Genomic DNA, 57,671 nt, shown 5'->3' with positions numbered 1-57,671 from the left:
CGTGCGGCGAACGCTGGTGGATCGTGTCCAGCACGACACCCAGCTTCGGTGCGAACTCCGCGATGCGCTGCGCCACTTGGTCCACGCCGCCCTCGGTGTACTTCTCCTTGCACGGGGTGGCGTTGGGGTCGAGGGTGGTGCACTTCTGCGCGATGCCGACGAGTCCGGCGTCGTTGCCGCCGATGGTCAGGGTCACCAGGTCGGTGTCCGGACGCAACGCGTCGAACTGGGGCGGGGCCGATCCCATCGGGATGTCGAGGAGCGAGAGCGGCTGCTTCTCGGTCATGTGTTTCGACGCGGCGCCACTGCATGTGACGTCCCGGAGCGAGGCGCCGAGCCGCGCCGCGAGTTCGTGCGGGTAGTTGTGTGTCGAACGTCCGCAGGCCACCGGGCCCGTGATGTCCGGGATGAGCGGACCGGAAGCCATCGAGTCGCCGAGCGCGACATAGGACATGGGGCCGTCGGCGGCGGCTGCGGACGCCGGTGCCGCTCCGGTCCCCACGGCCAGACCGGCCAGGGCAACCGCACCCAGGAATGTTCTGATGGAACGACAGAAAACCTTTTTCTGCGGTGAGTTCACAGATTCCTCCGGCGGTGGGGGGTGAGGTGGGGCATGGCGTGTGACGCCGGTCATCATGCAGACTCGAGTGCCGTCGTTTAACTGGTGGGTAGCGCAGACTTCCGCGGGAGAACTTGTGACGCGTGACAATCAGCGGCTCGTCGCGTGCGGTGAACGGCACGGCTCCGCGCGGCCGGATTCCGCCCCGCTGACCATCGCGGGCCGTCCGGTGGCCGCACGCATGCGCGCCCGTGCCCCCGCCCTGACCGGGCGGGTCGTCGCCCGGCTCCTCTCCGACCTGCCGGTCTACGCGGATCTTCCCCGCGAGGAGATCTCCGGCGACATCGCGGACATCGTCCAGCACAACCTGCGCCTCTTCGCCGACATCGTCGAGTACCGGCGTCATGCGACCGAGGCCGAACTGGCCCAGCAGCGCGACTCCGCGGCGCAGCGGGCGGAGGAGGGCGTCCCGTTGGACGCGATCCTCACGGCGTACCAGGTCGGCACGGCCATGTGCTGGCAGGAGGCGGCGAAGGAGGCGCTGCCCGGCGATCTCCCCGTCGTCCTGGAGATCACGGACCGCATCATGGTGCTCCAACGGCAGTTGACGTCCGCCGTCAGCGGCGCCTATCTGGAGGCGCGGCGGATCCTCGACAGTCAGGAGCACGGCGGACGGCACGCCCTGATGGCCGCTCTGCTGGCCGGTGAGCCGCTGGACCGCTTCACACACCCCACCGGGCCCCGCCCGGCCGCGCGGTACCTCGCGCTGACCCTGGCACTGGCGCCGCACGCCGACGAATTGGCCCAGTCGTCGGGAGCGGGAGCGGGAATGGGGTCGGACTCCGGGGCCGGACCTGAGGTTGGGGCGGGAGTGGAGCCGGGGTCAGGGGCGGGAGCGGAGTCCGGGACGACCTCGGGGGCGGGGTCCGTCACGACATCGGGGGCGGGAACCGGACGAGGGTCGGGTGCCGGTGTCGCGGCCCGGCGCAAGATCCGCCGGATCCGTACGGTCCTCGACCACTACGCGGGTACGCCGGTGCTCACCGCCCTCGACACGTCCGGCGGCACGGTGCTGCTGCCCGTCGAGGAGCCGCCGGAATGGCATGGTCCGGGCGGGCTGTGCGTGTTGATCGACGAGGCGGCCCGTGCCGCCGGGGTCCCCGTCACGGCAGCGGCGGAGACCGTGGAACCGGAAGCCGTTCCGGCCGCCGTGGCCCGCAACTCCGAGATCGTCGACCTGGTCGCCCGAACCGGTCGCCCGCCCGGTCTGTACCGGCTCGCCGACGTCCTGCTGGAGTATCAGCTCAGCCGGCCCAGCGAGGCGCTGCCCGGGCTGGCGCGCCTGCTGGGGCCACTGGAGACCAAGCCCGAACTGCTGCACACCCTGGAGACGTACCTCGAACTCGGTCTGGACCGGAGGACCACCGCGGCCGCCCTGCACATCCACCCCAACACCGTCGACTACCGCATCCGCCGCATCGACCGCCTGACGGGCCTCTCCCCGTCCCGTCCGGCCGACCTCCAGCACATCAGCGCGGCGCTGGTGGCCCGCCGCTCGGTGTGACGGAACACCGCAAGAGGAAGGGGGAAGAGGAAGAGGGGGAGGGCGGGAGGGGGAAGGCGGGAGGTGGGAGAACCGGCGGCGGCGAAGCGTATGGCGCCGGTCAGTGAACTGTACGGAAACTGTGCCACGGAGGCGCACTGGCAGCGTTGACGTCGGTGAGCATGGTCGCGAGGTAGGCCGAGCCCGGCCCGGTGCAGTCGGGTGTGGGATACAGGATGATGTCGACGAGGCTGCCGTTGCTCACCGCCTTGGCGCCCGCCGGGTCGAGCTTGTGGCAGCCCCTCACCAGCGGGCTGTGCAGCGTGACCGTGGCATCCCGCCCGGTCGTGTACGTGACCGGTCCGACCACGGTCCGGCCGAGACCGGAGCAGCCCGCGACGGTGAGGGCCAGGAACGTGGTCACGGCGGCGATGCCGAGACGGCGGCGTCGGTGATCGATCACGGGCATGGGCGGATCCTCGTCTGTCTCGTCCGGTCGTTCGTCGGCGCCATCGGATGCGTCGGCACCGCCGGATCCGGCTCGTGCCGATGCTGGCCACCCTGCCCGCCCCCCGGCGCCCCGGCATCCGGTGTGCGGCCGGGCGGGCGAAGGGGCCCTCTCGTAGCTGATCCGGTTGTGGGCGTGGGGGCGCGTGTGGGCAGGTGCGCTGCCACGTGGATGCCTTTATATCGATGGATACTGGGCATACCGTGGTATTAGGTGTTCCGACTTTCAGGGGGCCGTCATGGTCCAGGATCTCGTGATCGCGGTAGTGACGGCGGCCTCGGCGGGTGTGTTGTACCTGGCCGCGGCGGCCAAGATCGTCAAACAGTACGAGCGGGGCGTCGTCCTGAGGCTCGGCAGGCTGCGCGACGATGTGCGCGGGCCAGGATTCACCATGGTGGTCCCCGGTATCGACCGGCTGCGCAAGGTCAACATGCAGATTGTGACGATGCCGGTGCCGGCGCAGGACGGCATCACCCGGGACAACGTGACGGTACGGGTGGATGCCGTCATCTACTTCAAGGTGGTGGACGCCGCGAGCGCGTTGATCCAGGTGGAGGACTACCGGTTCGCGGTGTCGCAGATGGCGCAGACCTCGCTGCGGTCGATCATCGGCAAGAGCGATCTGGACGATCTCCTGTCCAACCGCGAGAAGCTGAACCAGGGCCTGGAACTGATGATCGACAGCCCGGCGGTCGGGTGGGGCGTGCAGATCGACCGGGTGGAGATCAAGGACGTCTCGCTTCCGGAGACGATGAAGCGCTCCATGGCCCGTCAGGCCGAGGCCGACCGTGAGCGTCGCGCCCGTGTGATCAACGCGGACGCCGAACTCCAGGCGTCGAAGAAGCTCGCCGAGGCGGCGAGCGCGATGTCCTCCCAGCCCGCCGCGTTGCAGCTGCGGCTGCTGCAGACGGTGGTGGCCGTTGCCGCCGAGAAGAATTCCACACTGGTGCTCCCGTTCCCGGTGGAGCTGCTCCGCTTCCTGGAGCGGGCCCAACCGTCCGCACCTCAGGACGCGGCGCCCGCCTCGCAACAAGCCCTCCGCCCCTCCCAGCCCCCCGCGTCCCCAACGCAGGCGCCACGCCCCTCGCCGACGCAGCGTCCCGCGCAGGCCCAGGCCCAGCGTCCCGCACAGGGGCAGGCACAGGCGCAGCGCTCCGCGCAGACACCGCAGGCGCACCCGAGGCCGCGCCCGCCGCAGCGTTCGCCCGCTCCGCCTCCCGCGCCTCCCGCGTCCGTGTCCTCCGCGCCCGCGTCCACGCCTTCGTCGCCCCCCGGGGCCTCGTCGGCGTCCGCGCCCTCCTCGTCGTCCGATCCCACGCGACCCCCTCGTTCGAAGCCACCGAAGCCGTCGAAGCCGCTCGCCCCGCACTGATCCGTTGATCCGGTCCCTTCGCACCCCTCGCCGCCGTTCCGGGACCGGCGCGGCGAACTGGCTGCATATGGCTTCCCGCCTGCGGGAACGCCACCGCGAAGCCGATTGTCGGACCCCCCGCCTAGACTCGCAGGAGTCGTGAGGATCAGGGTGATCGAGACGACCGGAGCGGCAGGGGAGGGGACCGATGACCACGGCACAACGCCGGCCGGACACCGACGCCTCCGTCGTTCGCCTCCTCGGGTGTGCCGCCGTGTTCCTGCCCGCGCCGTTGCCGAGAGACGGACGCGTCGCCTTCTGGGACCCCGACGGTGGCGCGCTCCCGCTCATGGATCGCATGGATCCCGGGAGCTCGGCCGCCACGGAGATCACCGTCGTCCGCAGGCACGGGCAGCGGGGCGCAGCCCGTCGGAGCGCCGTGCCGGCGGTCCTGCTGCCCGTGACCGACGCCCTGCCCCTGCTCGTGCGTGCGCGGCACCACGGGCTCGCCCATCCCGCCACCCGCTGCTGGGGTGCCGCCGCGCTCCAGGCGCTCAATCTGGTGGCGCGCGGCAGGCTGCTCCCCGGCCTGACAGGTGACGACTTCGACGCCTGGCGGGCCGGTCCGCGTGACGCCGAGGACATCGCCCATCTGCGTGCCATCGCCGCCGCCATGCCGCCGGAGGGGTACGCGGTCCCGGTCCCGGACCTTACGCCGCTCCGGCTCCCCGACCCGGAATGGCTGCTCGGGGCGTTCCTCGACGCCGTGGCCGACACCCTGCCCCGCACGCCGTCCGCCGCCTACGCGATGGGCGCGCCCTTCGCGGCCCGAGACGCCCAGCACCTGCCCGGGGCCCGTGCCTGGGCCGTCGACGTCGCCGCCGGGCTCGACGCGGGCGTACGGGTCTCGCTGCGCCTCGACCTGTCGGCGTACGAACTCTTCGACACGGCCGACACGGCCGACACGGCCGCCGCATCCGACACGGCCGACACGGCCGACACAGCCGCCCCGTACGGGAGGACCGGCGCGGTCGAGGCGATCGACGCGGCTGGGAGGGACAGCGCGACCGAGGCGGTCGACCCGCATGGGAAGGTCGGCGCGACCGAGGCGCTCAGGTCCGCCGGGCCGATCGGCGCCGCGCGCCACACCGCTGCTGCGATCACACAGGTGCACAGCCTGGCCGACCCGACCCATGTCGTCGACGCGGCCACACTGTGGCACGGCGGGGCGGGGGAGCCGTTCGGCTCGCGGGCCAGGATCGACGCCGTGCTCGCGCTGCGCCGGGCCGCTCGCGTCTGGTCGCCGTTGGAGCGGCTGCTGGATCAGCCGGTGCCCGATGTGCTGGCGCTCGACGAGGACGAGTTGTACGAGCTGCTGGGCGAGGCCGGGATGCGGCTGGCCGCGGCCGGGGTGGGCGTCCACTGGCCCAGGGAGCTCGCCCGTTCCCTGGCCGCCACCGCCGTCGTGCGGCCCGCACCGGGCTCGGCCACCGACGGCACATCGTTCTTCGAGGCCGAGCAACTTTTCTCCTTCAACTGGCAGTTGGCCCTGGGTGACGAGCAGCTCACCGAGCAGGAGATGGACGTCCTCGCGGAGGCGCACCGACCCGTGGTCCGCCTGCGCGACCAGTGGGTCGTGGTCGACCCCGCGCTCGTCCGCAAGGCGCGCAAGCGGGAGCTCGGCCTGCTCGACCCGGTCGACGCACTCTCCGTGGCGCTCACCGGCAGCGCCGAGGTCGACGGCGAGCGGGTCGAGGCGGTGCCCCTCGGCGCACTGGCCGCACTCCGCGCCCGCATCACCGCCGACACCACCGTCGTCGCTCCGCCCCCCGGTCTCGCCGCCACACTCCGCGACTACCAACTCCACGGTCTCGCCTGGCTGGACCGGATGACCTCGCTCGGTCTCGGCGGCTGTCTCGCCGACGACATGGGGCTGGGCAAGACGATCACCCTCATCGCGCTCCACCTGCGCCGTGCTCACCCCGCCCCCACCCTGGTCGTCTGCCCCGCCTCCCTGCTGGGCAACTGGCACCGGGAGATCAACCGATTCGCCCCCGGAGTGCCCGTCCGCCGCTTCCACGGCACCGACCGCACGCTCGCCGAGCCCGACGGTGGTTTCGTCCTCACCACCTACGGCACGATGCGTTCCAGCGCGGCGCAACTGGCCGGTCACAGCTGGGGGATGATCGTCGCCGACGAGGCCCAGCACGTGAAGAACCCGCACTCCTCCACGGCGAAGGCGCTGCGCACCATCCCGGCCCCGGCCAGGGTGGCCCTCACCGGTACTCCCGTCGAGAACAACCTCTCCGAGCTGTGGGCCCTGCTCGACTGGACCACGCCCGGCCTGCTGGGCCCCCTCAAGGCGTTCCGGGCCCGCCATGGCCGTATCGTCGAGAACACCGGGACGGCAGCCGGGCTCGCCAACGACGAAGCGGTCGAACGGCTCTCCCGCCTGGTCCGTCCCTTCCTCCTGCGCCGGAGGAAGTCCGACCCCGGTATCGCGCCCGAGCTGCCGTCCAAGACGGAGACCGACCACCCCGTCTTCCTCACCCGGGAGCAGGCGACGCTCTACGAGGCCGCGGTCCGCGAGACGATGGGAGCCATCGAGGCATCGGAAGGCATCGCCCGACGCGGCCTGATCATGAAGCTGCTGACCTCGCTCAAGCAGATCTGCAACCACCCCGCGCAGTATCTGCAGGAGGAGCCGACCCGCCTCGTCGGCCGGTCGGGAAAGCTCGCGCTGCTCGACGAACTCCTCGACACGATCCTCGCCGAGGACGGCTCCGTCCTCGTCTTCACCCAGTACGTGACGATGGCCCGGCTCCTCTCCGCCCACCTCGCGGCGCGGGCCATCCCCTCCCAACTCCTGCACGGTGGTACGCCGGTGGCCGAGCGGGAACGGCTGGTGGACCGCTTCCAGTCGGGTGAGGCCCCGGTCTTCCTGCTCTCCCTCAAGGCGGCGGGTACCGGACTGAACCTCACCCGGGCCGCCCATGTCATCCACTACGACCGCTGGTGGAATCCCGCCGTCGAGGAACAGGCCACGGACCGGGCGTACCGCATCGGCCAGACGCAACCCGTCCAGGTGCACCGGCTGATCGCGGAAGGCACGGTCGAGGACCGGATCGGTGAGCTGCTGAAGGCCAAGCGGGACCTGGCCGACGCCGTCCTCGGCAGCGGTGAGACCGCGTTGACCGAGCTCAGTGACCGCGATCTGGCCGACCTCGTCTCGCTCAGGAGGCCGGGATGACATCTCGCCCGGAGGCCCGTCGGCCCTCCACCGCCGATTCCCGCACCGAGGCCCGTCGGCTCACCGCTGCCGACCCGCGTGCCGAGGTGCGCCGTCTCGCCGCCGATGCCCGCACCGAGGCCCGTCGGCTCGCCGTCCCCGATTCCCGCCCCGGAGTCCGTCGCCCCACCGGTCCCGATCCTCGTTCCGAGGGCCGCAGGCCGACCGGCCCCGATCCCCGCACCGAGCCCCGTCGGAGCGTCGTCGGCGACAGCCGTTCCGCCGTGCGCCCGCGTCCCGGTCCGGACGATCTGCGCCGTACCTTCGAGGCCGTGCCGCCCCGCACCTCCCAGGGCGACGAACCGTTCGCGGACAGCTGGTGGGGACGCGCCTGGGTGGACGCCCTGGAGTCCCTGTCGATGGACGAGGCACGGCTCGCCCGCGGCCGTACGTACGCCGACAGCGGCAAGGTCGCCGCGATCACCGTCACTCCCGGCAGGGTCGTCGCCTACGTCCACGGCAGCCGTCCCCGCCCCTACCGCACCGAACTGCGCCTGCGGGTGCTGACCGAGCCGGACTGGGACACCTTTCTCGACGCGGTCGCCGCCCGCCCCGGTCACCTGGCCGCGCTGCTCGACAAGGAGATGCCGCACTCCCTGGTCGACGCGGCGACCGAGGCCGGTGTCGTGCTGCTGCCCGCTCCCGACGACCTCGACCCCGGCTGCACCTGCCCCGACCGCGGCCGGCCCTGCAAGCACGTGTCCGCGCTCTGCTACCAGATGGCCCGGCTCCTGGACACCGATCCGTTCATCCTCCTGCTGCTGCGTGGCCGCGGCGAACGCGAACTCCTGGAAGAACTGGGCCACCGCAACGCCGCGCACGAGGCCCGGGAACGCCCCTGCGCCGCCACGACACCGTCGGTGTCCGCCCGCGAAGCCCTCGCCGACCGCCCTCTCCCGCCGCTTCCCGCCCCGCTCCCTCTCCCGCCGCACCCGGGGCAGCCGCCCGCGTACCCGGGCCTGCCCGGTGCCCGGGACCCGCTCGCCCTCGACCACCTCGCCACGGACGCGGCGGCACGCGCGCACACGCTCCTCATCACCGGCGTCGACCCGCTCGCCCGTCTCACCCCGTGGCAGGACGCGGTACGACTGGCCGCGTCCCGCCCCACCGCCGGGCTCACGGCGACCACCCGCGCCCTCTACCGTGAACTCGCGTACGCCACCGGCCGTACCCCCACCGATCTGGCCCGAGCCGTCGCCGCCTGGCGCCAGGGCGGTGCCGAAGGGCTGGCTGTCCTCGAAACGCCCTGGGACCCTCCGGCCGGCCCCTTCGACCGGGCCCGCCCCGCGCTCGCTGCGGCCGACTTCCCCCGCTTCCACCCTTGGCGCAACCGCCTCACGCACCCCGACGGAACGCTTCAGCTCCGCTTCGGCCACGACGGCCGCTGGTACGGCTACGAGTCCGAGCCGGGTGAGGACGACTGGTGGCCCCGCGCCACTCCGGACACCGACCCTGTCGGCACGCTCATGGGACTCGGCGGAGGCTGACACTTCTTCTCCCGCCTCCGACTCGTGAGGCCGGGCCGCGCGCGGCACGCTACCCGACCGCTGCCCCGTCCGCCTTCAGCGCGACGGCTTGCCGCCGCTCCGGCGAGCGCGCCCGCCCTCGCCCTCGGCTCGGGGCAGTACCGCGTCGACGATGTCCTGTGCGAAGCCGGGCGGTGGCGGTTCGCGGCGCAACAGCACCCGCATCCACACCGCGCCCGCGACCAGATCGAGCAGCAGCATCGGGTCGGCGCGCTCCGGAAGTTCGCCGCGTGTGATGGCGCGGACGAACACCGGCTGCTCGCGGGAGAACCGGTCGGCGAAGAAGTCGCGGGTGAGAGCGGCGAGTTCGTCGTCCGGCAGGCCGGTGCCGGAGGTCAGGGCGCGGGCGACCGATTCGGTGCGCCCGCCGGTGAGCAGGGCGATGATCTGCTCGGTCAGGGCGACGAGGTCACCGCGCAGGCTGCCCGTGTCGGGGATGTCGACGTCCAGGGCCCGGGCGTGGACCAGGGCCGCCCGCAGCAGTGCCGGTTTCGACGGCCACCAGCGGTAGATCGTCGTCTTGTTGACCCCGGCGTCCTGGGCCACGGCCTCGATCGTGAGACCGGCGTAGCCGCGGTCCGCGAGATGGCGCAACGTGGTGTCGAAGATCGCCTCGGCGGCGCGAGGGCCCTTGCCGCGGCGACGGACCACGGTCGGGTCGGCCATGAGCACTCCTCAAAATGCAACGCAACGTTGCGTTGCACTATAAGGTGATGTCGTCATCGTACTGCGAAGCAGGGGGTCCGGTATGGCGCAGGCAAGGGTTTCGAAGGTGGTGACCTGGGGGCTGCTCGCTGCCTGGATGGCCAATGATCTGGAGGAGTTGGTCACCATGGCGGGATGGGCGCGCTCCGCCCGCCCCCGACTCCGGGAACGGTTTCCGAGGGTGCCCGAACGGGTCTGGGCGCGGATGGACCTCTCGCAGCGGGAAGCCGGCGTCGCCATCGGCCTCGTGGGTGCGGTCGTGGCCGCGGCCTCGGCGGACGGTGCGCGCACCGGCGGGCGGAGCCCGTTCTTCCGCACCGTGCTCGCCGGGTTCGGGCTGCACGGAGTCGCGCACGTGGCCCAGTCGTTGGCGTACCGCGGCTACACACCAGGCGTCGCCACGGCGCCGACCGTGGTCGTCCCGTACTCGCTCTGGGCGGCGCGACGGCTCAAGGCGGCCGGCATCGGGATCGGCGCCGCCCGCGTGTCGGCAGTGGCACCGGTGCTGCTCCCGGCGGTCGTCGCCGGCGCCCACGTGCTGGCACGCAGGATCACGCGTCCGCGCGGGTGAGGGGGCCCGCACGGGGGAGTCCGCTCGTGCCCACGGACAGGGATGCGATCGGGGGAGGGGCGGGGCCGGCAGCTCGGGGGACGGGGTCGGAAGCCGGTGGTGGCAAGGGCGCGATGGGCGGCCCTCGGAGCGCAAGCCGACGGCGGTCCGATGCCGGTCCTGAGCCGGTCCGGGGGACGTAAGTCCTCCGAACGAAGGTGCGGTAAACCGGTGGTAGTCGCGGACTTGACGCTGCTAGCTTTCTCGACGTGGCGAAACTCAATCAGATCATCGCAGTGGAGAAGGGCGTCAAGTCCAAGGCACACCAGGACCTGACGGCGGCGCATCACGGCCTTCAGAAGACCGGTCTGCTGGCCGGTATCTCCCGGACCTACCAGCCGAAGGACGAGGAGGGCGAGCAGTTGCCGCCCGAGTCGACCCTGGTGCAGGTCAAGGCCGAGGACGTGCTGAGGCAGACCGCGACGACCCTGACCCGCCTCTTCGATGTGACCGCCACGAAGGACTGGGCGAACTGCACCGCCCGTGCGGACGTGAAGGTCGACGGGCAGGTGCTCGTGAGCGACGTGCCGGTGTCGTATCTGCTCTTCCTGGAGAAGCAGTTGACGGACATCAACACGTTCGTCCGCAAGCTCCCGGTGCTCGACGCCGCCGAGGCATGGATCCAGGACCCGTCGACGGACTCCTGGAAGACCGAGCCGGTACGGACGCTCCGTACGAAGAAGGTTCCCCGCAACCACGTGAAGGCGGAGGCGACCGACAAGCACCCGGCACAGGTCGAGGTGTACTACGAGGACGTTCCGATCGGTTACTGGACGACCGTGAAGTTCTCCGGTGCCCTCCCCGCGCGGCGCGTCAACGAACTGCTGGACCGGGTGGAGAAGCTCCAGCAGGCCGTGAAGTTCGCCCGTGAGGAGGCCAACGGCGTGGAGGTCACCGACCAGCGGGTGGGTGATGCGATATTCGGTTACCTCTTCGGGTGACCGACCATGAACTCCCCGGCCGTCCACTACGGCCGGGGTGCGCGAGGAGCGCAAGCTGAAACTGAGGCTTGTCGTGACGACGCGGTTCCAGTGGAGGTTCGAGTCCTCCCCCCGGCACTCGGTGCGCCCGTCGCGCCAACGGGCCGGGGTGGCCCAACTGGCAGAGGCAGACCGCGATCAATCTCAGACTCTTGCTCCAGGCTCAGCATTCGCCACCCATCGCCGAATCGCTCGGGCCCGTGCCCATGGGCGTCGAAATGCCGGTTCGACTCCGGCTCGGAGAGCTTCGGTCTCCGATGGTCTAAAGGCAGGACGCGACGACATAAACCTGACGCGGGTTCTTAAAAGTGTCGGCGTGCCGCATGGGTGGCACTCTCAGGGCCCGGGGGCCGGCTACGCCTCCGGGCCCGCTCCCGTTCCTGATCACGTCTGCGGCGCGTTCTGCCGCACACGCACCGCCTCCGGCGCACCGCACCCCGCCGACGGGGTGTCGCGTGCCGCCAGCGACACACCGCGCCCCGCGAAGAAGCGCTCGAAGTCGGGCAGGGAAAGGTCCGCGGCACGCGTTCCGGCCGTCGTGCCGGACGGGTTGTGGAAGTGGACGCCGGTGCCGTCGGCCGTACGGGACGTCAACAGCACCAGGTGCCCGCCCCGCCCCGGAGGAGACAGTTCCGGCCTACGGATGCCGTAGTGCACCGACGCCAGGACCGTACGGCCGCCGTCCAGCAGGCCGAGGATCTCCCGCGACGACAAATGGCGGTGGACCGTGGCGTCGAGGTCGTGCACCTCCCGGACGTACTCCGCGAACGGGGCGTAGACCAACCCTCGGATCACACCCTCCGCGGCCTGTGTGTACGCGCCGTACCGGACCGCCCCGTCGCGCAGCTCGAACAGGGAGGGGGCCTCGGTGCCGAGCGCCATGCGCAGGCAGGTCATACCGCACAGATGACCGGACCAGCGCGCGTACTCGTCCCGTGACGCGGCACCCGACTCCGCCCAGGCAGGGTCCGTCGCCGGATCGACCCCGCCTTCGACGATCGGTCCGACGAGGCCGGGCGAGGCGAACTGGGTGAGGACGGGAACACGGCATGCGGAGCAGGTCACCAGGGGCATCCGATCACTGGCGGTATCCGGTCAGGAAGCGGCCGATGCGGCTGATGGCCGCGTCGAGGTCGTCAGCGTACGGGAGTGTCAGGATCCGGAAGTGGTCGGGCCGCGGCCAGTTGAAGCCCGTGCCCTGTACGACCTGGATCTTCTCCCGCAGCAGCAGGTCCAGGACGAACTTCTCGTCGTCGACGATCGGATGCACCTTCGGATCGATGCGCGGAAACGCGTACAGCGCGCCCTTCGGCTTCACACACGACACACCGGGGATCTCGTTCAGTTTCTCCCAGGCACGGTTCCGCTGTTCGTGCAGTCTGCCGCCGGGCGCGACCAGTTCCCGGATCGACTGCCGGCCACCGAGCGCCGCCTGAATGGCGTACTGCGCCGGCGCGTTGGGGCACAGGCGCATGGAAGCGAGGGTGGTGAGCCCCTCCAGATAGCTGCGGGCGTGCTGCTGGGGGCCGGAGATCACCAGCCAGCCGGAGCGGAAGCCCGCGACGCGGTACGTCTTCGACAGTCCGCTGAACGTGAGGCAGAGCAGGTCGGGGGCGAGGGACGCCACGGTGTGGTGCTCGACGTCGTCGTAGAGGATCTGGTCGTAGATCTCGTCGGCGAACACCATCAGGCCGTGCCTGCGCGCCAGATCGAGGATGCCTTCGAGGATCTCGCGCGGATAGACGGCGCCGGTCGGGTTGTTCGGATTGATGATCACGACGGCCTTGGTGCGGTCGCTGATCTTCGAGGCCATGTCCTCCAGGTCGGGATTCCAGTCCGAGGCCTCGTCGCAGGCGTAGTGCACCGCCTTGCCGCCCGCGAGGGTCACCACCGCCGTCCACAACGGGTAGTCGGGAGACGGGACGAGGACCTCGTCACCGTCCTCCAGCAGCGCCTGGACGGCCATGGAGATCAGCTCGGAGACGCCGTTGCCGAGGAAGACGTCGTCGACGCCGACATCCGTCAGCCCCATCGCCTGGTAGCGCTGCACCACCGCGCGGCGCGCGGAGAGGATGCCGCGCGAGTCGGTGTAGCCGTGCGCCTGCGGAAGCATCCGGATCATGTCCTGGACGACTTCCTCGGGCGCCTCGAAACCGAACAGCGCGGGGTTGCCGGTGTTGAGGCGGAGCACGCTGTGGCCCGCCTCCTCCAGGGCGTTGGCGTGCTCGATGACCGGGCCCCGGATCTCGTAACAGACCTCGTCGAGCTTGCTGGACTGCCGGAATTCCATGCGGTGGCCTCCCCGACCTGATTGCGATACTTGGTTTTACCAAGCTCGGGCTTGGAAAGTCCAACAACATGTCTAGACTGCGTCGCATGCCACGTCAGCAGCAAGCCGCAACGCGTCCGCCCCGCCGCCGGAGTTACGACCAGTTCTGTGCCACCGCGCGCTCCCTCGATTCCGTGGGCGACCGGTGGACCCTGCTGATCGTCCGTGAACTGCTGGCGGGCCCGCGCCGCTACACGGACCTCCACGCGGACCTGCCCGGCGTCAGTACGGACGTCCTCGCCTCCCGGCTCAAGGACATGGAGCACAACGGTCTGGTCACCCGCCGCCGCCTTCCGCCGCCCGCCGCGGCCTCGGTGTACGAACTGACGGAACGCGGCCGTGGGTTGCTGCCCGTGCTCTCCGCGCTCGCCGAATGGGGGGCGCCCGCGCTCGACGAACGGCGACCCACCGATGCCGTACGGGCGCACTGGTTCGCGCTGCCGTTGTTGCGCGTCCTGGACGGGACGACGCATGCGGGGATCGTCGAAGTCCGCCTGGACGAGGGCGAGTTCCATGTGCGCGCCGGTGGTGGGACGCCCGGCGCGCGGCGCGGTGCGGCAGGCGGCGCCGCGGACGTGGACGGCGGTGCGGGGGAGCCGTCGACCGGTGCGGCGGTGTACGGGGACGGCCCGGCCGCCCGTGCGGATGCCCGCATCGCGCTCGACGTCGAAGCGTGTCTCGCGCTCGGACGGGGCGAGTTGACCCTCGCCGAGGCGGTCGGGAACGGGCGCGCCGAGGTGACCGGCGACGGACCGCTCGCCGCCGAACTCCGCGGGGAGTGAACGGCGGGCCGGACACGGTGCGGTCCGGCGCGGGTGTGTTCGAGGGCGCGCGGGCGGCGACGCGTGGGCGGTGGCCCGTGGGGTTCGGCGGACGAGGAGGTTCGTCGGGGCAACAGGTGGGTAGCGTGGGGGCGTTCGAAGGACCCTGGATGCCTCCGGATGGCCGACGCGTCCGGAGCGGTCGGTACGTCCGGAGCGGTCGGCGCGCCCCGGTGTGCTGATGCGCCCGGTGTGCTGACGTGCTGATGCGCTCGAAGCGTTGCGGCTTCCGGAGGCCGAGGCGAGGAGTCGTACGTGAGGATCGGCGGACAGCGCATCACCGGCGGATGGCGGGCAAGCGACGCGCGGCGCACGACCGGCGGAAAGCGCGCAATCGACGGACGGCCGGGAAGCGATGGACGGCGTGGCCATCCGGGAGCGTGGATGCGACGGGGACGAGGAGCACGCCTTGCCCGGGTGCTGGTCGCGGGCGGCTGCGTGGCCGTGCTCGGGTTCGCGTCGTCGTCGGCCGTGGCCACCCCCGGCAGTGGTGTGAGCGGCACGGTGGTCGCGAAGGGCACGTCGGTGGGGAAGCTGAAGGTGAGGACCCCCGACGGCCGTACCGATGTGACCTTCCGGACCATCACGGTCGAGCCCGGGGGTTCCACCGGCTGGCACACCCACCGCGGTCAGCTGATCGCCGTCGTCAAGTCCGGGACGCTGACGCGCACGCTGCACGACTGCTCGGTCGAGGTGACGTCCGCCGGTTCGTCGTTCATCGAGCCCTCCGGCGCCCGTCACCGCCATATCGGGCGCAACCTGGGGCCGGAACCCGTGGTGCTGTGGGTGACCTACCTGCTGCCCGAGGGCAGCGAGCTCTCCGACGACGCCGAGGCGCCGTCCTGCCGCACGAAGTAGTGGCATGTCCGAGGGCGGTCCGGATCCGGCGCGGCACGTTCGCGCGTCCCTCGCACGGCCGGGTCCGACGCACCGAGCGGGAGCGATGACAGTGGCGCGCGGTTCGAAGTGATGCGACGCGACGCGATCGGACGGGACGCACTCGACGCGATCGGACTCGGCGGGACCGGAAGCGACGGGACCGGACTCGGCGGGACCGGAAGCGGCGGGACTGGGCTCGGCGGGACCGGAAGCGGCGGGACTCGACGTGACGCCCTCCGGCGTGATGCGATTCCGCGTGATGCGATTCGAAGCGATCACCTGGGAGCGGCTGGCCGAGTCGTTTGCCGCGCGTGTCGACGGCCTGGAGCCGGCCGGTGCCGGCCCCTGGACGAGGATCGCCGTCGACGGGGCTCCGGCGGCCCGCACGGGTGAGCCGGCGCAGAAGGTCGCAGAGGCGCTGCGGGTCCGGGGACGTGCGGTGCTCGTCGTGTCGACCGAGGGATTCCTACGGCCGGCGAGCCTCCGGTACGAGTACGGCAAGGAGGACCCCGACTCGTACTACAGCGGTTGGTTCGACACGGGCGCGCTGTGGCGCGAGGTGCTCGGTCCGCTGGAGGCGGACGGCAGCGGGCGCGTGCTGCCCGACCTGTGGGATCCCGTGACGGACCGGGCCACGCGCAGTCCGTACCGGATCCTGCCCGAGGGAGGCGTGTTGGTGGTGCACGGTCCGTTGCTGCTGGGGCACTGGTTCCCGTTCGACCTGAGCGTCCATCTTCGGTTGTCGCCGGGCGCGCTGCGGCGGCGCACCGAGGAGAGCGAGCGCTGGACCCTGCCCGCGTTCGCGCGTTACGAGGAAGAGGTGGCGCCCGGCGATCGTGCGGACGCGGTGGTACGGGCCGACGACCCGCTGCGCCCCGCGTGGACCGGATGGCGGCGGAACGAGTGACGAGTGGCGGGCGGGAGCCACCCGGCGACGGCGGGGCATGCCACGTCCCGGTCCGCGGGCAGCCTTCGCGGGTCCGGCCGTCCGACACCTCGCCCGCCCGGTCGTCGGGCAGCCTTCACGGGCCCGGGCGGCCGCCCATCCTGGTGACCGCCTCGGCCCCCGAACGACAGCCCGCCGCCACGGCCGAGGCGTCGTCCGCCCCCGACAGCAGGGCAGCGAGGAGGCCGCCGGTGAACGCGTCGCCCGCGCCCGTCGAGTCCACCGCCCGCTGCACCGGAACGGCCGGAATGCGCCTCGTCACCGTGCCCGACACGGCCAGCAGCGCGCCGCCCTCGCCGAGCGTGACGACCACCCGGGGCACCCGGAGGCTCAACTCGGCCGCGGCATCCGCCGGTTCCGTGAGCCCGGTGAGCAGGTGGGCCTCGTCCGTGTTGGCAGCAACAGGTCCACGCCCTCCACCGCGGTCAGGAAGCGGTGCACGCCCAGTTCGGCGAGAAACCCGGCCGAGGCCGGGTCGATGCTCACCGTGATCCGCCGCCGTCGTGCCTCCCGCAGCGCGAGCAGAACGGTCGCCCTGCTCGTCGTGGCGAAGAGGAGGTATCCGGAGAGGTGGAGATGACCGATTCCGTCGAGCATCGACGGCGACCAATCGCCGGGGGAGAGGCGCAGCACGGCGCCGCTGTCGGTGAGGAAGGTGCGCTCGGCGGCGGAGTCGACGAGGGCGACGACGGTGGCGGTCGGTGCCTCGTCGTCCACGGCCAGCAGGCAGCGCACGCCCGCCCGGCGCAGTGCGTCCCGGTGCCAGGCCGCGCTGTCGGCGCCGACCCGTGCCAGCAGCCGTACGTCGGAACAGCCCGAACGTGCCGCCCAGCAGGCGACGTTGGCGCCCGCGCCGCCCGGCAGGGTGCGGATCAGGGCGGAGGTGTCCGTACCACGGGCCAGCTCCTTCGCATGCCGTGCCACCACGTCGGTGACCACGTCTCCGATGACGAGAAGCCCGCCGCGGGCCGTCGACCGGCCGTCGGGCGCCGGCACGGTACGGGAGCCCATGGGCGCCGGCACGGCACCGGGACCGATGGGCGTCGGCACGGCACCGGGACCCATGGGCGTCGGCGCGGCGGGGTTTCCCGCACCTTCCGGTCCGGCCGCTTTCCTCGTGTCTCCTGGTCCGGCGACGCTCCCCGTACCTCTCGATCCGGCTCCGTTCACCGCGTACCGTCGCGGCGCGTCGCGTTCCGGTCGTCGGAGTGCCCCACCGCGTCATGTGCGCGGGCCGTCCACGCGGTGGCGATCCGGGCGGCGAGCGACACGTTTCCGCGTACGGCCGCCAGATTCGCCTCCAACGAGGCCCCCTCGGTCCGTCGCATCAGCCTGTCCAGCAGGAAGGGGGTGACGGCTTGACCTACGATGCCGCGCTTCCGGCACGCGTCGAGGGCCTCCGCCAGCACGTGGTCGTGAAGCCCGGGATCCAATTGGTCCCGTACGGGCACGGGATTGGCGACGACCAGTGCGGAGGCGGGGCCGCCCAGCGCGTCCTGGGCCCGCATCACCTCCGCGACCTCCTCGGGCGTCCGCACCGTCCAGTCGACCGGTTCTCCCGAGCTGTGCAGGTAGAAGCCGGGGAAGTGCTCGGTGCCGTAGCCGAGGACCCCGACACCCAGCGTCTCCAGCCGCTGCAGGGTGGCGGGGACATCCAGGATCGACTTCACCCCCGCGCACACCACCGTGATGCCGGTCCGCGCGAGGAGCCGCAGGTCCGCCGACTCGTCCTGGGTCCGTGTCCATTCCCGGTGGACGCCCCCGAGCCCGCCGGTCGCGAAGACGCGCAGTCCACCGCGGGCGGCGAGGAACGCCGTCGCGGACACGGTCGTCGCCCCGCTCGCACCCGTCGCCAGGGCCGGGGCGAGATCGCGGTGGCCCAGTTTGCGCATCGCCGGATCGGTGGCGACCCGTTCCAGCGCGTCCTCGTCCAGGCCGATGTGGGCCTTTCCGTCGAGCACGGCGATCGTGGCGGGGACCGCGCCCGCGGCCCGCACCAGTCCTTCGAGCTCCTCGGCGACCCGCAGGTTGCGGGGACGTGGCAGGCCGTGGGCGATGATCGTCGATTCCAGGGCGACGATGGGCTGGTGCGTGGCGAGAGCCGCCCGTACCTCGGTGGAGAGGACGGGGGTGTAGGGGTGCGCGCCGTCCGACGCAGTCAATGACATGTCCACATCCCTGTCGCGGGTGTGCCGCCCTCAAACGTACGGAAGCTCCGCCCTCCCCATGTGCGTGCCCTTCAGGCGCTCTTCCGGCCCTGGTGGCGAGATGCTTTCGATCCTGGTGGCGAAACGTCGCGAAGGGGCCGCTATGGTGACCGGCCATGACTACACATGATCAGTCTCCGGCCTCGTTCGTCGTGCACATTCCGGACGCGGAACTCGAACCCGAACCGCTCGACCCCGCTCAGATCGTCTCGGGCGAACCTGTCGTGACGGGCAAGGTCCTGTGGGAATCACCCGACGGCAAGCAGGTGCGCGGCATCTGGCAGATCACGCCCGGCGTCGTCACCGACACGGAGGCCGACGAACTGTTCGTGGTCGTCAGCGGCCGGGCCACCGTGGCGGTCGAGGGCGGGGCGACGCTGGAGATCGGGCCGGGGGACGCCTGCGTACTGCGTGAGGGCGACCGTACGACATGGACCGTGCACGAGACGCTGCGCAAGGCGTACCACATCTGCCTCTGAAGCCGCTGAAGGCTCTGAAGCTTCTGAGGCCGCTGATGGATCGGCGATCACTCCCGACGCCTCGGCCGAAGCCGCACCGGTGGTGACCTCGCACCGCCCGTGGCGCCCCCGCACCGACCGCGAGGGTGCCCGGAACGCGAGGTCGCGCCACTCGTGAGGCTTCACGAGCGCCTTCGAGGCGTCAGCGCCTTTCGGTGAGACGTCAGTGCTCGGCGGCGGGCGGCGCGAGTCCCGCGGTTGCCGTGGGCGCCGACGCGCCGGGCCCCGGAGTACCTGGCGCGTCGGGTGTCGGCGTCCCGGGTGCTTCGTGCGCGGTGGGCCGAGCGAGGGACCGGCGCAGTGCCATCGCCGCGAGCGGGAGCAGCAGGCATGCCGCCACCGCGTTCAGCCAGCCGTAGCCGACCCGGGCGACGATCAGCCCGGCGATGGCGCCGCCGACGCCCGCCGCCGTGTTCATGGTCAGGTCCGAAAGCCCCTGCACGGCGGCGCGGGCGGGCTGCGGTACGGAATCGGTGAGCAGCGCCGAACCGGAGACCAGCCCGGCCGACCAGCCCAGGCCCAGCAGGAACAGGCCCGCAGCGGTCCGGCCGTGGCTGGCACCCGCGGTGCCGGCCAGAAGTGCGGCGCAGGAGAGCAGCCCGATCGCCAGGCCGATCACGGCCAGTCGGCCGAACCGGTCGGACAGCCAGCCCATCACCGGGGAGAACGCGTACATCCCCGCGATGTGGCCGCTGATGACGAGCCCGATCAGTTGGAGTCCGGCGCCGTGGTGGCCCAGGTGGACGGGCGTCATCACCATGATCGACACCATCGCGGTGTGCGACACGGCCACCGTCACCAGGGCCAGACGCGCCCTCGCCGATCCCCGGACCGCCGTGAATCCGGCCCGCAGCGACCGGCCCGCGGGAGACGTGTCGCCCTGCGGAGCCAGGGCCCGAGCGGTCATCAGCGGGTCCGGGCGCAACAGCACCGCGACGAGCAGGGCGGCGAACAGGAAGATCGCGGCCGCGAAGAAGAACGGGCCCGCATGCTCGGATATCGCCGTGCCGCGGAAGAGTCGTCCCACCGGGGCCGCGATGTTCGGGCCGAGAACCGAGCCGATGGTCGTGGCCCAGATGACGGTGGAGATCGCCCGCCCCCGGCGGTCCGGCTCGACCAGATCCGCGGCGGCGAACCGGGCCTGCAGATTGGCCGAGGAACCGGCACCGAACGCGGCCATCCCGAACAGCAGCAGCGGAAAGTTCTCCACGACGGTCGCCACGACCACGAGCCCCGCGCCGAGAGCACCGATCAGATACGCGAGCACGAGACCGGGGCGCCGGCCGCGCGAGGTCATCAGTGCCGCCAGCGGCAGCGAGAGCAGCGCAGTGCCCGCCACCGAAGCCGTCGGTGCCAGACCCGACAGGGCCTCGGAACCGCTCACCTCGGAGGCCAGGACCGGTGCCAGCGCGATACCGATGGGCACGCCGAGACCGCCGAGTATCTGGCTGGCTATCAGCACGGCGGACGTTCTGCGCCGCAGCGCGGGAAGATCGCCCGCGGAGAGCCGCTCGGCGGACCGGGCGGGCCGGGCGGACCGGGCGGGCCGGGTGGATGTGTCAGGAGCATCGAGGGGGTTGGTCACTGACGCAGTGTGTCAGCCCGCACACGGGTACGAAATGCGGCCGTGCGACGCGGGCGTGGAACGGAGGTGTGCGCGCTCGGGCTCCGTACGGCGTACGGCACCGCGCCGCGGCCTCACCGCCCGGAGCGAAGCACGGGAACCAGCCGTGCCGGAGTGCCGGAGCACGGGCGCGCCGGAGCATGTGAGCAGAAGATGGCCCACGCCAGGACGTCAGAACAGCGGCTGCGGCAGCACGCCTTCCAGGGCCAGCAGCTTCCGCTTGGTGTCGAGCCCGCCGCCGAACCCGCCCAGTCCGCCGTCGCTCTCCACCACCCGGTGGCACGGCACCACCACCGGCAGGGGATTGGAGCCCATGGCCGCCCCCACCGCCTGTGCCGCCCTCGGCTGCCCCACGCGCGCGGCCAGGTCGCCGTAGCCGACGACGGTCCCGTACGGCACGCCCACCGCCAGTTCACGCAGCACCTGGCGGTTGAAGCCGGAGGTCAGCGACCAGTCCAGTTCGAGCGAGAACTCCCGCGGCGAACCCCGGAAATACGCCGCGAGCTCGCGTATCGGCCCGGCGAGCCGTGCGGAACCGGGATTTTCCACCGGTTCTGCACCGAGCCGCGCCCGCAACTGTGCGAGTGCCCTCTCCCGCACCTCGGGGCGGGCGTGGAAGACCACGTTCACCAGCCCCGTACCGGTCGCGGCGAGCAGCAGCGGGCCGATGTCGCTCTCGACGACGGCCCACTCGACAACCCCGTTGCTGTTCATGGGAACCACCGTACGACCGACCACTGACACCGGCCCCCGGCCCTGGCCCCGGCTGACACCGGCCCCCGGCCCCCGGCCCCGGTCCGGCGGACCGGGGCCCGCCGACGCGCGCCGCGGACAACCGCGCGCGCCGCCATCGAGCAGTGCGCGCCGCCGTCCGCCGCTGCGCGCCGTCGTCAGCCCGTGGCCTCGCGCACGACGTCCGGCCTGTTCGTGATGATCCCGTCGACACCGAAGCCCGCCGCCCTCACCGCGTTCGTCGCGTCGTCGACCGTCCAGGTGTTGACCCGGAGAACCTTGCCGTGGGCGCCCTTCAGGGCGTGCACCGCCTCCACGTAGTCCGCCGAGACCGACGTGAACGAGGGGTTGATCTGATCGGTGAACGCCGCGTACGAGGGCAGATCAGCCACCGGAGGCGTCCCGAGGAAGCCGGTCGTGACGTCCGGTCGCTGCTGATGCACCCGCTTCACGCTGTCCGCGCCGAAGCTCTGGACGACGAGCCTGTTCCTGACGTGCGCGCGGTCGAGCCACCCCTTCCGGCGCAGCACCCGAAGGGTCTCCCTCTCGATCCCCGGGTAGATCTCCGGGCTCTTGATCTCCAGCAGCAGCTTCTGGTCATTGCGCTCGACGCGGTCCAGGTACTGCGTGAGGGTCGGTACCCGGGTGCCGGTGAACTGCGGACCGAACCAGCTGCCCGCGTCCAGTCGGGCGATCTCGGCCGCCGTGAAGTCCTTGACCGCCCAGGGGGAACGGTCCGGGAAGATCTCTTCGGCATCGGTGGTCCGCCTCAGATCGGTGTCGTGCATGACCACCGGCACACCGTCGCGGGTCAGCTGGACATCGTTCTCCACCCAGTCGAAGCCGAGCATGTCGGCCTTGTCGACGGCGGCCAGGGTGTTCTCCGGGGCGTAGGCCGAAGCACCCCGGTGGGCGAAGACGACCGGAGCGACCGCGTCGGCCGGGGCGACCGCGTCGGCCGGAGTGACCGGCATGGTGGAAGCGGCCGAGGCAGTTGTGGCGGCCGAGACAACCGGGACGGTCGAGAGGGCCGAGGCGGCCGGGTTGAGCGGTTCGGTGACGGGGGTCCGGGCGCTCCCGGCCCGTAAACCCGTGACCGTGCTCGTTCCCGTGGTCTGCGCGTCGGCCGTGGTCTGCGCGTCGGCCGTCGATATCGGCAGCGCGCCGACGCCCAGCAGGACGGCGGCGACGAAGGCGGTTGCGGTACGTGCGTACACGTGTACTCCTCGCATCGGAGTTACGGACGGGCCGAGAGTGCCAGTGGTGACCCGGCCGGCGACAGACGAAGGACGGCCACAACCCGGGGCCGCCGCCGGGACCGGGTCACGGGCCGATCTCCATGTCGATAAAATGCAGCTCTTCTGTTTGTTTGCCGGGCCTCGCGGCTTAGGGTCACCCCCGGACCCGGGCTTCCGCGAAGGGCGTACGAGCATGCAGGGCACGATCGATGGTTTCAGCTACGGCGCGGTGACGCCCGTCGCGGCCTTTCTGATGGCCTGTCTCAGCGCGGCCCTCGGGCTGCGCTGCACGACCCGTTCGCTGCGCACCGAGCGTTCCTTCAAGGCGGGCTGGCTGGCCCTCGGCGCGACCTCCATCGGCTCCGGCATATGGACGATGCACTTCGTCGCGATGATGGGCTTCACCATCGACGGGGTGACCATCGGCTACGACAAGCCGATCACCTTCGCCAGCCTCGCGGTCGTCATCGGCATGGTCGCCGTCGGGATCTTCGTCGTCGGATACCGGCGCGCCACCCGCATGGCACTGGTGACCGGAGGCACCATCACCGGGCTCGGCATGGCCACCATGCACTACCTGGGCATGGCCGGAATGCGACTGGAGGGACGGCTGGAGTACGACACGCTCACCGTGGTGCTCTCCGTCGTCATCGCCGTGGTGGCCGCCACGACCGCGCTCTGGGCGGCCGTCTCCGTGCAGGGCTTCCTGGGCGGTCTCGGCGCCAGCGTCGTCATGGCCGTCGCAGTGAGCGGCATGCACTACACGGGCATGGCCGCGCTCAGCGTCCATCTGCACCCGGCCGCCCTGACCGGCGACGCCGCCACCGACAGCTCGACCGTGCCCCTCCTGCCGCTGCTGGTCGGCCCCGGCTGCTTCCTGCTGCTCGCCGCCGTCGTCGTGATGTTCGACCCCCTGATGGTGATGGGCACCCCGGACTGGAACGACACCAGGGCCGGGGGCGGGGCCGACGGACCGGTCGGAGCCCCGGCACGGCGGCAGGTCCCCAGCTTCGGTACGTACGCCGACCCGGCCTCGTTCCACTCCCGCCCGCGCGACCCCGCACCGCCCGGAGACTGGTGACCCAGGTCCGGCGCCCGCCGCAGGTTCCGGGACCGGCGTGACGGCCGAGCGGACCCGGTTGTCAGTGGGGGGTCGTACGGTGGTGTCATGCGGCCCGTTTCGAAGATCGAACGTTCGGTGGCGCCTTTCGAGGTCGTCAGTCCCTACCAGCCCAGCGGCGATCAGCCCGCGGCCATCGTCGAGCTGGACCGGCGCATCCGCGCGGGTGAGAAGGACGTCGTTCTGCTCGGCGCGACCGGTACCGGCAAATCGGCGACCACCGCCTGGATGATCGAGAAGCTGCAGCGCCCCACCCTCGTGATGGCGCCGAACAAGACGCTCGCGGCCCAGCTGGCGAACGAGTTCCGTGAGCTCCTGCCCAACAACGCCGTCGAGTACTTCGTCTCGTACTACGACTACTACCAGCCCGAGGCGTACGTCCCCCAGTCGGACACCTACATCGAGAAGGACTCCTCGATCAACGAGGAGGTCGAGCGGCTGCGCCACTCCGCGACGAATTCGCTGCTCACCCGGCGCGATGTCGTCGTGGTCGCCTCCGTCTCCTGCATCTACGGCCTCGGTACGCCGCAGGAGTACGTGGACCGGATGGTTCCGCTCAAGGTCGGCGACGAGATCGACCGCGACGAGCTGCTGCGCCGCTTCGTCGAGATCCAGTACACCCGCAACGACCTCGCGTTCACCCGCGGCACGTTCCGGGTCCGCGGCGACACCATCGAGATCTTCCCGGTCTACGAGGAGCTCGCCGTCCGCATCGAGATGTTCGGCGACGAGATCGAGGCGCTCTCCACTCTCCACCCGCTCACCGGCGAGGTGATCAGCGAGGACGAGTCCCTCCACGTCTTCCCCGCCAGCCACTACGTCGCGGGCCCCGAGCGCATGGAGAAGGCGGTCAACGGCATCGAGCGGGAGCTGGAGGAGCGCCTCGCCGAGCTGGAGAAGCAGGGCAAGATGCTGGAGGCCCAGCGACTGCGGATGCGCACCACGTACGACATCGAGATGCTCCGGCAGATCGGCACCTGCTCCGGGGTCGAGAACTACTCGATGCACTTCGACGACCGCTCGCCCGGGACCGCCCCCAACACCCTTCTCGACTACTTCCCCGAGGACTTCCTCCTCGTCCTCGACGAGTCGCACGTCACCGTGCCGCAGATCGGTGCCATGTACGAGGGCGACGCGTCCCGGAAGCGCACCCTCGTCGACCACGGCTTCCGGCTGCCCTCGGCGCTCGACAACCGCCCGCTGAAGTGGGAGGAGTTCCTGGGCCGGATCAACCAGACGGTCTACCTCTCGGCCACCCCCGGAACGTACGAGCTGTCCCGGAGCGACGGCTTCGTGGAGCAGATCATCCGTCCCACCGGCCTCGTCGACCCGGAGGTCGTCGTCAAGCCCACCGAGGGTCAGATCGACGACCTGGTGCACGAGATCCGCAAGCGCACCGAGAAGGACGAACGCGTCCTCGTCACCACCCTCACCAAGAAGATGGCCGAGGACCTCACCGACTACTTCCTGGAGCTCGGCATCCAGGTCCGCTACCTCCACAGCGACGTGGACACCCTGCGCCGTGTCGAGCTGCTGCGCGAGCTGCGCTCCGGCGAGTACGACGTCCTGGTCGGCATCAACCTCCTGCGAGAGGGCCTCGACCTCCCCGAGGTGTCGCTCGTCGCCATCCTCGACGCGGACAAGCAGGGCTTTCTGCGCTCGGGCACGTCCCTGATCCAGACCATCGGGCGCGCCGCCCGCAACGTGTCGGGGCAGGTCCACATGTACGCGGACACGATCACCCCGGCGATGGCGCAGGCCATCGACGAGACCAACCGTCGCCGCGAGAAGCAGATCGCCTACAACACCGAGCGCGGCATCGACCCCCAGCCGTTGCGCAAGAAGATCAACGACATCGTCGCGACGATCGCCCGCGAGGAGGTCGACACCGAGCAACTGCTCGGCACCGGCTACCGCCAGGCCAAGGGGGCCAAGGCCCCTGTCCCCGCACTCGGTGCCAAGGCGTCCGGCTCCGGGAAGAAGGCCGCCGCCGTGGTCACCGACCGGCCGGCCACCGAACTCGCCGGAATCATCGAGGAGATGACCGAACGCATGCGGGCAGCCGCCGCGGACCTGCAGTTCGAAGTGGCGGCCCGGTTGCGCGACGAGGTCGGCGAGCTGAAGAAGGAGCTGCGTCAGATGCGGGAAGCGGGTCTCGCCTGACCGCCAGGCGGTCGATGTGTTGCAGGACCGACACAAAAACACCTCAAGCAGCCTCGTTGTCAGTGCGACTGCGTAGGGTGCTGAGAACACCGCGCACGGATGGTTGCGGGGCAAGCCGAGAGGGGACAGCGCGTGACGGTCAATATGACCAAGGGCCAGGCCATCAGCCTGCAGAAGAGCGACGGGGGAACCCTGACCGCGGTGCGGATGGGGCTCGGCTGGCAGGCGGCACCGCGCCGCGGCCTGTTCGGCTCGCGCACGCGGGAGATCGACCTCGACGCGTCGGCGGTGCTGTTCGCCGACAAGCAGCCGGTCGACGTGGTCTTCTTCCGCCACCTCGTCAGTGACGACGGATCGGTCAAGCACACCGGGGACAACCTGGTCGGAGGCGCCGGTTCGGGCGGCGACGACGAGGCGATCCTCGTCGACCTCCAGCGCGTGCCGGTCCACATCGACCAGATCGTCTTCACGGTGAACTCCTTCACCGGCCAGACGTTCCAGGAGGTGCAGAACGCCTTCTGCCGCCTCGTCGACGAGACCAACGGGCAGGAGCTCGCCCGCTACACGCTGGACGGCGGCGGGCAGTACACCGCCCAGATCATGGCGAAGGTGCACCGTTCGGGGAACGGATGGCAGATGACCGCCCTCGGCAACCCGGCCAACGGCCGTACCTTCCAGGACCTGATGCCGGCGATCCTGCCGCATCTGTAACGGCCTGGGGTGGCAGGAGGCGGAGCTCCCGCTCCCTGTCGCCCCCGGTGCGTGAGCACGGCCGGACCAGCCGGCCGACATGGATACGCGCAGCTCCCGGAGGCAACGGCCGCCGGGAGCTGCATCACATGGTGCCGCACGGCACCGGGCGACACCGCACAGCGCAGCAGCAACTCGTCGAGGGGACAGGGCAATGACGGCCGAGCTGGTCCGGGGGCAGAACCACACCTTGCCCCAGACCCGACTGGAGATCCGGGTATCGGCCGGCACGCCCGTCGTGGCAGGTGTCACGCTCGCCGACGAGAACGGCACCGTCCACGGCGCCGAATGGGTCGCCCACCCCGGCGCGCCCCGGCTGCCCGGGCTCGAAGTTCCCCGCCAGGCCGCCGCCGGCCACCGGCTCGCCGCCGACCTCGACGCCGTGCCGGCCGAGGTGCACCGGATCACCGTGCTGCTGGCCCTGCCCACGGGCATCGGCGGCCCGGTCCGCTTCGGCGCGGTCGCCGCGCCCTTCGTCGCGGTCACCGGGCTCGACGGCGACGAGATCGCCACCTTCACCCTCACCGGGCTCGACACCGAATCGGCCGTCGCGGCCCTGGAGCTCTACCGCCGCCAGGGCGCCTGGAAGGTCCGCGCCATCGGCCAGGGCTACGCGGGCGGCCTCGCCGCCATGCTCGCCGACCAGGGCCTGAACGGGGCGGCCGAGCTGGCCCACTCGATCCAGGAAGCCGTCACCCGCGCGACGGCCCGCACGGTCGCACCGCCGCCGCCCCGCACCCCGGACGGTGATCGCGTCGGCCACGGCCCGCGCCCCGCACCGGCCCCGGACGTCCCCCCGGTCCCTGCCGCCCCGCCCACGACCCCCGGGGCCGAGCCACTCACCCAGCCCGCCCCGCCGCCGGGCACCGCCGCCACGGGCGGCCCCGTCGACTACACCCACCCGCGCCGCCAGACCTCCGCACCCCCGCCGCCCCCTCCCACCGCGCTGCCCGCCGCGCCCGGCAGCCCCGCCCAGCCCGTCGCCGGGGACGCCACCGGCTGGTCCATGGAGGAGCGCCTCTACAACCAGATCTGGGGCATGTTCGAAGATCTGGCCCGCACCACCGCCGCGTACCGCAGCGCCGTCGAATTCGCCGAGTCCCGCATGGAGCAGGAACTCGACCGGACGCTGTCCGACCCGCGCAACCGGATCGGCGGCGCCGGGGACCGGGCCCGTGAACAGGCCCGTGCCAAGCGCGACGAACTCACCTCCCGGGCGAAGGAGGCACTCGACCGCGACATCGCGCAGCTCACCGCCGAAGCCGCCGTGGTGGAACCCGCGCTCCCCACCGCGTACGCGGGATGGGACAACCCCGTCTGGCACGCCTACCGCGTCCCGATGGAGATCCCCATGGCACTGCGGATCGGCGACCTCCATCTGCCCGAGGCCACCGGTCTGCGTATCCCGCTGCTGGTACGGCTCCCGTTGGAGCGCGGTATCTGGGTCGACAGCGGCCGCACGGCGTCCGGGGCGGCGGCCCTGGCGGACACCGCGCAACTGCGCCGTCTGGCCATGGAGAGCGCCGTCGCGCACGCGGCCCGGCTGCTGGCCGTGTACCCGGCCGACGAGTTCTCCGTGCACGTCATCGACCCCGCGGGCGCGGCGGCCGGACCGCTCGCCCCGCTGGTCCGGTCCGGGGCGCTCGTCGAGCCGCCCGCAGCGGGCCCCGGAGGGGTCACCTCGGTCCTCGCCCGGCTCACCCGGCGCGTGGACCTGGTCCAGATGGCCATCCGGGCGGGCGCCGCCGACTCGCTGCCGCCGGACGTGGACACCGGCCAGCACCTGCTGATCGTCAACGACTTCCCCCACGGCTTCGACGACCGGGCCGTCACCCAACTGCGCTACCTGGCCGACGAGGGGCCTTCGGTCGGCGTCCATCTGCTGATGGTCGCGGACCGCGAGGACGCCGCCGCCTACGGGCCGGTGCTCGATCCGCTGTGGCGCTCGCTGCTCCGGCTCACCCCGGTCGCCGACGACCACCTGGCCGACCCCTGGGTGGGCCACGCCTGGACGTACGAGCCGCTCAGGGTGCCGCCCGGCAGCCGGGTGCTCGACGACGTCCTGGCCCAGGTGGCCGCGGCCCGCAGCACCTGGCGCCGCTGAGCCGCGGCGCGCCGAGCGGCCCCTGACCACACCGCCCCGCCCTCCTTCACACCACCTCCGGCCTGGTGTTTTGGTGATCCTTTAGGAGTCTCTTTACCTTCCTTTGGTGTTTCCTGTACTGTTTCTTGGGCGGAGGGGAGTACTCCCACACGCGGCGTTCCCGTCAGTACGGACCCTGACCGGTCCCGGGGCGCCGGTCCTGGTGCGCATCGCGCGCCCGGGCGGAAGAGACCTCCGGCAGCGACGACGCTGAATCAGTAGCCGTAGTGAACTGCCGGAGGCGCAGTGGACGTTTCATGGACCCTCTGGGCGCTGACCATTCTCGGTCTGTCGGCCCTCATCGCCGTCGACTTCTTCATCGGGCGCAGGCCCCATGACGTGTCGACCAAAGAAGCCGGAATCTGGACGATCATCTGGATCACGCTGGCCGTGCTCTTCGGGCTCGGCCTGCTGGTCTTCGGCGACAGCCGGGCGTCGGGCGAGTTCTTCGCGGGCTTCATCACGGAGAAGTCGCTCAGCGTCGACAACCTGTTCGTCTTCGTCCTGATCATGGCGAAGTTCTCGGTCCCCTCCCATCTCCAGCAGCGGGTGCTGCTCGTCGGCGTGCTGATCGCGCTGGTGCTCCGAGCGGTCTTCATCGCCGCGGGCGCCGCGGTCATCGCCAACTTCTCCTGGGTCTTCTACATCTTCGGCGCGTTCCTGATCTACACCGCCTGGAAGCTCGTCCAGGAGGCGCGGGCCGACGAAGAAGGGGAGGAGTTCGAGGAGAACCGCCTTCTCAAGTCGATCGAGCGCCGCTTCGGGGTCGCCGACCGGTATCACGGCACCAAGCTCTTCATACGCGACAAGGGCAAACGCGTCCTGACGCCGCTGATGGTCGTCATGCTCGCCATCGGCACCACCGATGTGCTGTTCGCCCTGGACTCCATCCCCGCGATCTTCGGCCTGACCCAGGACCCGTACATCGTGTTCACGGCGAACGCCTTCGCCCTGATGGGGCTGCGACAGCTGTACTTCCTGATCGGCGGCCTGCTGAAGAAGCTGGTCCACCTCAGCTACGGGCTCTCGGTGATCCTCGGCTTCATCGGCGTGAAGCTGGTGCTGCACGCGCTGCACGAGTCCGGGGTGCACGTCCCCGAGATCTCGATACCGGTCTCGCTCGGCGTCATCTGCGGTGTCCTGGTGATCACCACGATCACCAGCCTGATCGCCGACCGGAAGCGGAAGCAGGCCGAAGCGGCCGCGGACGAGAAGGCCGGTATCGACGCCTGACGCGGTTGTCGCCTGCCGTGGTTGTCGCCTGCCGTGGTTGCCGTCGGCCGGTTGCCATGAGGGGCGCGCCCCCGCACCCGTACCGCCTGCGACGGGGACACGGGGGAGCGCCCCGGCCCGTGTCCGCCGGGAGGCGGAAGGGGCGGGGCGCTCCGGAATCACGTGCGCGTCCCGCGTGGACCCGATGGGCCCGGCGCGGGCGAAGTGGCCGCGGGAGCGGCCGGGTGTCACCAGCCGCGGGCGTGCCACTCGGGCAGCTGCGGGCGTTCGACACCGAGCATGGTGTCGTGACCGTGGCCCGGGTAGACCCAGGTCTCGTCGGGCAGCTGGTCGAAGAGCTTGGTCTCCACGTCGTGGATCAGGCTCGCGAACGCCTCGGGGTTCTTGCGGGTGTTGCCGACACCGCCGGGGAAGAGACAGTCCCCGGTGAACAGGTGGGGGGCGCCGTGCGGGTCGTCGTAGACGAGCGCGATGGACCCCGGGGTGTGGCCGACGAGGTGACGGGCGGTCAGTTCGACCCTGCCCACCCGGATCGTGTCGTTGTCGTCCACCAGGACGTCGGTCGGGACCGGGATCCCCTCCGCGTCGTACCTGCCGGCGAACGTACGCGCTCCAGTGGCGGCGACGACCTCGCCGAGCGCCTGCCAGTGGTCGGGGTGCCGGTGGGTGGTGACGACGGAGGCGATGCCGTCGTCACCGATGAGCCGCAGCAGCGTCCCGGCCTCGTCGGCCGCGTCGATGAGGAGCTGCTCGCCGGTGGCCCGACAGCGCAGCAGATAGGCGTTGTTGTTCCCTGGCCCCACGGCGACCTTGGAGATCATCAGATCCGTCAACTCGTGTACGTCAGCGCGACCGCCGACCTTGACCGCTCCGCTGTACGTCATGCGTTCCAGCCTATAGCGGAGGCAGTGCGGGGAGGGGGCCGCCGTCGACCGCCAGCGCCGATCCGTCGCGGCGACCGCAGAGCCAGCCGAGCAGCTCGGGCGCGGTGCCGCGGACCACGACGTGGGCGCCCTCGGCGCCGCCGCCCGTGGACCAGGCACGGCCGTCGTCGGCGGTGATCCGCGTGGCCACGACGTCGGAGTGTCCGGCGAACCGTTCGGCGAGGAAGTCGATCTCCCGGGCGACGAACTCGTCCGGGAGGTCCTCCAGCTCGTAGCCGACGTCCAGGTCGACATGGTGCAGCTCGACCTCGACGCGGCGGCGGAAGGGGATCCGGGAGGCCGAGTCCGTCACGCCGTTGCGCAGCGTGACGGTGCGGGACCAGTCGCCCGGGGGTGAGGCCGCGTCCGCGAAGCGGGCCGCGCTGTCGGCGAGGTCGGTCAGCTGCTCCGCCCTCGGTCGGGGCGCGCCGCGTTCGATGTCCCGGTCGCGGGTTTCGCTGTCTGCGTACATCGGGCGGCCCTGGAGAACATTTACGAGCGCGTCGGCGTTACGAGAGAGGTGCGCGACGACATGACCGCGGCTCCAGCCCGGCAGGCGCGAGGGCTCGGCAAGCGCAGCGTCGTCCAATTTCCCGGTGGCGCTGAGCAGTCGATCGGTCGCTTCACGTACGGCGCGCAGGTCGTGCGCGTGATCAATCATGGCGCCGAGCGTAGCCCGGCCACTCATTCGGGTGAAGGGAGCGACAGCCGTCCGTAAATCGAATGTGCGTGCTATACGCTCGGAGTCGAAAAGCTTCGTACACCGCTGTGGCGCCCCCCATACCCTGGGACAGGGGCTCAGTTCCCCCACTTCTCTCTAGAAAGGTGCGGACCGGCGTGGTCGACCGTCTCATCGTCCGTGGCGCTCGCGAGCACAATCTCAAGAACGTCTCTCTCGACCTTCCCCGCGACTCGCTCATCGTCTTCACCGGGCTTTCCGGGTCGGGCAAGTCGTCCCTCGCGTTCGACACGATCTTCGCCGAGGGCCAGCGGCGCTACGTGGAGTCCCTCTCCTCGTACGCCCGGCAGTTCCTCGGCCAGATGGACAAGCCGGACGTCGACTTCATCGAGGGCCTCTCGCCCGCCGTCTCCATCGACCAGAAGTCGACCTCGCGCAATCCGCGCTCGACGGTCGGCACCATCACCGAGGTGTACGACTACCTCCGGCTGCTGTTCGCCAGGATCGGCAAGCCGCACTGCCCCGAGTGCGGCCGCCCCATCGCGCGCCAGTCGCCGCAGGCCATCGTGGACAAGGTGCTGGGTCTCCCCGAGGGGAGCCGCTTCCAGGTTCTCTCGCCGCTGGTGCGCGAGCGCAAGGGCGAGTTCGTCGATCTCTTCGCCGATCTCCAGACCAAGGGATACAGCAGGGCCCGTGTCGACGGCGAGACGATCCACCTCGCCGAGCCGCCCAAGCTGAAGAAGCAGGAGAAGCACACCATCGAGGTGGTCGTCGACCGCCTCACGGTGAAGGAGGGCGCCAAGCGGCGGCTGACCGACTCGGTCGAGACCGCGCTCGGGCTCTCCGGCGGCATGGTCGTGCTCGACTTCGTCGACCTCGCCGAGGACGACCCCGAGCGCGAGCGGATGTACTCCGAGCACCTCTACTGCCCTTACGACGACCTGTCCTTCGAGGAGCTGGAGCCGCGCTCCTTCTCGTTCAACTCGCCCTTCGGCGCCTGCCCCGACTGCACGGGCATCGGCACGCGGATGGAGGTCGACCCCGAGCTGGTCGTCCCCGACGAGGAGAGGTCGCTCGACGCCGGAGCGATCCACCCCTGGTCGCACGGCCACACCAAGGAGTACTTCGGCCGGCTGATCGGAGCCCTCGCCAAGGCCCTCGGCTTCCGCACGGACATCCCGTGGGCCGGGCTGCCGCAGCGTGCCAAGAAGGCACTCCTTTACGGCCACAAGATCCAGACCGAGGTCCGCTACCGCAACCGCTACGGACGCGAGCGCGCGTACACCACCCCCGCCTTCGAGGGCGCGGTCCAGTTCGTCAAGCGGCGTCACTCCGAGGCCGAGAGCGACTCCAGCCGGGAGCGCTTCGAGGGGTACATGCGCGAGGTGCCCTGTCCGACCTGTGAGGGCACCCGCCTCAAGCCGATCGTCCTCGCGGTGACGGTGATGGAGAAGTCCATCGCCGAGGTCTCCGCGATGTCGATCAGCGAGTGCGCGGAATTCCTCGGCCGGCTGACGCTGAACGCCCGGGACAAGAAGATCGCCGAGCGGGTGCTGAAGGAGGTCAACGAGCGGCTGCGGTTCCTGGTCGACGTGGGCCTCGACTACCTCTCGCTGAACCGTGCCGCGGGCACCCTGTCCGGCGGCGAGGCCCAGCGCATCCGGCTGGCCACCCAGATCGGCTCCGGCCTGGTCGGTGTGCTGTACGTACTGGACGAGCCGTCCATCGGCCTGCACCAGCGGGACAACCACCGGCTCATCGAGACCCTCGTCCGGCTCCGCGACATGGGCAACACACTCATCGTCGTCGAGCACGACGAGGACACCATCAAGGTCGCCGACTGGGTCGTCGACATCGGCCCCGGCGCCGGTGAGCACGGCGGGAAGGTGGTCCACTCCGGATCGCTGAAGGAGCTGCTGGGCAACGGCGAGTCGATCACCGGCCAGTATCTGAACGGCACGAAGGCGATCACGACGCCCGACCTCCGGCGCGCCCTTGACCCGTCCCGCAGCCTCACGGTGCACGGCGCCCGGGAGAACAACCTCCAGGACATCGACGTCTCCTTCCCGCTCGGCGTGCTCACGGCCGTCACGGGCGTCTCGGGGTCCGGGAAGTCGACGCTGGTCAACGACATCCTCTACACACACCTGGCGCGCGAGCTGAACGGCGCCAAGTCGGTGCCCGGACGGCACACCCGGGTCGACGGCGACGACCAGGTCGACAAGGTGGTGCACGTCGACCAGTCGCCCATCGGACGTACGCCCCGGTCCAACCCGGCCACGTACACCGGTGTCTTCGACCACATCCGCAAGCTGTTCGCGGAGACGATGGAGGCGAAGGTGCGCGGCTACCTGCCCGGCCGCTTCTCCTTCAACGTCAAGGGCGGCCGCTGCGAGAACTGCTCCGGCGACGGCACGATCAAGATCGAGATGAACTTCCTGCCGGACGTCTACGTCCCGTGCGAGGTCTGCCACGGTGCGCGGTACAACCGCGAGACCCTGGAGGTCCACTACAAGGGCAAGTCCATCGCCGAGGTGCTGGACATGCCGATCGAGGAGGGCCTGGAGTTCTTCGAGGCCGTCCCGACCATCGCCCGGCACCTCCGTACGCTCAACGAGGTCGGCCTGGGATACGTACGGCTCGGCCAGTCCGCGCCGACCCTCTCCGGCGGTGAGGCCCAGCGGGTGAAGCTGGCGAGCGAGTTGCAGAAGCGCTCCACCGGCCGCACGGTCTACGTCCTGGACGAGCCGACCACGGGCCTGCACTTCGAGGACATCAGCAAGCTCATCAAGGTGCTGTCCGGGCTGGTCGACAAGGGCAACTCGGTGATCGTGATCGAGCACAACCTCGATGTGATCAAGACCGCGGACTGGGTCATCGACATGGGCCCCGAAGGCGGCAACGGCGGTGGCCAGGTGGTCGCCGAGGGGACACCGGAGCAGGTCGCCGGGGTCCCGGCGAGCCACACCGGCAAGTTCCTCCAGGACATCCTGGACCCGGACCGGGTGAGCGAGGCAGCGGTTCCCGCGGCCCGCAAGCCGATGCGGAAGGTCGCCGCCAAGAAGGCGGTCGCCGCGAAGGCGACCCCGGCCAGGAAGACGGCCACGGCCAGGACGAGCGCGGGGCAGTCCGCCAAGTCCACCACGGCCAGGACCGCCAAGACGACCGCTGCGAAGAAGCCCGCGGCGAAGAAGGCGACCGGCGCGCGCAAGTCCTGACGACCGCGTCCCGGGCCGGCGGCCCCCGACGAAGGGGGCCGCCGGCCTCGTCGTTGTCGCGGGCCCGCCGTCGTCGCCGGATCCGCGGCCGCTCCCGGCGCCGTCCCCGGTCCCGCCGCGGTACAACGCAAGCAGCACCGATCCGGGCCCGGAATACGCCCCTGACCAGCGGGAACCGTTCTCGGGTGGCCCGCGCGTCGGCCGCTCGGCCCTCGCCGGTATCGTCGGTTCCGTCACCGATGGCGCCGATGCCCGTGTACCTCCGGTACTCCCGTGTCCCCGTCGCCGGGCGACCTTCGTACGTTCCACCCCTCCGACCAGTGGAGACCGCATGCCCGGCCAGCCCGCCGCCCGCCGTACCGTGCTGAAGGGCGCCGCTCTCGTCGGCGTCGCCGGGCTGGGAGCGGCCGCCTGCTCGACCGAATCGGTGCTCGGCCACGCCGGGCCGCCCGTGCCCACCGCCCCCGTCGACCTCGGCGCGCCGGAGGAGATCCCGGTCGGCGCGTCCAAGCTCTACCGCGAGCAGCGGGTCGTCGTCAGTTGCCCGGCGAAGGGGCAGTACAAGGCGTTCAGCGCCCAGTGCACCCACGGGGGCTGCGTGCTGGACAAGGTCGAGGACAACGTGGGCAGCTGCCCCTGTCACGGCAGCCACTTCGACACGACGACCGGCACGGCGACGAAGGGCCCGGCGACCGCGCCGCTGCCCGAGGTGCCGGTCAGGATCGAGGGCGGCAAGCTCGTCGCCGGCCCCAAGGCCTGAGACCCGCCGCGACCGCCCCCGGGACCGGGCGGCCCCGCCACGGCGGGGACCGGCCGTCCGCGCCGCCCGTACCGGCGATCCGCCCGGTCCCGCCGATCCGCCCGCTCCGGTCGGCGCCGACCCGTCCCGGGCCGCGTGGGGCGAAGGGGCGCGTCCGGACAGGCCGCACTGTCACTGCCCGCAAGTAGGGTGGGGCACATGGCAGACCCCTCCAGCTACCGACCCAAGCCGGGACAGATCCCCGACTCCCCGGGGGTCTACAGATTCCGCGACGAGCACCGCCGGGTGATCTACGTCGGCAAGGCCAAGAACCTGCGCCAGCGTCTGGCCAACTACTTCCAGGACCTGGCCTCCCTCCACCCGCGTACGCGCACGATGGTCACCACGGCCGCGTCGGTGGAATGGACGATCGTCTCCACGGAGGTCGAGGCGCTCCAGCTGGAGTACTCCTGGATCAAGGAGTTCGACCCCCGGTTCAACGTCAAGTACCGCGACGACAAGAGCTATCCCTACCTCGCGGTCACGCTCGACGAGGAGTTCCCGCGCGTCCAGGTCATGCGCGGTGCCAAGAAGAAGGGCGTGCGCTACTTCGGCCCCTACGGGCACGCCTGGGCGATCCGCGAGACGGTCGACCTGATGCTCCGGGTCTTCCCGGTGCGCACCTGCTCCGCCGGGGTCTTCAAGAACGCGGCCAGGACCGGCCGCCCGTGCCTCCTCGGCTACATCGGCAAGTGCTCGGCCCCCTGCGTCGGCCGGGTCACCCCCGAGGAACACCGCGAACTGGCCGAGGACTTCTGCGACTTCATGGCCGGTCGCACCGGCACGTACATCCGCCGCCTGGAGAAGGACATGATGGCGGCGGCCGAGGAGATGGAGTACGAGCGGGCGGCCAGGCTCCGCGACGACGTGGAGGCCCTCAAACGGGCCATGGAGAAGAGCGCCGTCGTCCTCGCCGACGCCACCGACGCCGACCTGATCGCCGTCGCCGAGGACGAGTTGGAAGCCGCCGTCCAGATCTTCCACGTGCGCGGCGGCCGGGTGCGCGGGCAGCGCGGCTGGGTCACCGACAAGGTCGAGAACGTCGACACCTCGGGTCTGGTCGAGCACGCCCTGCAACAGCTGTACGGCGAGGAGACGGGCGACGCCGTCCCCAAGGAGGTCCTCGTCCCGGCCCTGCCCGAGGACCCGGACGCGGTCTCCCAGTGGCTCGCCGGCCGCCGGGGCTCCCAGGTCAGCCTGCGCATCCCGCAGCGCGGCGACAAGAAGGACCTGATGGCGACGGTCCAGCGCAACGCCCAGCAGGCCCTGGCGCTGCACAAGACGAAACGCGCCTCCGACCTGACGACCCGCTCCCGCGCTCTGGAGGAGATCGCCGAGGCGCTCGGTCTCGACACGGCCCCGCTCCGTATCGAGTGCTACGACATCTCGCACCTCCAGGGCGACGACGTGGTCGCCTCCATGGTCGTCTTCGAGGACGGGCTGGCCCGCAAGAGCGAATACCGCCGCTTCCAGATCAAGGGCTTCGAGGGTCAGGACGACGTCCGGTCGATGCACGAGGTGGTCGGCCGCCGTTTCAAGCGGTACCTCCAGGAGAAGGAGCGGACGGGGGAGTGGGGGGAGACGGCCGGTCCGACGGACTCCACCGCGTTCCCGGACGGCCTCGCCGCGACGGACCCCGTCGCGCCTTCCCCGGACGGACTTCCCGCCGCGTCCGGACCCGTCGGCCCCGCCCCGGACGCCGGGACCGCTCCGGGGAGCGAGCCCCGTGAGGACGACGGTCGTCCCAAGCGGTTCGCCTATCCGCCCCAGCTCGTCGTGGTCGACGGTGGGCAGCCCCAGGTCGCGGCGGCGAAACGGGCCCTCGATGAACTGGGCATCGACGACATCGCCGTGTGCGGCCTCGCCAAGCGGCTCGAAGAGGTCTGGCTGCCGGACGACGACGACCCCGTCGTCCTGCCCCGGTCGAGCGAGGGGCTCTATCTCCTCCAGCGCGTGCGAGACGAGGCCCACCGGTTCGCGATCACGTACCAGCGCACCAAGCGGGCCAAACGCATCCGTTCCGGTCCCCTGGACGCCGTCGCCGGACTCGGCGAGACCCGGAAACAGGCGTTGATCAAGCATTTCGGCTCCGTGAAGAAGCTGAGGCAGGCGACAATCGACGAGATCTGCGCGGTCCCGGGCATAGGCCGCCGGACGGCGGAGTCCGTGGCCGTCGCCCTGGCCACGGCGGCCCCGGCCGCGCCCGCCGTGAACACGGCGACCGGAGAGATCATCGAAGAGGACGACGGGGGCAGCACGACATGACCGAGCACGAACACGAGAATCAGCACAAGACCGGTCACGAGTACCGGGTCGAGCACGGCGGCACCGACCGAACAGACGGAGCAGGACACGTGAGTACGGGCACCACGATCGACAACGGCGACGGGGCCATCCCCGAGCTGGTGATCATCTCCGGGATGTCGGGCGCAGGCCGCAGCACCGCGGCCAAGTGCCTGGAGGACCTCGGCTGGTTCGTCGTCGACAACCTGCCACCCGCCCTGATCCCCACCATGGTCGAGCTCGGCGCCCGATCGCAGGGCAACGTGGCGCGCATCGCCGTCGTCGTCGACGTGCGGGGCCGCCGCTTCTTCGACAACCTCCGCGAGTCCCTCGCCGACCTGGAGGCCAAGCACGTCACGCGGCGGATCGTCTTCCTGGAGTCCTCCGACGACGCCCTGGTCCGCCGCTTCGAGTCGGTCCGGCGCCCGCACCCCCTCCAGGGCGACGGCCGGATCGTCGACGGCATCGCCGCCGAGCGCGACCTGCTGCGCGAGCTGCGCGGCGACGCCGACCTGGTGATCGACACCTCCAGCCTCAACGTGCACGAGCTGCGCGCCAAGATGGACGCCCAGTTCGCCGGTGAGGAGGAGCCGGAGCTGCGTGCCACGGTGATGTCCTTCGGCTTCAAGTACGGCCTGCCGGTCGACGCCGACCTGGTGGTCGACTGCCGCTTCCTGCCCAACCCGCACTGGGTCCCCGAGCTGCGCCCGTTCACCGGGCTCAACGAGGAGGTCTCCGCCTACGTCTTCGACCAGCCCGGCGCCAAGGAGTTCCTCAACCAGTACACGGAACTGCTCCATCTCGTCGCCGCCGGATACCGTCGCGAGGGCAAGCGCTACGTGACGATCGCCGTCGGCTGCACGGGCGGCAAGCACCGCTCGGTCGCCATGTCCGAGAAGCTCGCGGCCAGGCTCGCGACCGAAGGGATCGAGACCGTTCTGGTGCACCGGGACATGGGGCGCGAGTGACCAGCCGCAACCAGCGCCTGCGCCGACTGCGCAGAGCCACCTCCGCGCTGTCCGGCCGCAAACGCGGTACGCAGCCCAAGGTCGTCGCCCTCGGCGGCGGCCACGGGCTGTCCGCCTCGCTGGCGGCGCTCCGCCGGATCACCGGCGACCTCACGGCGGTGGTCACCGTCGCCGACGACGGTGGCTCCAGCGGTCGGCTCCGTGAGGAGCTGGGCGTGCTGCCGCCGGGCGATCTGCGCAAGGCGCTGGCCGCCCTGTGCGGCGACGACGACTGGGGCCAGACGTGGGCCCGGGTCATCCAGCACCGCTTCCAGTCCAAGGGCGACCTGCACGAGCACGCCGTCGGCAATCTGCTGATCGTCGCCCTGTGGGAGCAGCTCGGCGACCACGTCCAGGCCCTGGACCTGGTCGGCAGGCTCCTCGGTGCGCACGGCAGGGTGCTGCCCATGTCCGCCGTGCCGCTGGAGCTCCAGGCGCTCGTACGCGGACACGACCCGGCCCGCCCGGACGACGTGGACACGGTGCGCGGCCAGGCGACGGTGGCGTTGACCCCGGGCGAGGTGCAGTCCGTCCACGTCGTCCCGAACGACCCGCCGGCCGTCCCCGAGGCCGTCGCCGCGGTCCTGGACGCCGACTGGGTGGTGCTCGGCCCGGGGTCCTGGTTCTCCTCCGTGATCCCGCACCTGCTCGTCCCGGAACTGCTCGAAGCACTGGTCGAGACCAGGGCCCGCAAGGTCCTCTCGCTCAATCTCGCTCCGCAACCCGGCGAAACTGATGGCTTCTCCCCGCAGCGTCATTTGGAGGTTTTGGGACGACACGCCCCTAAACTCGCCATGGACGTGGTGCTGGCCGACGAAGCCGCCGTGCCCGATCGTGAGTCCCTCGTCGATGCCGCCAAGCGGCTCGGCGCCGCGGTCGAGCTGGCGCCGGTGGCCTCACCCGACGGCGTTCCGATCCATGATCCGGAGCTGTTGGCCGCCGCGTACGACCGTATTTTTCGGATGCATGGAAGGATCGGCCCATGGCGATGACGCCGGCGGTGAAGGACGAAGTCTCCCGGCTTCCGGTGACCCGGACCTGCTGCAGGAAGGCGGAGGTCTCGGCGATTCTTCGGTTCGCGGGAGGGCTCCACCTGGTGAGCGGCCGGATCGTGATCGAGGCGGAGCTGGACACCTCGATGGCGGCGCGTCGGCTGAAGCGGGACATCCTGGAGATCTTCGGGCACAGCTCGGAGCTGATCGTGATGGCCCCCGGCGGGCTGCGGCGCGGTTCCCGCTACGTCGTACGCGTGGTGGCCGGCGGCGACCAGCTGGCCCGCCAGACGGGCCTGGTGGACGGCCGCGGCCGTCCCATCCGCGGCCTGCCCCCGCAGGTGGTCTCGGGGGCCACCTGCGACGCCGAGGCCGCCTGGCGCGGTGCCTTCCTGGCGCACGGCTCGCTCACCGAACCCGGCCGCTCCTCCTCCCTGGAAGTGACATGTCCGGGTCCGGAGGCCGCGCTCGCCCTCGTCGGGGCGGCGCGCAGGCTCTCCATCGCGGCGAAGGCCCGCGAGGTGCGGGGCGTGGACCGGGTCGTCGTCCGTGACGGCGACGCGATCGGCGCCCTGCTCACCCGGCTCGGCGCCCACGACTCGGTGCTGGCCTGGGAGGAGCGGCGGATGCGCCGCGAGGTCCGCGCCACCGCCAACCGGCTCGCCAACTTCGACGACGCCAACCTGCGCCGCTCCGCGCGGGCCGCGGTCGCCGCGGGCGCCCGGGTCGGGCGCGCGCTGGAGATCCTGGGCGAGGACGTGCCCGAGCACCTCGCCGCGGCCGGCCGGCTGCGCATGGAGCACAAGCAGGCGTCCCTGGAGGAGCTGGGCGCGCTCGCCGACCCGCCGCTTACCAAGGACGCGGTCGCGGGCCGGATCCGCCGACTGCTGGCGATGGCCGACAAGAGGGCGCAGGACCTGGGGATCCCGGGCACCGAGTCCACTCTCAGTGACGAGCTCGCCGACGGTCTCGTGGGATGACCTGACAATCGCTTGGTGGGGTGAGCCGAAAGGCGAGAAACCGGCTGAATGCGGAACAGGCAACACACGTACGTGTATTGACGCTCCGTGACACCCACCCGATGAGCGGCCACGTTTCCGCAGGCCCGTACCCCTACCGTGGAGTACGGGCCTGCGCGGTTTCGTCCGGACCCGTTCGATGTCACTCCCCGCCCCTCGGAGAGGTAGGGTCGAAGGCGGTCGGGGACATCCGTATACAACTCGCCGATTCCTAGGAACCGGCGTACCTGACGAGGAGATCGGTTTCGTGACGATCCGCGTAGGCATCAACGGCTTCGGTCGCATCGGTCGTAACTACTTCCGCGCGCTGCTGGAGCAGGGGGCGGACATCGAGATCGTGGCTGTCAACGACCTGGGTGACACTGCGACCACGGCTCACCTTCTGAAGTACGACACCATCCTGGGTCGTCTGGAGGCCGAGGTCAGCCACACCGCCGACAGCATCACCGTCGGCGACCACACCATCAAGGTCCTCTCCGAGCGCAACCCGGAGCTCATCCCTTGGGGCGAGCTGGGCGTCGACATCGTCGTCGAATCGACCGGCATCTTCACCAAGAAGGCGGACGCCGAGAAGCACCTCGCCGGCGGCGCCAAGAAGGTCCTCATCTCGGCTCCGGCCAAGAACGAGGACATCACGATCGTGATGGGTGTCAACGAGGACGCCTACGACGCGGCCAACCACCACGTCATCTCCAACGCCTCCTGCACCACCAACTGCGTCGCGCCGATGGCGAAGGTCCTGGACGAGAACTTCGGCATCGTCAAGGGCCTGATGACGACGGTTCACGCGTACACCAACGACCAGCGCATCCTGGACTTCCCGCACTCGGACCTGCGCCGTGCCCGTGCAGCCGCGCAGAACATCATCCCGACGACCACCGGTGCCGCCAAGGCCACCGCCCTGGTGCTCCCTCAGCTCAAGGGCAAGCTCGACGGTCTCGCGATGCGGGTTCCCGTCCCGGACGGCTCGGTCACCGACCTCGTGGTCACGCTGGAGCGCGAGGTCACCCGTGACGAGGTCAACGCCGCCTTCCAGAAGGCGTCCGAGGAAGGCCCGCTCAAGGGCAAGCTGTTCTACACCGAGGACCCGATCGTTTCCTCGGACATCGTCTCGACCCCGGCGTCCTGCACCTTCGACTCCCTGCTGACCATGGCGGAGGGCTCGCAGGTGAAGATCATCGGTTGGTACGACAATGAGTGGGGCTACTCGAACCGCCTCGTCGACCTGACCGTCTTCGTCGGCAGCCGTCTCTGACCGTCCGGTCGGCAGTCACCTCGATGTGAGTACGGGGCTCGAACGGCGCACCGGCGCGCCGTTCGAGCCCCGTCGCATGTTCTCTCGTCCTCCAAGGAGTCCAGCAGGAATGAAGACGATCGACGAACTCCTCGCCGAAGGGGTCACCGGCAGGCGCGTATTCGTCCGCGCCGACCTCAACGTGCCGCTGAGCGGCACCACCATCACCGACGACGGACGCATCCGCGCCGTCGCGCCGACCGTGGAGAAGCTCGCCGCGGCAGGCGCACGGGTTGTCGTCGCCTCGCACCTGGGCCGCCCCAAGGGCGCTCCCGACCCGGCGTTCTCCCTGGCGCCCGCCGCCGTCCGGCTCGGCGAGATCATCGGGGCCGACGTGGCCTTCGCGACCGACACGGTCGGCGAGTCCGCGCGCGCCACGGTCGCCGCGCTCGCCGACGGCCGGGTCGCCGTCCTGGAGAACCTCCGCTTCAACCCCGGCGAGACGTCCAAGGACGACGCCGAGCGCGGCGAGTTCGCCGACCGGCTCGCCGAACTCGCCGACGTGTACGTGGGCGACGGCTTCGGCGCGGTGCACCGCAAGCACGCCTCGGTCTTCGACCTTCCCGCCCGGCTCCCGCACGCCGCCGGCGACCTGATCGCCACCGAGGTCGGCGTCCTGAAGAAGCTCACCGAGAACGTCGAGCGTCCGTACGCCGTCGTGCTCGGCGGCTCCAAGGTCTCCGACAAGCTCGGCGTGATCGACCACCTGCTGGAGCGTGCCGACCGCATCCTCATCGGCGGCGGCATGGCGTACACCTTCCTCAAGGCCAAGGGCCACGAGGTCGGCAGCTCCCTCCTCCAGGAGGAGCAGATCCCGGTGGTGCTGGAGTACCTGAAGCGTGCCGAGGACAAGGGCGTGGAGTTCGTGCTCCCCGTCGACGTGGTCGTTTCCGAGCAGTTCCCCGACCTCGGGGCCAAGGCCCCGACCGAGCACCGCACGGTGCCCGCGGACGCCATCCCGGCCGGTTTCATGGGCCTCGACAACGGCCCCGAGACCAATCGGCTGTACGCCTCGAAGCTCGCCGACGCGGCCACCGTTTTCTGGAACGGCCCCATGGGTGTCTTCGAGCACCCCGACTACGCCGAGGGCACCAGGGCCGTGGCCCGGGCCCTCGCCGACTCCCCGGGCTTCACCGTGGTGGGCGGCGGCGACTCCGCCGCGGCCGTCCGCACCCTGGGCTTCGACGACAACGCATTCGGACACATCTCGACCGGTGGTGGCGCCAGCCTCGAATACCTCGAGGGCAAGACGCTTCCCGGCCTCGCCGCTCTGGAGGACTGAACTTTCATGACCACCCGCACCCCGCTGATGGCGGGCAACTGGAAGATGAACCTCAACCACCTGGAGGCCATCGCCCACGTCCAGAAGCTCGCCTTCGCCCTGGCGGACAAGGACTACGACGCCGTCGAGGTCGCCGTCCTGGCGCCCTTCACCGACCTGCGCTCCGTACAGACCCTGGTCGACGGCGACAAGCTGCGGATCAAGTACGGCGCCCAGGACATCTCGGCGCACGATTCCGGCGCGTACACCGGTGAGATCTCCGGACCGATGCTCGCCAAGCTGAAGTGCACCTACGTCGCCGTCGGGCACAGCGAGCGCCGCCAGTACCACGGCGAGACCGACGAGCTCTGCAACGCCAAGGTGAAGGCCGCCTACAAGCACGGCCTGACCCCGATCCTCTGCGTCGGCGAGGAGCTGCCCGTCCGCGAGGCGGGCAACCACGTCCCGCACACCCTCGCCCAGGTTGACGGCGGGCTGAAGGACCTGCCCGCCGAGCAGGCCGAGTCGATCGTGATCGCGTACGAGCCGGTCTGGGCGATCGGCACCGGCAAGGTGTGCGGCGCCGACGACGCGCAGGAGGTCTGCGCGGCGATCCGCGGGCGCCTCGCCGAGCTGTACTCCCAGGAGCTGGCCGACAAGGTCCGCATCCAGTACGGCGGCTCCGTGAAGTCCGGGAACGTCGCCGAGATCATGGAGAAGCCCGACGTGGACGGCGCCCTGGTCGGCGGTGCCTCGCTCGACACCGACGAGTTCGTCAAGATCGTCCGCTTCCGCGACCAGTGAGTATGCGGTAGCGCGGATCCGTCGTACCCTTGCGGGGGCCGGGAAGGGCTCAGCCTCCCGGCCCCCGTTGCTCGCACATGCAGTCCAGAGGACTCCGGAAAGTAGGGACCAGCCGTGATTTTGGGGTTCGAGATCGCCCTGATCGTCTTCAGCCTGCTGCTGATGCTGCTGGTGCTGATGCACAAGGGGAAGGGCGGCGGCCTCTCCGACATGTTCGGTGGCGGCATGCAGTCGTCCGTGGGTGGCTCCTCGGTCGCGGAGCGCAACCTCGACCGGATCACGGTGGTCGTGGGACTGCTCTGGTTCGCGTGCATCGTCGTGCTCGGTCTGCTGATCAAGCTGGACAACTGACGCGTCGTGAGCGAATCCCGGTGAGGGTGTAACTCCTTTCACTGGACGCGCGTTGGGCCTTACGTAGACTGGGGCATCTTCGAGCACCATCACGCAGGGGAGTTACGACCGTGGCAAGTGGCAACGCGATCCGGGGGAGCCGGGTCGGGGCGGGGCCGATGGGGGAGGCCGAGCGGGGCGAGTCCGCGCCGCGTCTCCGCATCTCCTTCTGGTGCTCGAACGGGCACGAGACGCAGCCGAGCTTCGCCAGTGACGCGCAGGTACCCGAGACGTGGGACTGCCCGCGCTGTGGTTTCCCGGCCGGCCAGGACCGGGACTGCCCGCCCGACCCGCCGCGCACCGAGCCGTACAAGACGCACCTCGCGTACGTGCGCGAGCGGCGCAGCGACGCGGACGGCGAGGCCATCCTCGCCGAGGCCCTGGCGAAACTCCGGGGCGAGATCTGAAATCCACCGGCCGGGTACCCATGGGGGCCCGGCCGGAGTGCATCCACCGGTGCCGCACCTCGTCGTCGCCTCGTCGGCCCCTTCGATCAATTAGGTTGGGGACCCGGCGGGGCATCTGCAATCACGAGAAGAAGTGGGCCGACAACCGGGATGAACACACCGAACCGAACCAGTCTCAACCGGACCCCCGAATGGGCGGCTCTGGGCAAGCACCGTGAGCAGCTCGGGGAAACGCATCTGCGGCAGCTCTTCGCGGACGATCCGGAGCGCGGCGCCCGATACACCCTCCAGGTCGGCGACCTCTACATCGACTACTCCAAGCACCTGGTCGACGACACGGCGCTGCGTCTCCTGCGCGACCTCGCCGCCGCCACCGGAGTGGCGCAGCTGCGGGACGCGATGTTCCGCGGCGAGAAGATCAACACCACCGAGGACCGCGCCGTCCTGCACACGGCGTTGCGCGCCCCGCGCGACGCGGTGATCGAGGTCGACGGTGAGAACGTGGTGCCGGGCGTGCACGCGGTGCTCGACAAGATGGCGGCGTTCTCCGACCGCGTCCGGTCGGGTGAGTGGACCGGTCACACCGGCAAGCGCATCAGGAACGTCGTCAACGTCGGCATCGGCGGTTCCGACCTCGGCCCCGCCATGGCCTACGAGGTGCTGCGCTCCTTCGCCGACCGCTCGCTCACCGTCCGCTTCGTGTCCAACGTGGACGGCGCCGACCTCCACGAGGCGGTGCGCGACCTCGACCCCGCCGAGACGCTGTTCGTCATCGCGTCGAAGACCTTCACCACGATCGAGACCATCACCAACGCGACCTCCGCCCGCAACTGGCTGCTGACCGGCCTGAACGCCGGTCAGGAAGCGGTCGCCAAGCACTTCGTGGCGCTGTCCACCAACGCCGGCGAGGTCGCGGACTTCGGCATCGACACCGCCAACATGTTCGAGTTCTGGGACTGGGTCGGCGGTCGCTACTCGTACGACTCCGCCATCGGCCTCTCGCTGATGATCGCGATCGGCCCGGAGCGGTTCCGCGAGATGCTCGACGGCTTCCACCTCGTCGACGAGCACTTCCGCACCGCCCCCGCCGAGGCCAACGCTCCTTTGCTGATGGGCCTGTTGGGCGTCTGGTACGGGGCCTTCCTCGACGCCCAGTCGCATGCCGTGCTGCCGTACAGCCACTATCTGTCCAAGTTCACCGCGTACTTGCAGCAGCTGGACATGGAGTCCAACGGCAAGTCCGTGGACCGGGACGGCCGCCCTGTCGAGTGGCAGACCGGACCGGTCGTCTGGGGCACCCCCGGCACCAACGGGCAGCACGCCTACTACCAGCTGATCCACCAGGGCACCAAGGTCATCCCGGCGGACTTCATCGGCTTCGCCGAGCCGGTCGAGGACCTGCTGCCCGGTCTGGTCGCCCAGCACGATCTGCTGATGGCCAACTTCTTCGCGCAGACCCAGGCGCTGGCCTTCGGCAAGACGCCGGACGAGGTCCGTGCCGAAGGCGTCGCCGAGGAACTCGTGCCGCACAAGACCTTCAAGGGCAACCACCCGACGACGACGATCCTCGCCGACCGGCTGACCCCGTCCGTCCTCGGCCAGCTCATCGCGCTCTACGAGCACAAGGTCTTCGTCCAGGGAGCCGTCTGGAACATCGACTCCTTCGATCAGTGGGGCGTCGAACTCGGCAAGGTCCTCGCCAAGCGGATCGAGCCGGTGCTGACCGACGGCAGCGGCGGCGAGGGGCTGGACAGCTCCACCGCGGCCCTCGTCGGGGCGTACCGCGCCCGCAGGGGGCGTTGAGCCGGTGAGCGAGGGGGAGCGGACGGTGCGGCTGAGGCCGCCGAACAACACCCTGCACCCGAGGGCGGTCGACTGGTGGCGCGCCCAGTGGCTGCTGCTGACCGCGCTACCGGTGGTGGTCCTCGTCGTACTGGGCGTGCTCATCGAGCCCGCCAGGTTCTGGCTGCTGCTGCCCGCCGCGGTTCTCGCGGTGCTCGGTGCCGGCTGCGCCGTCCTCTTCCCGCTCTGGTGGTTCCGTACCCACCGCTGGGAGGTCACCGACGAAGCCGTGTACGTCAGGACGGGCCTCCTGTGGCAGGAGTGGCGGATCGCCCCGATGTCCCGCATCCAGACCGTGGACACCGTGCGCGGACCGCTCGAACAGCTCTACCGGCTCGCCACCGTCACCGTGACCACCGCCTCGTCCAAGGGCGCGGTACGGATCGCGGGACTGGGGCACGAGTCGGCGGCCGAGCTGGCCGAACGCCTGACCAGGATCACCCAGGACACCCCCGGGGACGCCACATGAGCACGGAGGCGGCCGTTCCGCCGCCCGGAGCGGGCGACGACGGCGTCGACACCGATGCCACCGGTGCGGTGACGGCGACCGGCGACGGCACCGACTGGCGGCGGCTGGACCGGCGCACGGTCTTCGTCAGCGCGTTGCTCACGGCCGGTGTCGCGGTCGGGGCGTCCGTGCCCGTCACGCTCGGGCTCTCCGGGCGGTTCGGGTTCGGGGCGGCGGTGGCCCTGGTGGTGGCCGGTGCCCTCGCGCTGGTCGGCTGCGCCGCGGCGGGCGACTACGTGCGGTGGCGCCGCACCCGTTACCGTGTCGGTGCCGAACGGGTCGACCTGCACACGGGGCTGCTCATGGTCAAGAAGCGCTCGCTGGCCCGTGAGCGCGTCCGCAGCGTCGATCTCACCGCCCATCTGCTGCAACGGGTCCTCGGCCTGGTCACCGTCCGCATCGGTACCGGCGAGCACTCCGGCAACGACTCCACCCTGGAACTCGACCCGGTCGCCCGGACCGAGGGCGAACGGCTCCGCCGCGAACTGCTGGAGCGCGCGGACACGGGCGCCCCGGGCACCCATCGCGAGGGCGAGCTCGCCGTCCTGGACCCGCGCTGGATCCGCTACGCGCCGGTGTCGTTCGTCGCCCCGGCGCTCGGCGGCGCGGCGGCCGGTGCGGTGATGCAGGTCAGTGACTGGTTCGGGGCGCAGGGCAAGGTCATCGGCTGGATCGGCGACCGGTTCCGGGACACCGCGCTGCCGGCCGTGATCGGGGTCGTCGCCCTCGCCGTGCTGGCCGCCGGTGTCGTCGGCGCGCTCGGTCTGTGGATCGAGATGTGGTGGAACTACCGGCTGGAGCGCGAACCGGGCGGCACCCTGCGCATCCGGCGCGGGCTGCTGACCTCACGTTCCGTCTCCATCGAGGAACGACGGCTGCGCGGTGTCGATCTCGTCGAACCGCTCGGTGTCCGGCTGTTCGGTGCCGCCCGGGTCGACGCGATCACCACCGGACTCGCCAAGGACGACGAGGAGCGGCACCGCGACCAGGACACCCTGCTGCCCGTCGCGCCCCGGTCCGTGGCCGACACGGTGGCCGCCGACGTCCTGCGCGAGGCCGTCTCCCCGACCGGTGCCGCGCTGACCGCTCACCCCATGGCGGCGCGGGGGCGGCGGCTGCGCCGGGCCCTGTGGGCCGTCGCCGTGCCCGTGCTCGTCCTGGTCGTGCTGGGGCTGCTGCTGACTCCTGTCCTGCTGTGGGTGGCGCTCGCCTGCGCGGTCGTGGGGCTGCCGCTCGGGCTGTTCCTGGCCCGGGACGCCTACCGGGGCCTGGGGCACGCGCTCAGCGGCGACTACCTGGTGGTCCGGTCCGGCACGCTCAGGCGTTCCACCGCCGCGCTGGAGCGGGCCGGGGTCATCGGCTGGACGGTCCGGCAGACGTATTTCCAGCGGCGGTCCGGGGTGATCGGCATCACCGCGACCACGGCCGCCGGGGCGGGCGCGTACACGGCGTACGACGCCGACGAGAGCGAGGGCCTGGACTTCGCCTCCCGGGCCGTCCCGGGCCTGCTGGAGCCCTTCCTGGAGCGCACCCCGCCCACCGGCTGAGACCGCGAGGACGGCCCCGCTTCCGGTACGGGCCGGGACCGCGAGGACGGCCCCGCTTCCGGTACGGGCCGGGACCGCGAGGACGGTGTGCCCCGCGCGGCCCCGCTTCCGGTACGTCCGCGGCCCGGCCGCCTTCCGGAACGCCCGCGGGCCCGGTCGCTCCGAGGAGCGGACCGGGCCCGCGGGCGTCGATGCCGGGAACCGATCAGGACGAGGCCGGCGGATACAGGGCGCGCGGCAGCCGCGAGGCCGCCGCCGCGTCCAGCAGCCACAGCGTCCGGGCGCGTCCGTACGCACCGGCCGCCGGGGCCTGGATCTCCCCGGCGCCCGAGAGAGCGATCTCCGCGGCCTCCGCCTTGTCCTCGCCCGCGGCGAGCAGCCACACCTCGCGCGCGGCCCGGATCGCGGGCAGCGTCAGCGAGACGCGGGTGGGCGGCGGCTTGGGTGCGCCGTGCACACCGACGACGGTGCGCTCGGTCTCCCGTACCGCGGGCAGCTCCGGGAAGAGCGAAGCGACATGCGTGTCCGGGCCGACGCCCAGCATCAGCACGTCGAACGTCGGCACCGGCCCGTGGTCCTCCGGACCGGCCGCGGCGGCCAGCTCGGTGGCGTACGCGGCCGCCGCCGTATCGGCGTCGTTGCCCCAGGGGCCGTCCGACGCGGGCATGGCGTGCACCCGCGACGGGTCCAGCGGCACCGTGTCCAGCAGTGCCTCACGGGCCTGCGTGACATTGCGCTCCGGGTCGCCCTCCGGCAGGAACCGCTCGTCGCCCCACCACAGGTCGAGCCGCGACCAGTCGATCGCGTCCCGGGCGGGCGCGGCGGCGAGGGCGGCCAGCAGACCGTTGCCGTTGCGTCCGCCGGTGAGGACCACCGAGGCGTGACCGCGCGCGGCCTGGGCGTCCACCACCTTCGTGATCAGCCGGGCCGCGGCGGCCTGTGCCATCAGCTCCTTGTCGCGGTGCACGACGAGTTGAGGGACACTCACTTCGACGCCGCCTTCTTGGCCGGGGACTTGGCCGCGGCCTTCTTCGCGGCGGCCGGGGCGGGGGCGGCCCCGGCGGGCTCCGGGTCGGCCGGCTTCGGATCGGCGGGCTTCGAGCCCTCCGCCTTCGGACGCGCCGGCCCGCCGAGCTTGTCCACGCCGAACTTCACCGTCGCCTCATAGGTGTTGTCCGGGTCCAGACGCCGCAGCTCCTCGGCGAGCAGTTCGGCGGTGTCCCGCCGCTTGAGCGCCACCGCGCGGTCCGGCTGGCCCTCCATCGAAAGCGTGGCCATCGACCCGTCCGGCCGGTCCAGGACGATGACACCGCTCCTGGTCTCCATCCGCACGGCCGTCAGGCCGGGACCGTCGGACTGGGCGCGCTCGACCGGGACGCCGAGCCGGTCCGCCAGCCACATGGCGAGCAGCTCGCAGCTCGGGTTCTCCGACTCGCCCTCGACCGTCGCCGAGACGATCTCGGCGTGCTGCTGGTCGAGCGCGGCGGCCAGCATCGAGCGCCACGGCGTGACGCGGGTCCAGGCCAGGTCGGTGTCGCCGGGGGCGTACGACCGGGCGCGCAGGGTGATCTCGTCGCAGGGGTGCTCGGCCGAGTAGGCGTCCGTGATCCGGCGCTGCGCGAGCGCGCCCAGCGGGTCCTTCGCCGGCTCGGCGGGCGCGTCCTGCGGCCACCAGACCACGACCGGGGCGTCCGGCAGCAGCAGCGGCAGGACGACCGACTGGGCGTGGTTGGCCAGCTCGCCGTGGAGGCGCAGCACGACCGTCTCGCCCGTGCCTGCGTCGGAGCCGACCCGCACCTCTGCGTCGAGCCGGGCGTCGCGGCGGCTGCGCGGCGAGCGGCTGAGCCGCTTGATCACCGCGATGATCCGCGAGGGGTGCTCGCGCGAGGCGTCACCGGCCGACTTGAGGGCGTCGTACGCGTTCTCCTCGTCGGTGACGATGACCAGGGTCAGCACCATGCCGATGGCCGGGGTGCCGATGGCACGCCTGGCCGACACCAGCGCCTGGTTGATCTTGCTGGAGGTGGTCTCCGTGAGGTCGATCTTCATGGCCGGCGCCAGCTCCGTCCGTCTCGTGCGAGCATCTCGTCCGCCTCGGCCGGGCCCCACGTGCCCGCCGGGTACTGCGCGGGCTTGCCGTGCTCGGCCCAGTACTCCTCGATCGGGTCGAGGATGTTCCAGGAGAGCTCGACCTCCTGGTGCCGCGGGAAGAGGTTGGCGTCGCCGAGCAGCACGTCGAGGATGAGCCGCTCGTACGCCTCCGGGCTCGACTCGGTGAAGGACTCGCCGTACGCGAAGTCCATCGTGACGTCCCGGACCTCCATCGAGGTGCCGGGCACCTTGGAGCCGAACCGGACGGTCACGCCCTCGTCCGGCTGGACCCGGATGACCAGGGCGTTGCCGCCCAGCTCCTCCGTCGCGCCGGACTCGAACGGCAGATACGGGGCGCGCTTGAAGACGACCGCGATCTCCGTGACCCGGCGGCCGAGCCGCTTTCCGGTACGGAGGTAGAACGGCACGCCCGCCCAGCGGCGGTTGTTGATCGTCAGCTTGATCGCGGCGAAGGTGTCGGTCGTCGACCCGGGGTCGATGCCGTCCTCCTCCAGATAGCCGGGGACCTCCTCGCCGCCCTGCCAGGCGTGCGCGTACTGGCCGCGCACCGTGTGCTTGCCCAGGTCCTCCGGCAGTTCCACGGCCGCGAGCACCTTGAGCTTCTCGGCCACCAGGGCCTTGGGGTGGAAGGAGCCGGGCTCCTCCATCGCGGTCAGCGCCAGCAACTGGAGCAGGTGGTTCTGGATGACGTCACGGGCGGCGCCGATGCCGTCGTAGTAACCGGCCCGGCCGCCGATGCCGATGTCCTCGGCCATCGTGATCTGGACGTGGTCGACGTACGACCTGTTCCAGATCGGCTCGAACATCGTGTTGGCGAACCGCAGCGCCAGGATGTTCTGGACCGTCTCCTTGCCGAGGTAGTGGTCGATCCTGAAGACCTCGTTGGGCGGGAAGACGTCGTGCACGATCCGGTTGAGCTCCTGCGCGCTCTGCAGGTCGTGTCCGAAGGGCTTCTCGATGACGGCACGCCGCCAGGAGCCCTCCTTCTGGTCGGCCAGCCCGTGCTTCTTGAGCTGCTGGACGACCTTGGGGAAGAACTTCGGCGGCACGGACAGGTAGAAGGCGAAGTTGCCGCCCGTGCCCTGTGCCTCGTCGAGTTCCTGGATCGTCGCCTTCAGCGTCTCGAACGCCTCGTCGTCGTCGAAGTTGCCCTGGACGAAGCGCATCCCCTGGATGAGCTGCTGCCAGACCTCCTCGCGGAACGGGGTGCGGGCGTGCTGCTTGACGGCGTCGTGGACCTCCTGTGCGAAGTCCTCGTCCTGCCACTCCCGGCGCGCGAAACCGACGAGCGAGAAGCCCGGCGGCAGCAGGCCGCGGTTGGCCAGGTCGTAGACGGCGGGCATCAGCTTCTTGCGGGACAAATCACCCGTGACGCCAAAGATCACCAGGCCCGACGGCCCCGCGATGCGCGGGAGCCGTCGATCCTGGGGGTCACGAAGCGGGTTGGCTCCGGGAACACCAGACAAGGTGGTCAGCCCTCCGAAGGGGCGAGGCGCTTGAGCTCCGCCTCGGTCGAGTTGAGCAGATCGATCCAGGACGTCTCGAACTTCTCGACACCCTCGTCCTCCAGCAACTGGACGACGTCGTCGTAGGAGATGCCGAGCTCCGCCAGGGCGTCGAGATCGGCGCGGGCCTGCTCGTAGGTGCCGGCGATGGTGTTGCCGGTGATCCGCCCGTGGTCGGCGGTGGCGTCCAGGGTGGCCTCGGGCATGGTGTTGACCGTGCCGGGGGCGACCAGTTCGTCGACGTACAGGGTGTCCTTGTACGCGGGGTCCTTGACGCCGGTCGAGGCCCACAGCGGACGCTGCTTGTTGGCCTGCGCCTTGTCCAGGGCGGCCCAGCGCTCCGAGCCGAACACCTGCTCGTACGCCTGGTAGGCGAGGCGGGCGTTGGCGAGCGCCGCCTTGCCCCTGAGCGCCTCGGCCTCGGGGGTGCCGATGGTGTCGAGCCGCTTGTCGATCTCGGTGTCCACCCGGGACACGAAGAACGACGCCACCGAGTAGATCTTGGACAGGTCCAGGCCCGCGGCCTTGGCCTTCTCCAGTCCCGCCAGGTAGGCGTCCATGACCTCGCGGTAGCGCTCCAGCGAGAAGATCAGCGTGACGTTGACGCTGATGCCCTTGCCGATGACCTCGGTGATCGCCGGGAGACCGGCCTTCGTCGCCGGGATCTTGATGAGCGTGTTGGGCCGGTCCACCAGCCAGGCCAGCTGCTTGGCCTCGGCGACGGTGGCGGCGGTGTGGTGGGCCAGACGCGGGTCCACCTCGATGGAGACCCGGCCGTCCTGGCCGTCCGTGGCGTCGAAGACGGGGCGCAGGATGTCCGCCGCGTCCCGCACGTCGGCCGTCGTGATCATGCGGATGGCCTCGTCGACGGTGACCTTGCGGGTGGCGAGGTCGGTCAGCTGCTGCTCGTAGCCGTCACCGCTCGAAATCGCTTTCTGGAAGATCGACGGGTTGGTGGTGACGCCCACCACGTGCTGCTCGTCGATCAGCTCGGCCAGATTGCCCGACGTGATCCGCTTGCGCGACAGGTCGTCGAGCCAGATCGCCACGCCCTCGTCGGAGAGGCGCTTGAGTGCGTCTGTCATGAGAGTTGCATCTCCTACTTGTCTCTATAAGGGCGTCAGCGCGCGGCGGCGGCGAGAGATTCCCGCGCGGCGGCGGCGACGTGCTCGCCGGTGAAGCCGAACTCACGGAAGAGGATCTTGGCGTCGGCCGAGGCACCGAAGTGCTCCAGCGAGACGATCCGGCCGGCGTCCCCGACGTACCGGTGCCAGGTCAGGCCGATGCCGGCCTCGACCGCGACCCGCGCCTTCACCGACGGCGGCAGGACGCTGTCCTTGTACGCCTGGTCCTGCTCCTCGAACCACTCGACCGACGGCATCGACACCACACGGGTCGGGATGCCGGCCGCCTGCAGCTCCTCGCGCGCCTCGACGGCGAGGTGCACCTCGGAGCCCGTGCCGATCAGCAGCACCTCGGGCGACGTGCGCCGCCCTTCGGGTCCTTCGGCCTCCAGGAGCACGTAACCGCCCTTGGCCGCGTCCTCGTTCGCCTCGTACGTCGGCACGCCCTGGCGGGTCAGCGCCAGACCGTGCGGGGTGCCCTTGCCGAACACCTTGGTGTGGCGGCGCATGATCTCGCGCCACGCGACGGCGGTCTCGTTGGCGTCGGCCGGACGGACGATGTTCAGGCCCGGGATGGCGCGCAGCGAGGCCAGGTGCTCCACCGGCTGGTGGGTCGGGCCGTCCTCGCCGAGACCGATCGAGTCGTGCGTCCACACGTACGTCACCGGCAGGTGCATCAGCGCGGAGAGCCGTACGGCGTTGCGCATGTAGTCGGAGAACACCAGGAAGGTGCCGCCGTAGACACGGGTGTTGCCGTGCAGCGCGATGCCGTTCATGGCCGCGGCCATGGCGTGCTCGCGGATGCCGAAGTGGATCGTGCGGCCGTACGGGTCCGCGCCGGGCAGCGGGTTGCCCACGGGGAGGAACGACGACGTCTTGTCGATCGTCGTGTTGTTCGAGCCCGCCAGGTCGGCGGAGCCGCCCCACAGCTCGGGGACGATCTCGCCGAGCGACTGGAGCACCTTGCCGGAGGCGGCGCGGGTGGCCACGCTCTTGCCGGGCTCGAAGACCGGGAGCCTGTCCTCCCAGCCCGCGGGCAGCTCGCCGGCGGAGATCCGGTCGAACTCGGCGGCGCGCTCCGGGTTGGCGGTGCGCCACGCGGCGAGGGACTTCTCCCACTCGGCCCGGGCCTCACGGCCCCGGTCCAGCGCCTTGCGGGTGTGCGCGATGACCTCGTCGGAGACCTCGAAGGACTTCTCGGGGTCGAAGCCGAGGACCTTCTTCGTCGCGGCGACCTCCTCCTCGCCCAGCGCCGAACCGTGCGACGCCTCGGTGTTCTGGGCGTTCGGGGCGGGCCAGGCGATGATCGAGCGGGCGGCGATGAAGGACGGCCGCCCGGTCTCGGCCCTGGCGGCCTCCAGCGCCCGGTGCAGACCCGCCGGGTCCAGGTCGCCGCTGGGCAGCTGCTCGACGCGCTGGACGTGCCAGCCGTACGCCTCGTACCGCTTCAGGGTGTCCTCGGAGACCGCGGTCTCCGTGTCGCCCTCGATCGAGATGTGGTTGTCGTCCCACAGCAGGACCAGGTTGCCGAGCTTCTGGTGCCCCGCCAGCGAGGACGCCTCCGCGGCGATGCCCTCCTGGAGGCAGCCGTCACCCGCGACGACCCACACCATGTGGTCGAACGGGGAGGTGCCGGGGGCCGCCTCCGGGTCGAACAGACCGCGCTCGTAGCGGGAGGCCATCGCCATGCCCACGGCGTTGGCGACGCCCTGGCCCAGCGGGCCCGTGGTCGTCTCCACGCCCGCGGTGTGCCCGTACTCCGGGTGGCCCGGGGTCTTGGAGCCCCAGGTCCGGAAGGACTTGAGATCGTCGAGCTCCAGGCCGTAGCCGGCCAGGTAGAGCTGGATGTAGAGGGTCAGGCTGCTGTGGCCGGCAGAGAGCACGAACCGGTCGCGGCCGGTCCACTCCGGGTCGGCGGGGTCGTGCCGCATCACCTTCTGGAAGAGGGTGTACGCGGCGGGAGCCAGGCTCATCGCCGTGCCCGGGTGGCCGTTTCCGACCTTCTGAACGGCGTCGGCGGCGAGGACGCGAGCGGTGTCCACGGCCCGCTGGTCCACTTCGGTCCACTGGAGATCTGTGGTGGTCGGCTTGGTGCTCACCCTGAGTCAGGGCTCCTCTCCACTGTTGTCAACCGGTGACTGTGACCGCACCGGGGATTCCGGTGTCTGTGACCGCACCGGGATGGTCGAGCCTACCTGTGTCGGAACGCGCATTTTCCGCTGCTTTCCAGGGTGTGGGCGGCCCGGCGGGTCCGCCTCCCGTATGAGCGCAGGGGCTCACTTCTGCGCCGCTCCGGTGAGCGGGCGAGGGCCCTTCCGTGCCGCTCCGGTGAGCGGGGTTCCGCGCTTCCGTGTCCGCTTCGACGAGTGGCGTCCGGCGCTCGCGCGGCGCTCCCGCGGGCGAGGCCGCGGGAGCCTGTCCCGTACCGGTACGCACGCCGGACCGTCCGTCCGCGTGCCGATCCGGTGGGCGTGTCCCGCCGGGGTGCGCGGGGACACGGCGCCCGGAGGTGCGCGGAGTGTGCCGCTCCGGTGGCCTCCCGCATCGCCGCGAGGGGTGCCCGTCGTCGCCTCGACACCGCCGTGACGGGCATGATTCCCCGCTTCCGCGCGACGCCAACACGATCCGACCCCCACGAAGGACGGCATGTTCCCAACGTCTACAGTGGTCTGGTTCGCGCAAGTCTTTACCGGGTCCTCACGCCCGGAGCTTGCTGGATTTCTCTGTCAGGGGTGTGCGTGACGGCCGTCGAGTCCCGACCCGCAGGGGTCGCCTTGACTTCCAGCCCGGGGGGCCATCGCCCGTTCGGGACTCGTGTCAAGGCATTCGTGGCGCTGACCAAGCCTCGGATCATCGAGCTGCTGCTGATCACCACCGTGCCGGTGATGTTCCTGGCGGCCCAGGGCGTACCCGATCTGTGGCTCGTGCTCACGACCACCATCGGCGGATTCCTCTCCGCGGGCGGCGCCAACGCGCTCAACATGTACATCGACCGCGACATCGACGCGGTGATGCACCGTACGTCGCAGCGCCCGCTGGTCACCGGCATGGTGAGCCCGCGCGAGTGCCTGGCCTTCGGCATCGTCCTCGCGGTGGTCTCCACGGTCTGGCTCGGGCTGCTGGTCAACTGGCTGTCGTCCGCGCTCGCGCTCGGCGCTCTGCTGTTCTACGTCGTGGGCTACACGCTGGTGCTGAAGCGGCGTACCGCGCAGAACATCGTCTGGGGCGGCATCGCGGGCTGCATGCCGGTCCTCATCGGCTGGTCGTCCGTGACGAACTCGATGTCGTGGGCCGCGGTCATCCTCTTCGTCGTGATGTTCTTCTGGACGCCGCCGCACTACTGGCCGCTCTCGATGAAGGTCAAGGACGACTACGCCCGCGCCGGTGTTCCGATGCTCCCGGTGATCACGACCAACCGCGTGGTGGCCCGCCAGATCGTGCTCTACAGCTGGGCGATGGTGATCGTCTCGCTGCTGCTGACCCCGCTCGGCTACACCGGCTGGTTCTACACCGCGGTGGCGCTGCTGACCGGCGGCTTCTGGCTCTGGGAGGCGCATGCCCTGCTCAACCGGGCCAAGGCGGGAGTGACCGGCGCGAAGCTCAAGGAGATGCGGCTGTTCCACTGGTCGATCACCTACGTCTCGCTGCTCTTCCTCGCCGTGGCGATCGACCCCTTCCTGAGGTAGTCCCGCCCCGCTCCACCGAAGCGGTCCCGCCGACGGGCGGGGTACGTGGCCCACGCCACGTGCCCCGCCCGTCGCACGTCGTTCTACCCATCGGTAGCATCCTGACCATGGCAGAGACGGCTGAGACCCAGGTGGAGAGCGGCAAGCAGGCGGCCCGCGCGGAGCGCAGGGCGGCGAAGCTCGCCAAGCAGATCGGTGCCTTCTCCAAGGCGCACGGCGGCGCGGAGGGGCAGCTCGCCTACATCGGGCAGATGGGCGCCCGCATCGTTCTCGTGGGCGAGGACGGCGGCTGGGGCGATCTGGTCGCCCCTTCGTACGCGGTCGCCGAGAGCGCCGCCCGGAAGGCCGGGATCACGATGCACGAGTCCTTCGACGGGGAGCTCGCGGCGAAGGTCCGCACCGGCCCGTACGAGTGGACGCGGATGGCCGGGATCCAGGTGGGCGGCCCGTCCAACAAGGGCTGAGAGCGGCCCCGATACGTCTGTACGCCGATGCCG

General features: G+C 71.0%; 47 protein-coding genes, 1 tRNA gene and 1 pseudogene (1 of these 49 running past the window's edge). 32 read left to right on the top strand and 17 right to left on the bottom strand.

Features of this window, described 5'->3' with window-relative positions:
• Positions 1-580, bottom strand: partial view of an SGNH/GDSL hydrolase family protein gene (locus AMK22_RS25385; protein WP_073788665.1) — the 5' portion only. 323 nt of this gene lie to the left of the window's left edge; only the first 580 of its 903 coding nucleotides appear in the window; its start codon is at positions 578-580; the stop codon falls past the left edge of the window.
• A 187-nt stretch (positions 581-767) separates the two neighbouring features.
• Between AMK22_RS25385 and AMK22_RS25380 the strand changes: the two genes are divergently transcribed.
• Positions 768-2,123: a helix-turn-helix domain-containing protein gene (locus tag AMK22_RS25380; protein ID WP_073788918.1), complete on the top strand. Its 1,356-nt coding sequence runs from the start codon at positions 768-770 to the stop codon at positions 2,121-2,123.
• A 100-nt stretch (positions 2,124-2,223) separates the two neighbouring features.
• Here AMK22_RS25380 and AMK22_RS25375 read toward each other — a convergent pair whose 3' ends face one another.
• A complete protein-coding gene (locus AMK22_RS25375; RefSeq protein ID WP_073788663.1) occupies positions 2,224-2,571 on the bottom strand; it encodes a hypothetical protein in 348 nt (115 codons plus the stop codon).
• A 277-nt stretch (positions 2,572-2,848) separates the two neighbouring features.
• Between AMK22_RS25375 and AMK22_RS25370 the strand changes: the two genes are divergently transcribed.
• The 3 genes from AMK22_RS25370 (at position 2,849) to AMK22_RS25360 (ending at position 8,737) form a co-directional block, all read left to right on the top strand.
• Positions 2,849-3,982: a slipin family protein gene (locus AMK22_RS25370; protein WP_079186395.1), complete on the top strand. Its 1,134-nt coding sequence runs from the start codon at positions 2,849-2,851 to the stop codon at positions 3,980-3,982.
• Positions 3,983-4,169: 187 nt separating this feature from the next.
• Positions 4,170-7,211 carry a DEAD/DEAH box helicase gene (locus AMK22_RS25365; RefSeq protein WP_073788661.1) on the top strand — a complete coding sequence of 1,014 codons (3,042 nt, stop codon included), beginning with the start codon at positions 4,170-4,172 and terminating at the stop codon, positions 7,209-7,211.
• Positions 7,208-8,737 (top strand): SWIM zinc finger family protein, encoded by a 1,530-nt coding sequence (locus AMK22_RS25360; RefSeq protein ID WP_242434130.1) that lies wholly within the window; start codon positions 7,208-7,210, stop codon positions 8,735-8,737. The genes AMK22_RS25365 and AMK22_RS25360 overlap by 4 nt, the downstream gene beginning before the upstream one ends.
• Before the next feature lie 75 nt (positions 8,738-8,812).
• Here the strand turns inward: AMK22_RS25360 and AMK22_RS25355 are convergent, their stop codons facing one another.
• Entirely contained in the window at positions 8,813-9,442 is a 630-nt protein-coding gene (locus tag AMK22_RS25355; protein WP_073788659.1) for a TetR/AcrR family transcriptional regulator, read from the bottom strand.
• Between the two features lie 82 nt (positions 9,443-9,524).
• Between AMK22_RS25355 and AMK22_RS25350 the strand changes: the two genes are divergently transcribed.
• The 3 genes from AMK22_RS25350 to AMK22_RS39620 all read left to right on the top strand — a co-directional run bounded on the left by AMK22_RS25350 (position 9,525) and on the right by AMK22_RS39620 (position 11,149).
• Entirely contained in the window at positions 9,525-10,052 is a 528-nt protein-coding gene (locus AMK22_RS25350) for an HXXEE domain-containing protein (RefSeq protein WP_242434129.1), read from the top strand.
• Between the two features lie 248 nt (positions 10,053-10,300).
• Positions 10,301-11,032, top strand: coding sequence for a DUF7873 family protein (locus AMK22_RS25345; protein WP_073788655.1), 732 nt, complete (start codon positions 10,301-10,303; stop codon positions 11,030-11,032).
• A 31-nt stretch (positions 11,033-11,063) separates the two neighbouring features.
• A tRNA-OTHER gene (locus tag AMK22_RS39620) sits at positions 11,064-11,149 on the top strand.
• A gap of 306 nt (positions 11,150-11,455) precedes the next feature.
• Here AMK22_RS39620 and AMK22_RS25340 read toward each other — a convergent pair.
• Both AMK22_RS25340 and AMK22_RS25335 read right to left on the bottom strand, forming a co-directional pair.
• Positions 11,456-12,136 carry a peptidase gene (locus tag AMK22_RS25340; protein ID WP_073788914.1) on the bottom strand — a complete coding sequence of 227 codons (681 nt, stop codon included), beginning with the start codon at positions 12,134-12,136 and terminating at the stop codon, positions 11,456-11,458.
• 13 nt (positions 12,137-12,149) lie between these two features.
• Positions 12,150-13,361, bottom strand: coding sequence for a pyridoxal phosphate-dependent aminotransferase (locus tag AMK22_RS25335; RefSeq protein ID WP_073788653.1), 1,212 nt, complete (start codon positions 13,359-13,361; stop codon positions 12,150-12,152).
• An 86-nt stretch (positions 13,362-13,447) separates the two neighbouring features.
• Between AMK22_RS25335 and AMK22_RS25330 the strand changes: the two genes are divergently transcribed.
• The 3 genes from AMK22_RS25330 to AMK22_RS25320 all read left to right on the top strand — a co-directional run bounded on the left by AMK22_RS25330 (position 13,448) and on the right by AMK22_RS25320 (position 16,007).
• Positions 13,448-14,182: a winged helix-turn-helix transcriptional regulator gene (locus AMK22_RS25330; RefSeq protein WP_079186394.1), complete on the top strand. Its 735-nt coding sequence runs from the start codon at positions 13,448-13,450 to the stop codon at positions 14,180-14,182.
• Between the two features lie 423 nt (positions 14,183-14,605).
• Positions 14,606-15,079 carry a cupin domain-containing protein gene (locus tag AMK22_RS25325; RefSeq protein ID WP_073788650.1) on the top strand — a complete coding sequence of 158 codons (474 nt, stop codon included), beginning with the start codon at positions 14,606-14,608 and terminating at the stop codon, positions 15,077-15,079.
• Between the two features lie 280 nt (positions 15,080-15,359).
• Complete coding sequence (locus AMK22_RS25320; protein WP_073788648.1) at positions 15,360-16,007, top strand: uridine kinase; 648 nt, start codon at positions 15,360-15,362, stop codon at positions 16,005-16,007.
• Between the two features lie 115 nt (positions 16,008-16,122).
• Here AMK22_RS25320 and AMK22_RS25315 read toward each other — a convergent pair.
• Both AMK22_RS25315 and AMK22_RS25310 read right to left on the bottom strand, forming a co-directional pair.
• Positions 16,123-17,057: pseudogene (locus AMK22_RS25315) on the bottom strand (carbohydrate kinase family protein).
• Positions 17,058-17,212: 155 nt separating this feature from the next.
• Complete coding sequence (locus tag AMK22_RS25310; RefSeq protein ID WP_079186393.1) at positions 17,213-18,214, bottom strand: pseudouridine-5'-phosphate glycosidase; 1,002 nt, start codon at positions 18,212-18,214, stop codon at positions 17,213-17,215.
• A gap of 155 nt (positions 18,215-18,369) precedes the next feature.
• On the opposite strand from AMK22_RS25310, the gene AMK22_RS25305 reads away from it, so the two are divergent.
• Positions 18,370-18,732, top strand: a complete 363-nt coding sequence (locus tag AMK22_RS25305) for a cupin domain-containing protein (RefSeq protein ID WP_073788646.1) — start codon at positions 18,370-18,372, stop codon at positions 18,730-18,732.
• A 202-nt stretch (positions 18,733-18,934) separates the two neighbouring features.
• On the opposite strand, the gene AMK22_RS25300 is transcribed toward AMK22_RS25305, so the two are convergent.
• The 3 genes from AMK22_RS25300 to AMK22_RS25290 all read right to left on the bottom strand — a co-directional run bounded on the left by AMK22_RS25300 (position 18,935) and on the right by AMK22_RS25290 (position 22,101).
• Positions 18,935-20,356, bottom strand: coding sequence for an MFS transporter (locus tag AMK22_RS25300; RefSeq protein ID WP_079186392.1), 1,422 nt, complete (start codon positions 20,354-20,356; stop codon positions 18,935-18,937).
• Positions 20,357-20,566: 210 nt separating this feature from the next.
• Positions 20,567-21,109 carry a methylated-DNA--[protein]-cysteine S-methyltransferase gene (locus tag AMK22_RS25295; protein ID WP_073788644.1) on the bottom strand — a complete coding sequence of 181 codons (543 nt, stop codon included), beginning with the start codon at positions 21,107-21,109 and terminating at the stop codon, positions 20,567-20,569.
• A 176-nt stretch (positions 21,110-21,285) separates the two neighbouring features.
• Positions 21,286-22,101, bottom strand: coding sequence for a glycerophosphodiester phosphodiesterase (locus tag AMK22_RS25290; RefSeq protein ID WP_073788912.1), 816 nt, complete (start codon positions 22,099-22,101; stop codon positions 21,286-21,288).
• Between the two features lie 457 nt (positions 22,102-22,558).
• On the opposite strand from AMK22_RS25290, the gene AMK22_RS25285 reads away from it, so the two are divergent.
• The 5 genes from AMK22_RS25285 (at position 22,559) to AMK22_RS25265 (ending at position 29,774) form a co-directional block, all read left to right on the top strand.
• Positions 22,559-23,446 carry an MHYT domain-containing protein gene (locus AMK22_RS25285; RefSeq protein WP_073788642.1) on the top strand — a complete coding sequence of 296 codons (888 nt, stop codon included), beginning with the start codon at positions 22,559-22,561 and terminating at the stop codon, positions 23,444-23,446.
• An 87-nt stretch (positions 23,447-23,533) separates the two neighbouring features.
• The gene (gene uvrB / locus AMK22_RS25280) at positions 23,534-25,648 is read left to right on the top strand and encodes an excinuclease ABC subunit UvrB (RefSeq protein WP_073788641.1); all 2,115 of its coding nucleotides are present in this window, start codon (positions 23,534-23,536) and stop codon (positions 25,646-25,648) included.
• Positions 25,649-25,780: 132 nt separating this feature from the next.
• On the top strand, positions 25,781-26,359 hold the full coding sequence (locus AMK22_RS25275; protein WP_073788639.1) for a TerD family protein: 579 nt from the start codon (positions 25,781-25,783) through the stop codon (positions 26,357-26,359).
• A gap of 193 nt (positions 26,360-26,552) precedes the next feature.
• Entirely contained in the window at positions 26,553-28,502 is a 1,950-nt protein-coding gene (locus tag AMK22_RS25270) for a TerD family protein (RefSeq protein ID WP_073788637.1), read from the top strand.
• 285 nt (positions 28,503-28,787) lie between these two features.
• Positions 28,788-29,774: a TerC family protein gene (locus tag AMK22_RS25265; protein ID WP_073788635.1), complete on the top strand. Its 987-nt coding sequence runs from the start codon at positions 28,788-28,790 to the stop codon at positions 29,772-29,774.
• A 227-nt stretch (positions 29,775-30,001) separates the two neighbouring features.
• Here AMK22_RS25265 and AMK22_RS25260 read toward each other — a convergent pair whose 3' ends face one another.
• Together AMK22_RS25260 and AMK22_RS25255 are read right to left on the bottom strand one after the other, a co-directional pair.
• Positions 30,002-30,658, bottom strand: coding sequence for an MBL fold metallo-hydrolase (locus AMK22_RS25260; RefSeq protein ID WP_073788633.1), 657 nt, complete (start codon positions 30,656-30,658; stop codon positions 30,002-30,004).
• Positions 30,659-30,668: 10 nt separating this feature from the next.
• Positions 30,669-31,358: a maleylpyruvate isomerase family mycothiol-dependent enzyme gene (locus AMK22_RS25255; RefSeq protein WP_073788631.1), complete on the bottom strand. Its 690-nt coding sequence runs from the start codon at positions 31,356-31,358 to the stop codon at positions 30,669-30,671.
• A gap of 176 nt (positions 31,359-31,534) precedes the next feature.
• On the opposite strand from AMK22_RS25255, the gene uvrA reads away from it, so the two are divergent.
• The 14 genes from uvrA to AMK22_RS25185 all read left to right on the top strand — a co-directional run bounded on the left by uvrA (position 31,535) and on the right by AMK22_RS25185 (position 48,747).
• A complete protein-coding gene (uvrA, locus tag AMK22_RS25250; protein ID WP_073788630.1) occupies positions 31,535-34,594 on the top strand; it encodes an excinuclease ABC subunit UvrA in 3,060 nt (1,019 codons plus the stop codon).
• A gap of 331 nt (positions 34,595-34,925) precedes the next feature.
• Positions 34,926-35,354, top strand: coding sequence for a Rieske (2Fe-2S) protein (locus tag AMK22_RS25245; RefSeq protein ID WP_073788628.1), 429 nt, complete (start codon positions 34,926-34,928; stop codon positions 35,352-35,354).
• Between the two features lie 198 nt (positions 35,355-35,552).
• Positions 35,553-37,658 carry an excinuclease ABC subunit UvrC gene (uvrC, locus tag AMK22_RS25240; protein WP_073788626.1) on the top strand — a complete coding sequence of 702 codons (2,106 nt, stop codon included), beginning with the start codon at positions 35,553-35,555 and terminating at the stop codon, positions 37,656-37,658.
• Positions 37,655-38,644: an RNase adapter RapZ gene (rapZ, locus tag AMK22_RS25235; protein WP_073788624.1), complete on the top strand. Its 990-nt coding sequence runs from the start codon at positions 37,655-37,657 to the stop codon at positions 38,642-38,644. Before uvrC ends, rapZ begins: the two co-directional genes overlap by 4 nt.
• The gene (locus AMK22_RS25230; protein WP_073788622.1) at positions 38,641-39,675 is read left to right on the top strand and encodes a gluconeogenesis factor YvcK family protein; all 1,035 of its coding nucleotides are present in this window, start codon (positions 38,641-38,643) and stop codon (positions 39,673-39,675) included. The genes rapZ and AMK22_RS25230 overlap by 4 nt, the downstream gene beginning before the upstream one ends.
• Positions 39,666-40,655, top strand: coding sequence for a DNA-binding protein WhiA (gene whiA, locus AMK22_RS25225; RefSeq protein ID WP_073788620.1), 990 nt, complete (start codon positions 39,666-39,668; stop codon positions 40,653-40,655). The genes AMK22_RS25230 and whiA overlap by 10 nt, the downstream gene beginning before the upstream one ends.
• Positions 40,656-40,941: 286 nt before the next feature.
• Entirely contained in the window at positions 40,942-41,949 is a 1,008-nt protein-coding gene (gene gap / locus AMK22_RS25220) for a type I glyceraldehyde-3-phosphate dehydrogenase (protein ID WP_073788618.1), read from the top strand.
• A 109-nt stretch (positions 41,950-42,058) separates the two neighbouring features.
• Positions 42,059-43,270, top strand: a complete 1,212-nt coding sequence (locus AMK22_RS25215; protein ID WP_073788616.1) for a phosphoglycerate kinase — start codon at positions 42,059-42,061, stop codon at positions 43,268-43,270.
• 6 nt (positions 43,271-43,276) lie between these two features.
• A complete protein-coding gene (gene tpiA / locus AMK22_RS25210; protein WP_073788614.1) occupies positions 43,277-44,053 on the top strand; it encodes a triose-phosphate isomerase in 777 nt (258 codons plus the stop codon).
• Positions 44,054-44,167: 114 nt separating this feature from the next.
• Positions 44,168-44,404, top strand: coding sequence for a preprotein translocase subunit SecG (gene secG / locus AMK22_RS25205; protein ID WP_073788612.1), 237 nt, complete (start codon positions 44,168-44,170; stop codon positions 44,402-44,404).
• 110 nt (positions 44,405-44,514) lie between these two features.
• The gene (locus AMK22_RS25200) at positions 44,515-44,850 is read left to right on the top strand and encodes an RNA polymerase-binding protein RbpA (protein WP_073788610.1); all 336 of its coding nucleotides are present in this window, start codon (positions 44,515-44,517) and stop codon (positions 44,848-44,850) included.
• Between the two features lie 150 nt (positions 44,851-45,000).
• On the top strand, positions 45,001-46,653 hold the full coding sequence (pgi, locus tag AMK22_RS25195) for a glucose-6-phosphate isomerase (RefSeq protein WP_073788596.1): 1,653 nt from the start codon (positions 45,001-45,003) through the stop codon (positions 46,651-46,653).
• A 4-nt stretch (positions 46,654-46,657) separates the two neighbouring features.
• Complete coding sequence (locus AMK22_RS25190) at positions 46,658-47,161, top strand: PH domain-containing protein (protein ID WP_073788594.1); 504 nt, start codon at positions 46,658-46,660, stop codon at positions 47,159-47,161.
• The gene (locus tag AMK22_RS25185) at positions 47,158-48,747 is read left to right on the top strand and encodes a PH domain-containing protein (protein ID WP_079186391.1); all 1,590 of its coding nucleotides are present in this window, start codon (positions 47,158-47,160) and stop codon (positions 48,745-48,747) included. Before AMK22_RS25190 ends, AMK22_RS25185 begins: the two co-directional genes overlap by 4 nt.
• Positions 48,748-48,952: 205 nt before the next feature.
• Here AMK22_RS25185 and pgl read toward each other — a convergent pair whose 3' ends face one another.
• From pgl to tkt, 5 genes are read right to left on the bottom strand one after another with little or no spacing between them, the layout of a single operon-like run.
• Positions 48,953-49,735, bottom strand: coding sequence for a 6-phosphogluconolactonase (gene pgl, locus AMK22_RS25180; RefSeq protein WP_073788592.1), 783 nt, complete (start codon positions 49,733-49,735; stop codon positions 48,953-48,955).
• Positions 49,732-50,796 carry a glucose-6-phosphate dehydrogenase assembly protein OpcA gene (gene opcA / locus AMK22_RS25175; RefSeq protein ID WP_073788590.1) on the bottom strand — a complete coding sequence of 355 codons (1,065 nt, stop codon included), beginning with the start codon at positions 50,794-50,796 and terminating at the stop codon, positions 49,732-49,734. The genes pgl and opcA overlap by 4 nt, the downstream gene beginning before the upstream one ends.
• Positions 50,793-52,325 (bottom strand): glucose-6-phosphate dehydrogenase, encoded by a 1,533-nt coding sequence (gene zwf / locus AMK22_RS25170; RefSeq protein WP_073788588.1) that lies wholly within the window; start codon positions 52,323-52,325, stop codon positions 50,793-50,795. The genes opcA and zwf overlap by 4 nt, the downstream gene beginning before the upstream one ends.
• A gap of 5 nt (positions 52,326-52,330) precedes the next feature.
• Positions 52,331-53,449, bottom strand: a complete 1,119-nt coding sequence (gene tal, locus AMK22_RS25165) for a transaldolase (RefSeq protein ID WP_073788586.1) — start codon at positions 53,447-53,449, stop codon at positions 52,331-52,333.
• A 35-nt stretch (positions 53,450-53,484) separates the two neighbouring features.
• Positions 53,485-55,587, bottom strand: coding sequence for a transketolase (tkt, locus tag AMK22_RS25160; protein ID WP_073788584.1), 2,103 nt, complete (start codon positions 55,585-55,587; stop codon positions 53,485-53,487).
• A gap of 633 nt (positions 55,588-56,220) precedes the next feature.
• Between tkt and AMK22_RS25155 the strand changes: the two genes are divergently transcribed.
• Complete coding sequence (locus tag AMK22_RS25155) at positions 56,221-57,174, top strand: heme o synthase (RefSeq protein ID WP_073788582.1); 954 nt, start codon at positions 56,221-56,223, stop codon at positions 57,172-57,174.
• Between the two features lie 107 nt (positions 57,175-57,281).
• Positions 57,282-57,638, top strand: a complete 357-nt coding sequence (locus AMK22_RS25150) for a hypothetical protein (RefSeq protein WP_073788580.1) — start codon at positions 57,282-57,284, stop codon at positions 57,636-57,638.
• The last annotated feature ends 33 nt before the right edge of the window (positions 57,639-57,671 follow it).

Origin of the sequence: Streptomyces sp. CB01580 (assembly GCF_001905795.1) — a bacterium.
In the GTDB taxonomy this organism is placed as follows: domain Bacteria; phylum Actinomycetota; class Actinomycetes; order Streptomycetales; family Streptomycetaceae; genus Streptomyces.
Note: the sequence above shows the minus strand (reverse complement) of the source record. Positions and strands in the feature narration are given on the sequence as shown.

Excerpts from the sequence above, each read along its gene's own strand:
- AMK22_RS25260 (WP_073788633.1), bottom strand. The coding sequence starts at position 30,658 with ATGACGTACAGCGGAGCGGTCAAGGTCGGCGGTCGCGCTGACGTACAC.
- pgi (WP_073788596.1), top strand. The coding sequence starts at position 45,001 with ATGAACACACCGAACCGAACCAGTCTCAACCGGACCCCCGAATGGGCG.
- AMK22_RS25290 (WP_073788912.1), bottom strand. The coding sequence starts at position 22,101 with ATGCCGGTCACTCCGGCCGACGCGGTCGCCCCGGCCGACGCGGTCGCT.
- tal (WP_073788586.1), bottom strand. The coding sequence starts at position 53,449 with ATGACAGACGCACTCAAGCGCCTCTCCGACGAGGGCGTGGCGATCTGG.
- AMK22_RS25350 (WP_242434129.1), top strand. The coding sequence starts at position 9,525 with ATGGCGCAGGCAAGGGTTTCGAAGGTGGTGACCTGGGGGCTGCTCGCT.
- AMK22_RS25215 (WP_073788616.1), top strand. The coding sequence starts at position 42,059 with ATGAAGACGATCGACGAACTCCTCGCCGAAGGGGTCACCGGCAGGCGC.
- tpiA (WP_073788614.1), top strand. The coding sequence starts at position 43,277 with ATGACCACCCGCACCCCGCTGATGGCGGGCAACTGGAAGATGAACCTC.
- AMK22_RS25150 (WP_073788580.1), top strand. The coding sequence starts at position 57,282 with ATGGCAGAGACGGCTGAGACCCAGGTGGAGAGCGGCAAGCAGGCGGCC.
- AMK22_RS25255 (WP_073788631.1), bottom strand. The coding sequence starts at position 31,358 with ATGATTGATCACGCGCACGACCTGCGCGCCGTACGTGAAGCGACCGAT.
- AMK22_RS25335 (WP_073788653.1), bottom strand. The coding sequence starts at position 13,361 with ATGGAATTCCGGCAGTCCAGCAAGCTCGACGAGGTCTGTTACGAGATC.
- AMK22_RS25330 (WP_079186394.1), top strand. The coding sequence starts at position 13,448 with ATGCCACGTCAGCAGCAAGCCGCAACGCGTCCGCCCCGCCGCCGGAGT.
- AMK22_RS25320 (WP_073788648.1), top strand. The coding sequence starts at position 15,360 with ATGCGATTCGAAGCGATCACCTGGGAGCGGCTGGCCGAGTCGTTTGCC.
- AMK22_RS25370 (WP_079186395.1), top strand. The coding sequence starts at position 2,849 with ATGGTCCAGGATCTCGTGATCGCGGTAGTGACGGCGGCCTCGGCGGGT.
- opcA (WP_073788590.1), bottom strand. The coding sequence starts at position 50,796 with ATGAAGATCGACCTCACGGAGACCACCTCCAGCAAGATCAACCAGGCG.
- AMK22_RS25310 (WP_079186393.1), bottom strand. The coding sequence starts at position 18,214 with ATGTCATTGACTGCGTCGGACGGCGCGCACCCCTACACCCCCGTCCTC.
- uvrC (WP_073788626.1), top strand. The coding sequence starts at position 35,553 with ATGGCAGACCCCTCCAGCTACCGACCCAAGCCGGGACAGATCCCCGAC.
- AMK22_RS25365 (WP_073788661.1), top strand. The coding sequence starts at position 4,170 with ATGACCACGGCACAACGCCGGCCGGACACCGACGCCTCCGTCGTTCGC.
- AMK22_RS25185 (WP_079186391.1), top strand. The coding sequence starts at position 47,158 with ATGAGCACGGAGGCGGCCGTTCCGCCGCCCGGAGCGGGCGACGACGGC.
- AMK22_RS25360 (WP_242434130.1), top strand. The coding sequence starts at position 7,208 with ATGACATCTCGCCCGGAGGCCCGTCGGCCCTCCACCGCCGATTCCCGC.
- AMK22_RS25270 (WP_073788637.1), top strand. The coding sequence starts at position 26,553 with ATGACGGCCGAGCTGGTCCGGGGGCAGAACCACACCTTGCCCCAGACC.
- uvrB (WP_073788641.1), top strand. The coding sequence starts at position 23,534 with ATGCGGCCCGTTTCGAAGATCGAACGTTCGGTGGCGCCTTTCGAGGTC.
- AMK22_RS25325 (WP_073788650.1), top strand. The coding sequence starts at position 14,606 with ATGCGACGGGGACGAGGAGCACGCCTTGCCCGGGTGCTGGTCGCGGGC.
- AMK22_RS25305 (WP_073788646.1), top strand. The coding sequence starts at position 18,370 with ATGACTACACATGATCAGTCTCCGGCCTCGTTCGTCGTGCACATTCCG.
- AMK22_RS25355 (WP_073788659.1), bottom strand. The coding sequence starts at position 9,442 with ATGGCCGACCCGACCGTGGTCCGTCGCCGCGGCAAGGGCCCTCGCGCC.
- rapZ (WP_073788624.1), top strand. The coding sequence starts at position 37,655 with ATGACCGAGCACGAACACGAGAATCAGCACAAGACCGGTCACGAGTAC.
- AMK22_RS25295 (WP_073788644.1), bottom strand. The coding sequence starts at position 21,109 with ATGAACAGCAACGGGGTTGTCGAGTGGGCCGTCGTCGAGAGCGACATC.
- AMK22_RS25245 (WP_073788628.1), top strand. The coding sequence starts at position 34,926 with ATGCCCGGCCAGCCCGCCGCCCGCCGTACCGTGCTGAAGGGCGCCGCT.
- whiA (WP_073788620.1), top strand. The coding sequence starts at position 39,666 with ATGGCGATGACGCCGGCGGTGAAGGACGAAGTCTCCCGGCTTCCGGTG.
- AMK22_RS25375 (WP_073788663.1), bottom strand. The coding sequence starts at position 2,571 with ATGCCCGTGATCGATCACCGACGCCGCCGTCTCGGCATCGCCGCCGTG.
- AMK22_RS25285 (WP_073788642.1), top strand. The coding sequence starts at position 22,559 with ATGCAGGGCACGATCGATGGTTTCAGCTACGGCGCGGTGACGCCCGTC.